The organism is Pseudomonas sp. BIGb0558 (assembly GCF_024807515.1).
In the GTDB taxonomy this organism is placed as follows: Bacteria; Pseudomonadota; Gammaproteobacteria; order Pseudomonadales; family Pseudomonadaceae; genus Aquipseudomonas; species Aquipseudomonas yamanorum_A.
This window is the reverse complement of the sequence record NZ_JANUEW010000043.1, coordinates 1-46,328: the sequence shown is the minus strand read 5'-3', so window position 1 is coordinate 46,328 and position 46,328 is coordinate 1. Positions and strand designations below refer to the sequence as shown.

At 62.2% G+C, this 46,328-nt stretch carries 47 protein-coding genes and 2 pseudogenes; 16 read left to right on the top strand and 33 right to left on the bottom strand.

Going from position 1 to position 46,328, the window contains the following annotated elements; genetic code table 11:
* Positions 1-155: 155 nt before the first annotated feature.
* From M2400_RS29345 to M2400_RS29320, 6 genes and pseudogenes are all read left to right on the top strand, one after another.
* Complete coding sequence (locus M2400_RS29345; RefSeq protein WP_177044462.1) at positions 156-1,553, top strand: sigma-54-dependent Fis family transcriptional regulator; 1,398 nt, start codon at positions 156-158, stop codon at positions 1,551-1,553.
* Between the two features lie 297 nt (positions 1,554-1,850).
* A complete protein-coding gene (locus M2400_RS29340; protein WP_259198799.1) occupies positions 1,851-3,236 on the top strand; it encodes a GntP family permease in 1,386 nt (461 codons plus the stop codon).
* 7 nt (positions 3,237-3,243) lie between these two features.
* Positions 3,244-4,017 (top strand): 3-hydroxybutyrate dehydrogenase, encoded by a 774-nt coding sequence (locus M2400_RS29335; protein ID WP_169388038.1) that lies wholly within the window; start codon positions 3,244-3,246, stop codon positions 4,015-4,017.
* 171 nt (positions 4,018-4,188) lie between these two features.
* The gene (locus tag M2400_RS29330) at positions 4,189-6,147 is read left to right on the top strand and encodes an acetoacetate--CoA ligase (RefSeq protein ID WP_259198798.1); all 1,959 of its coding nucleotides are present in this window, start codon (positions 4,189-4,191) and stop codon (positions 6,145-6,147) included.
* Positions 6,148-6,283: 136 nt separating this feature from the next.
* The gene (locus M2400_RS29325; RefSeq protein WP_259198797.1) at positions 6,284-8,821 is read left to right on the top strand and encodes a PAS domain-containing protein; all 2,538 of its coding nucleotides are present in this window, start codon (positions 6,284-6,286) and stop codon (positions 8,819-8,821) included.
* 27 nt (positions 8,822-8,848) lie between these two features.
* Positions 8,849-9,139: pseudogene (locus M2400_RS29320) on the top strand (peptidylprolyl isomerase); the annotation flags it as partial.
* A gap of 125 nt (positions 9,140-9,264) precedes the next feature.
* Here M2400_RS29320 and M2400_RS29315 read toward each other — a convergent pair.
* The 8 genes from M2400_RS29315 to M2400_RS29280 all read right to left on the bottom strand — a co-directional run bounded on the left by M2400_RS29315 (position 9,265) and on the right by M2400_RS29280 (position 15,895).
* Complete coding sequence (locus M2400_RS29315) at positions 9,265-10,173, bottom strand: sugar kinase (protein ID WP_259198796.1); 909 nt, start codon at positions 10,171-10,173, stop codon at positions 9,265-9,267.
* Positions 10,174-10,303: 130 nt separating this feature from the next.
* Positions 10,304-11,512, bottom strand: a complete 1,209-nt coding sequence (locus M2400_RS29310) for an amino acid deaminase (RefSeq protein WP_259198795.1) — start codon at positions 11,510-11,512, stop codon at positions 10,304-10,306.
* Between the two features lie 9 nt (positions 11,513-11,521).
* A complete protein-coding gene (locus M2400_RS29305; RefSeq protein ID WP_177044440.1) occupies positions 11,522-12,286 on the bottom strand; it encodes an IclR family transcriptional regulator in 765 nt (254 codons plus the stop codon).
* Between the two features lie 177 nt (positions 12,287-12,463).
* Positions 12,464-12,853 (bottom strand): RidA family protein, encoded by a 390-nt coding sequence (locus tag M2400_RS29300; protein WP_003208000.1) that lies wholly within the window; start codon positions 12,851-12,853, stop codon positions 12,464-12,466.
* A gap of 24 nt (positions 12,854-12,877) precedes the next feature.
* Complete coding sequence (locus tag M2400_RS29295; protein WP_259198794.1) at positions 12,878-13,663, bottom strand: amino acid ABC transporter ATP-binding protein; 786 nt, start codon at positions 13,661-13,663, stop codon at positions 12,878-12,880.
* Positions 13,660-14,322 carry an amino acid ABC transporter permease gene (locus M2400_RS29290; RefSeq protein WP_003207996.1) on the bottom strand — a complete coding sequence of 221 codons (663 nt, stop codon included), beginning with the start codon at positions 14,320-14,322 and terminating at the stop codon, positions 13,660-13,662. The genes M2400_RS29295 and M2400_RS29290 overlap by 4 nt, the downstream gene beginning before the upstream one ends.
* A gap of 9 nt (positions 14,323-14,331) precedes the next feature.
* Entirely contained in the window at positions 14,332-14,994 is a 663-nt protein-coding gene (locus M2400_RS29285) for an amino acid ABC transporter permease (protein ID WP_177044438.1), read from the bottom strand.
* 52 nt (positions 14,995-15,046) lie between these two features.
* Positions 15,047-15,895, bottom strand: coding sequence for a transporter substrate-binding domain-containing protein (locus M2400_RS29280; RefSeq protein WP_177078528.1), 849 nt, complete (start codon positions 15,893-15,895; stop codon positions 15,047-15,049).
* Between the two features lie 334 nt (positions 15,896-16,229).
* Between M2400_RS29280 and M2400_RS29275 the strand changes: the two genes are divergently transcribed.
* On the top strand, positions 16,230-16,466 hold the full coding sequence (locus M2400_RS29275; RefSeq protein WP_177044433.1) for a hypothetical protein: 237 nt from the start codon (positions 16,230-16,232) through the stop codon (positions 16,464-16,466).
* A gap of 143 nt (positions 16,467-16,609) precedes the next feature.
* On the top strand, positions 16,610-17,002 hold the full coding sequence (locus M2400_RS29270; protein WP_177078532.1) for a thioredoxin domain-containing protein: 393 nt from the start codon (positions 16,610-16,612) through the stop codon (positions 17,000-17,002).
* On the opposite strand, the gene M2400_RS29265 is transcribed toward M2400_RS29270, so the two are convergent.
* Together M2400_RS29265 and M2400_RS29260 are read right to left on the bottom strand one after the other, a co-directional pair.
* Complete coding sequence (locus M2400_RS29265; protein WP_177078534.1) at positions 16,935-17,780, bottom strand: PhzF family phenazine biosynthesis protein; 846 nt, start codon at positions 17,778-17,780, stop codon at positions 16,935-16,937. The two genes, M2400_RS29270 and M2400_RS29265, sit on opposite strands and share 68 nt — an antisense overlap.
* 47 nt (positions 17,781-17,827) lie before the next feature.
* Entirely contained in the window at positions 17,828-19,381 is a 1,554-nt protein-coding gene (locus M2400_RS29260) for a TerC family protein (RefSeq protein WP_259198791.1), read from the bottom strand.
* A gap of 350 nt (positions 19,382-19,731) precedes the next feature.
* On the opposite strand from M2400_RS29260, the pseudogene M2400_RS29255 reads away from it, so the two are divergent.
* Positions 19,732-19,812 (top strand): annotated as a pseudogene (locus M2400_RS29255) (outer membrane lipoprotein carrier protein LolA); the annotation flags it as partial.
* A 48-nt stretch (positions 19,813-19,860) separates the two neighbouring features.
* On the opposite strand, the gene M2400_RS29250 reads toward M2400_RS29255, so the two are convergent.
* The 4 genes from M2400_RS29250 to M2400_RS29235 all read right to left on the bottom strand — a co-directional run bounded on the left by M2400_RS29250 (position 19,861) and on the right by M2400_RS29235 (position 23,205).
* Positions 19,861-20,229, bottom strand: a complete 369-nt coding sequence (locus tag M2400_RS29250) for a lysozyme inhibitor LprI family protein (protein WP_177078536.1) — start codon at positions 20,227-20,229, stop codon at positions 19,861-19,863.
* An 89-nt stretch (positions 20,230-20,318) separates the two neighbouring features.
* The gene (locus tag M2400_RS29245; protein ID WP_177078538.1) at positions 20,319-20,885 is read right to left on the bottom strand and encodes a hypothetical protein; all 567 of its coding nucleotides are present in this window, start codon (positions 20,883-20,885) and stop codon (positions 20,319-20,321) included.
* Positions 20,886-20,927: 42 nt separating this feature from the next.
* Complete coding sequence (locus tag M2400_RS29240) at positions 20,928-22,118, bottom strand: sugar transporter (RefSeq protein ID WP_177116088.1); 1,191 nt, start codon at positions 22,116-22,118, stop codon at positions 20,928-20,930.
* 88 nt (positions 22,119-22,206) lie between these two features.
* Positions 22,207-23,205, bottom strand: coding sequence for a bile acid:sodium symporter family protein (locus tag M2400_RS29235; protein WP_087694198.1), 999 nt, complete (start codon positions 23,203-23,205; stop codon positions 22,207-22,209).
* An 85-nt stretch (positions 23,206-23,290) separates the two neighbouring features.
* Between M2400_RS29235 and M2400_RS29230 the strand changes: the two genes are divergently transcribed.
* Positions 23,291-24,079, top strand: coding sequence for a helix-turn-helix transcriptional regulator (locus tag M2400_RS29230; protein ID WP_259198790.1), 789 nt, complete (start codon positions 23,291-23,293; stop codon positions 24,077-24,079).
* A 183-nt stretch (positions 24,080-24,262) separates the two neighbouring features.
* Here M2400_RS29230 and M2400_RS29225 read toward each other — a convergent pair whose 3' ends face one another.
* The 7 genes from M2400_RS29225 to M2400_RS29195 all read right to left on the bottom strand — a co-directional run bounded on the left by M2400_RS29225 (position 24,263) and on the right by M2400_RS29195 (position 30,815).
* A complete protein-coding gene (locus M2400_RS29225) occupies positions 24,263-25,498 on the bottom strand; it encodes a Zn-dependent hydrolase (protein WP_259198789.1) in 1,236 nt (411 codons plus the stop codon).
* The gene (locus tag M2400_RS29220; RefSeq protein ID WP_259198788.1) at positions 25,495-25,986 is read right to left on the bottom strand and encodes an L-2-amino-thiazoline-4-carboxylic acid hydrolase; all 492 of its coding nucleotides are present in this window, start codon (positions 25,984-25,986) and stop codon (positions 25,495-25,497) included. Before M2400_RS29220 ends, M2400_RS29225 begins: the two co-directional genes overlap by 4 nt.
* A gap of 113 nt (positions 25,987-26,099) precedes the next feature.
* Entirely contained in the window at positions 26,100-27,239 is a 1,140-nt protein-coding gene (locus M2400_RS29215) for a branched-chain amino acid ABC transporter substrate-binding protein (protein ID WP_177044411.1), read from the bottom strand.
* Positions 27,240-27,306: 67 nt separating this feature from the next.
* Entirely contained in the window at positions 27,307-28,023 is a 717-nt protein-coding gene (locus M2400_RS29210) for an ABC transporter ATP-binding protein (protein ID WP_259198787.1), read from the bottom strand.
* Positions 28,016-28,789: an ABC transporter ATP-binding protein gene (locus tag M2400_RS29205; protein WP_177078547.1), complete on the bottom strand. Its 774-nt coding sequence runs from the start codon at positions 28,787-28,789 to the stop codon at positions 28,016-28,018. The genes M2400_RS29210 and M2400_RS29205 overlap by 8 nt, the downstream gene beginning before the upstream one ends.
* Entirely contained in the window at positions 28,786-29,871 is a 1,086-nt protein-coding gene (locus tag M2400_RS29200; protein ID WP_177078549.1) for an ABC transporter permease subunit, read from the bottom strand. The genes M2400_RS29205 and M2400_RS29200 overlap by 4 nt, the downstream gene beginning before the upstream one ends.
* Complete coding sequence (locus M2400_RS29195) at positions 29,868-30,815, bottom strand: branched-chain amino acid ABC transporter permease (protein WP_010173388.1); 948 nt, start codon at positions 30,813-30,815, stop codon at positions 29,868-29,870. Before M2400_RS29195 ends, M2400_RS29200 begins: the two co-directional genes overlap by 4 nt.
* 172 nt (positions 30,816-30,987) lie before the next feature.
* On the opposite strand from M2400_RS29195, the gene M2400_RS29190 reads away from it, so the two are divergent.
* A complete protein-coding gene (locus M2400_RS29190) occupies positions 30,988-31,887 on the top strand; it encodes a LysR substrate-binding domain-containing protein (protein WP_177044404.1) in 900 nt (299 codons plus the stop codon).
* A gap of 137 nt (positions 31,888-32,024) precedes the next feature.
* Here the strand turns inward: M2400_RS29190 and M2400_RS29185 are convergent, their stop codons facing one another.
* From M2400_RS29185 to M2400_RS29155, 7 genes are read right to left on the bottom strand one after another with little or no spacing between them, the layout of a single operon-like run.
* Positions 32,025-33,035 (bottom strand): ABC transporter substrate-binding protein, encoded by a 1,011-nt coding sequence (locus tag M2400_RS29185; RefSeq protein ID WP_177044402.1) that lies wholly within the window; start codon positions 33,033-33,035, stop codon positions 32,025-32,027.
* Positions 33,036-33,060: 25 nt separating this feature from the next.
* The gene (locus M2400_RS29180) at positions 33,061-33,483 is read right to left on the bottom strand and encodes a RidA family protein (protein ID WP_259198786.1); all 423 of its coding nucleotides are present in this window, start codon (positions 33,481-33,483) and stop codon (positions 33,061-33,063) included.
* A 23-nt stretch (positions 33,484-33,506) separates the two neighbouring features.
* Positions 33,507-34,697: a DUF1116 domain-containing protein gene (locus M2400_RS29175; RefSeq protein WP_259198785.1), complete on the bottom strand. Its 1,191-nt coding sequence runs from the start codon at positions 34,695-34,697 to the stop codon at positions 33,507-33,509.
* On the bottom strand, positions 34,690-35,487 hold the full coding sequence (locus M2400_RS29170) for an amino acid ABC transporter ATP-binding protein (RefSeq protein ID WP_259198784.1): 798 nt from the start codon (positions 35,485-35,487) through the stop codon (positions 34,690-34,692). The genes M2400_RS29175 and M2400_RS29170 overlap by 8 nt, the downstream gene beginning before the upstream one ends.
* Complete coding sequence (locus tag M2400_RS29165) at positions 35,484-36,143, bottom strand: amino acid ABC transporter permease (RefSeq protein WP_259198783.1); 660 nt, start codon at positions 36,141-36,143, stop codon at positions 35,484-35,486. Before M2400_RS29165 ends, M2400_RS29170 begins: the two co-directional genes overlap by 4 nt.
* Complete coding sequence (locus tag M2400_RS29160) at positions 36,140-36,793, bottom strand: amino acid ABC transporter permease (RefSeq protein ID WP_259198782.1); 654 nt, start codon at positions 36,791-36,793, stop codon at positions 36,140-36,142. Before M2400_RS29160 ends, M2400_RS29165 begins: the two co-directional genes overlap by 4 nt.
* A 10-nt stretch (positions 36,794-36,803) precedes the next feature.
* Entirely contained in the window at positions 36,804-37,604 is an 801-nt protein-coding gene (locus M2400_RS29155) for a transporter substrate-binding domain-containing protein (protein WP_259198817.1), read from the bottom strand.
* Between the two features lie 277 nt (positions 37,605-37,881).
* On the opposite strand from M2400_RS29155, the gene M2400_RS29150 reads away from it, so the two are divergent.
* Positions 37,882-38,778 carry a LysR family transcriptional regulator gene (locus M2400_RS29150; protein ID WP_259198781.1) on the top strand — a complete coding sequence of 299 codons (897 nt, stop codon included), beginning with the start codon at positions 37,882-37,884 and terminating at the stop codon, positions 38,776-38,778.
* Here the strand turns inward: M2400_RS29150 and M2400_RS29145 are convergent, their stop codons facing one another.
* Positions 38,779-39,171, bottom strand: coding sequence for a RidA family protein (locus M2400_RS29145; RefSeq protein WP_259198780.1), 393 nt, complete (start codon positions 39,169-39,171; stop codon positions 38,779-38,781). It abuts the gene before it with no gap.
* A 147-nt stretch (positions 39,172-39,318) separates the two neighbouring features.
* Here M2400_RS29145 and M2400_RS29140 point away from each other — a divergent pair, with 147 nt between their 5' ends.
* A complete protein-coding gene (locus M2400_RS29140) occupies positions 39,319-39,747 on the top strand; it encodes a hypothetical protein (RefSeq protein ID WP_259198779.1) in 429 nt (142 codons plus the stop codon).
* Between the two features lie 15 nt (positions 39,748-39,762).
* On the opposite strand, the gene M2400_RS29135 is transcribed toward M2400_RS29140, so the two are convergent.
* A complete protein-coding gene (locus M2400_RS29135; protein ID WP_259198778.1) occupies positions 39,763-40,512 on the bottom strand; it encodes a glucose 1-dehydrogenase in 750 nt (249 codons plus the stop codon).
* A gap of 147 nt (positions 40,513-40,659) precedes the next feature.
* Between M2400_RS29135 and M2400_RS29130 the strand changes: the two genes are divergently transcribed.
* Positions 40,660-41,529: an AraC family transcriptional regulator gene (locus M2400_RS29130; protein ID WP_259198777.1), complete on the top strand. Its 870-nt coding sequence runs from the start codon at positions 40,660-40,662 to the stop codon at positions 41,527-41,529.
* A gap of 21 nt (positions 41,530-41,550) precedes the next feature.
* Here M2400_RS29130 and M2400_RS29125 read toward each other — a convergent pair whose 3' ends face one another.
* The 3 genes from M2400_RS29125 to M2400_RS29115 are packed head-to-tail and all read right to left on the bottom strand — an operon-like array spanning position 41,551 to position 43,686.
* Positions 41,551-42,528, bottom strand: coding sequence for a trans-acting enoyl reductase family protein (locus M2400_RS29125; protein ID WP_259198776.1), 978 nt, complete (start codon positions 42,526-42,528; stop codon positions 41,551-41,553).
* Positions 42,525-42,926, bottom strand: coding sequence for a VOC family protein (locus M2400_RS29120; RefSeq protein ID WP_259198775.1), 402 nt, complete (start codon positions 42,924-42,926; stop codon positions 42,525-42,527). The genes M2400_RS29125 and M2400_RS29120 overlap by 4 nt, the downstream gene beginning before the upstream one ends.
* Positions 42,927-42,942: 16 nt before the next feature.
* Positions 42,943-43,686 (bottom strand): SDR family NAD(P)-dependent oxidoreductase, encoded by a 744-nt coding sequence (locus M2400_RS29115; RefSeq protein ID WP_259198774.1) that lies wholly within the window; start codon positions 43,684-43,686, stop codon positions 42,943-42,945.
* Between the two features lie 139 nt (positions 43,687-43,825).
* On the opposite strand from M2400_RS29115, the gene M2400_RS29110 reads away from it, so the two are divergent.
* Together M2400_RS29110 and potE are read left to right on the top strand one after the other, a co-directional pair.
* Positions 43,826-44,722 carry an AraC family transcriptional regulator gene (locus tag M2400_RS29110; protein ID WP_259198773.1) on the top strand — a complete coding sequence of 299 codons (897 nt, stop codon included), beginning with the start codon at positions 43,826-43,828 and terminating at the stop codon, positions 44,720-44,722.
* Between the two features lie 50 nt (positions 44,723-44,772).
* Positions 44,773-46,095 carry a putrescine-ornithine antiporter gene (potE, locus tag M2400_RS29105; RefSeq protein WP_259198772.1) on the top strand — a complete coding sequence of 441 codons (1,323 nt, stop codon included), beginning with the start codon at positions 44,773-44,775 and terminating at the stop codon, positions 46,093-46,095.
* The last annotated feature ends 233 nt before the right edge of the window (positions 46,096-46,328 follow it).

The following is a 46,328-nucleotide window of genomic DNA, read 5'->3' as shown; positions in this document are numbered from 1 at the left end:
TAAATTTTTTTTCAATGCTACGAAACGTGTTAATTGCGGCTACCATATTTTTTTTGTAGCGGGCTTGCCGGCGATGGCGTCCTCAAGATTGCCATCGCCGGCAAGCCGGCTCCTACAGGGGCATATTCTCATCATTATTTTTAGCGGTCCCGCCCATGAACAACAGCGAAAGCCTCAAGGATTACCAGCACGTTCGCGGCCTGGCGATCCAGTCATTGTTCGAGATCATCGAGCAGTCCAGCGAAGGCACGGTGATTGTCGACGGCGACGCGAATATCGTCTGGATGAACGAGCGCTACGCCAAGCGCTTCGGCCTGAAAAGCGCCGACGAAGCCATCGGCCAACCCTGCGAGCAGGTGATTTCCAACAGCCTGCTGCGCCAGGTGGTGCGCAATGACCAGCCGATTCTGCTGGATATCCAGGACACCCCCAAGGGCCCGCTGGTGGTGATGCGCCTGCCGATCCACGACGACGGGGGCAAGGTGATCGGCGCCATCGGGTTTGCACTGTTTGATGAGCTGCGCAACCTGTCGCCGCTGATCGAGCGCTACCTGAGCATGCAGCAGGAACTGGCCTCTACCCGTTCGCTGCTGAGGTCGCGGCAGAGCAAGTACAACTTCGCGCACTTTATCGGCACCAGCGCGGCCAGCCTGGAAGTCAAACGCCGGGCACGGCGCAGTGCGAGTGCGGAGTCGCCAGTGTTGCTGCTGGGGGAAACCGGCACCGGCAAGGAATTGCTGGCCCAGGCGATTCACGGTGCATCGCCTCGGGCGCACAAGGCGTTTGTGAGCATCAACAGCGCGGCGATTCCCCACGACCTGCTGGAAGCAGAATTCTTCGGTACCGCGCCGGGCGCGTTTACCGGGGCCGACCGCAAGGGTCGTCCCGGCAAGCTGCAAATCGCCCAGGGCGGCACGCTGTTTCTCGATGAGATCGGCGACATGCCCCTGCCGCTGCAAAGCAAGCTGCTGCGGGTGTTGCAGGAGAAAGAGTTCGAGCCGGTGGGCTCCAACGAGATGATCCACAGTGATGTGCGGGTGATTGCCGCCACGTCGATGGATCTTGAAGCGGCGATCAAGCGCGGCGAGTTTCGGGCAGACCTGTATTACCGGCTGAATGTGCTGCCGATCCAGGTGCCGCCGTTGCGCGCCCGGCTGGATGATTTGCCGGCGTTGAGTGAGGCGATCCTGGAGGAGTTGCGCAGCCAGCATGAGCTGGACCGCGAGGCCTTGGCGTTGTTGGCACAGCATGCGTGGCCGGGCAATATCCGCGAGCTGCGCAATGTGCTGGAGCGGGCGGCGTTGTTGAGTGACGGCCTGGTGCTGGATGCCAGTGAAATTCGCGCAGCCATTGGTACGTTCAGTCCGGTGGAGCACAGTTCGGTAGAGACCGTTGAGGGCGAGAGTTTCAGCGCGGCCCGGGAGCGGTTTGATCGGCAGGTGATTGGGGCGGCGCTGAAGCAGTGTGAGGGGAATGTGGTGGAGGCGGCGAAGCGGCTGGGGCTCGGCCGGTCGACCTTGTACAAGAAGATGGTTGCTCTGGGTATCGCCTAGTCTCAAAACAGAGACACAAATCTCATATCAAAGACAACCTACTGTGGGAGCTGGCTTGCCTGCGATAACGGTGGGTCAGCCAACACATTCATCAACTGAAAAAACGCCATCGCAGGCAAGCCAGCTCCCACATTTGATCACCGTCAGTCTCAAGTCAGAGACAAACTTCAGAACCCAAAACTCAAAAAACAATATTATCTATATATTTCAACAAGTTAACCACTTGGCACACATCTCGCTATAGCCCCTCCCCACTGCCTCACCCCCACAAAAATAACAATCAGATGGAGACACACCATGAGTGTGATCATTGCCCTCGCAGCCCTGGCGCTGCTGATGCTGGCTGCCTACCGTGGCTACAGCGTCATCCTGTTTGCCCCCATCGCCGCCCTCGGCGCCGTGCTGCTCACCGACCCGTCCGCCGTCGCCCCTGCCTTCACCGGGGTGTTCATGGAGAAAATGGTCGGCTTCCTCAAACTGTATTTCCCGGTGTTCCTGCTCGGCGCGGTGTTCGGCAAGCTGATCGAGATCTCCGGCTTCTCGCGCTCCATCGTCGCCGCCGCCATCCGCTTGCTTGGCACCCGCCAGGCGATGCTGGTGATCGTGCTGGTGTGCGCCCTGCTGACCTACGGCGGCGTGTCGCTGTTCGTCGTAGTGTTCGCGGTGTACCCGTTTGCCGCCGAGATGTTCCGCCAAAGCAATATCCCCAAGCGCCTGTTGCCGGCGACCATCGCCCTCGGTGCGTTCTCGTTCACCATGGACGCTCTGCCCGGCACGCCGCAGATCCAGAACATCATCCCCAGCACCTTCTTCAACACCACCGCCTGGGCCGCGCCGTGGTTGGGGCTGATCGGCACGATTTTCGTGTTCTGCGTCGGCATGCTGTACCTGGCCCGCCAGCGCAACAAGGCCCAGCGCGCCGGTGAAGGCTATGGCACCAACCTGCGCAACGAGCCGGAAACCGCCGAAGATATCCAGCTGCCCAACCCCTGGATCGCCCTGTCGCCGCTGTTGGGCATCATGAACCTGCTGTTCACCCACTGGATTCCGCTGTGGTACGGCAAGACCCACACCCTCAGCCTGCCGGGCATGAGCGCGCCGGTGCAGACCGAAGTCGCCAAGCTCACGGCGATCTGGGCGGTGCAGGCGGCCTTGCTGGTGGGGATCATCGTGGTGCTGGTGTTCGGCTTCTCGGCGATTCGCAGCAAGCTTGCCGAGGGCAGCAAGAGCGCGGTCAGCGGTGCACTGCTGGCGGCGATGAACACTGCGTCGGAATACGGCTTTGGGGCGGTGATCGCCTCGTTGCCGGGCTTCCTGGTACTGGCCGACTGGCTCAAGGGCATCCCCAACCCGCTGGTCAACGAAGCGATTACCGTGACCCTGCTGGCCGGTATCACCGGTTCCGCTTCGGGCGGCATGAGCATCGCGCTGGCGGCCATGTCGGAGAGCTTTATTTCAGCGGCCCATGCGGCCAATATCCCCCTTGAAGTACTGCACCGGGTCGCGGCCATGGCCAGTGGCGGCATGGACACCCTGCCCCACAACGGCGCCGTGATCACGCTGCTGGCGGTCACCGGGCTGACCCACCGCGAAGCCTATAAAGATATTTTCGGCATCACGATCATCAAGACCCTCGCGGTGTTCGTGGTGATTGGTACTTTCTACGCCACCGGCATTGTGTGAGGTTGATATGACGACATTGAACGGCAAGACCGCCCTGGTCACCGGTTCCACCAGCGGCATCGGCCTGGGCATCGCCCTGAGCCTGGCCAAGGCCGGCGCCAACCTGATCCTCAACGGCTTCGGCGACGCCAGCGCGGTGATCGCCCAGGTGCAGGCCTTCGGCGGCAAGGTCGGGCATCACCCGGCCGACGTCAGCGACCCGGCACAGATCGCCGAGATGATCGCCTACGCCGAGCGCGAGTTTGGTGGCATCGACATCCTGGTGAACAACGCCGGGATCCAGCATGTGGCGCCGGTGGATGAGTTCCCGGTGGAGCGCTGGGATTCGATCATTGCGATCAACCTGTCGTCGGTGTTCCACAGCACCCGCCTGAGCTTGCCGGGCATGAAGGCCAGGGGCTGGGGGCGGATCGTGAATATCGCTTCGGTGCATGGGCTGGTGGGGTCGGTGGGCAAGGCGGCTTACGTCGCTGCCAAGCACGGGGTGATCGGGTTGACCAAGGTGGTGGGGCTGGAAACCGCCCAGAGTAATGTCACCTGCAACGCGATCTGCCCGGGGTGGGTGTTGACGCCGCTGGTGCAGAAGCAGATTGATGATCGCATTGCGACCGGGGTGGACCCGCAACAGGCGCAGCATGACTTGCTGGCGGAGAAGCAGCCGTCGCTGGAATTCGTGACGCCGCCGCAACTGGGGGAACTGGTGCTGTTCCTGTGCAGCGAAGCCGGCAGCCAGGTGCGCGGCGCGGCGTGGAATATCGACGGCGGCTGGCTGGCCCAATAAACGACGATCCCAAGACACCGGAGATCAAATGTGGGAGCTGGCTTGCCTGCGATAGCGGTGTGTCAGGTGCCAGTGATGCAAGCTGACTCACCGCTATCGCAGGCAAGCCTGCTCCCACATTTTTGACCTGTGTTGTTTGGCAGATTTGACACAAGAACAAGAGATTTCCTTATGTCCGAAATACTCTGGCAACCCTCCCCCGAACGCATCCACGCCACCCGGATGGACCAGTTCCGGCGCTTCATCAATGATCGCCACGCCTTGCAGATCAGCGATTACCCGGCCCTGCACCAATGGAGCATCGACCAGCGCCCGGACTTCTGGCGGGCGATTGTCGAGTTCTTCGACGTGCAGTTCCGCACACCGCCCAGCGCGGTGCTGATTGAAGACGCCGAGATGCCCAGCGCCCAGTGGTTTCCCGGCGCTACCCTGAACTTTGCCGAACACTTGCTGCGCCGCCGCGATGATCACCCCGCCGTGATCGCCATCGGCGAAGACGGCCAGCGCGAGCAACTGACCTACGCTGAACTCGCCCGCCACGTCGCCGGCCTGCAACGCAGCCTGCGGGCCGCCGGGGTGGGCGTGGGTGATCGGGTGGCCGCGTGCATGCCCAACACCTGGCAAACCCTGGTGGGCATGCTCGCCACCACCAGCCTCGGAGCCATCTGGTCGTGCTCCTCGCCGGACTTCGGCACCCAGGGCGTGATCGACCGCTTCGGCCAGATCGAACCCAAGGTGCTGATCACCTGCGCCGGCTACCGCTATGCCGGCAAGGTCATTGACCAGAGCAGCAAGCTCAATGAAATCCTCGAGCGGCTGCCGTCCCTGCAACAACTGATCATCGTGCCGTACGCCCGCCCGCAAGCGCGCCCCGAGGACTATCAAACCCAAGCCAGCGTCGCACTCTGGGACGACTTCTACACCCCCGGCGGTGAGCCCGACTTCGTCGCCGTACCTTTCGACCACCCGCTGTACATCCTGTATTCCAGCGGCACCACCGGCGTGCCCAAGTGCATCATCCACGGCACCGGCGGCGTGCTGCTCACCCACCTCAAGGAACACGGCCTGCACGCCGACCTGTCCCGCAACGACTGCCTGTTCTACTACACCACCTGCGGCTGGATGATGTGGAACTGGCTGGTGTCGGTGCTGGCCATCGGCGCCACGGCGGTGCTGTATGACGGCTCGCCGTTTCACCCGGGGCCGGAACGCCTGATGGACCTGATCGATCAGGAGAAAATCAGCGTATTCGGCACCAGCCCGAAATTCCTCGCGACCCTGGAAAAAGCCGGGCTGCAACCGCGCCTGAGCCATGACCTGGGCAGCCTCAAGGGCTTGATCTCCACCGGCTCGCCGCTGTCGCCCCAGAGCTACGATTACGTGTACCGCGAGATCAAGCCCGAGCTGTGCCTGTCGTCGATGTCGGGCGGCACCGACATCGTCTCCTGCTTTGTGATCGGCAACCCGGTGCTGCCGGTGCGCCGTGGCGAGATGCAGTGCAAGAGCCTGGCGATGGCCATCGAAGTGTGGGACGACCAGGGCCGCCCGCTGGTGGGCGAAAAAGGCGAGCTGGTGTGCACCCGACACTTCCCGGCGATGCCCATCGGCCTGTGGAATGACCCGCATCAGGAAAAGCTGCGGGCCTCGTATTTCAGCCAGTTCCCCGGCGTATGGGCCCAGGGCGACTACGCCGAACAACGGCCCAATGGCAGCCTGCTGATCCACGGCCGTTCAGACGCGGTGCTCAACCCCGGCGGCGTGCGCATCGGTACCGCAGAGATTTATCGCCAGGTGGAAAAGGTGCCTCAGGTCCTGGAAAGCCTAGCCATCGGCCAACGCTGGCAGGACGATGTGCGAGTGGTGCTGTTTGTGCGGCTCAACGACGGCATCGAACTGGATGACGCCCTGGAGCAGCAGATCCGCCAGGTGATCCGCGCCAACACCACGCCGCGCCATGTGCCGGCGAAGATCCTCGCGGTGACGGACATCCCGCGCACCATCAGCGGCAAGATCGTCGAACTGGCGGTGCGCAACGTGGTGCACGGCGAGCCGGTCAAGAACACCGATGCCCTGGCCAACCCCGAAGCCCTGGAGCAATTTCGCGACCGTCGGGAGCTGGCAGAAAGATGAAACGTTTTAGCCCTTAGGCACTCATTTGAAGACAAACCCCTCAAGCATGCTATTTTTCGGGGGGTGGAAAGCCGTTCCCCACTCACGGGATAATCGGCTTTTGTCATTCTTCAAGCGTTACGCGCAGGGCATTTACATGAACGTATCACCCACCGGCAGCGAGGCCGCGGCACTGATTGCGCGGCTGGACTGGGCACGAAGCCCCCTCGGTGACGCCATTGATTGGCCGCAAAGCCTCCGCACAGCCGTCGACATCGTGATCCATTCACCCATGCCGATGCTGTTGCTGTGGGGCGCCGAACTCACCCAGATCTACAACGACAGCTTCGCGATGCTGGCCGGCAACAAGCACCCTGGCGCCTTCGGCCAGCCCGCCGACCTGATCTGGCCGGAACTCAAGCCATTCACCGACCCGATCTACAGCGCCGTCCTCACCGGCCAGGTGCGCACCTTCACCGAGCAGCGATTTGTCCTGCAGCGCAACCACCGCGACACCGAGATCTGGCTCGACCTGACCTACAGTCCCATCCGGGACGAACGTGGCGAGGTCGCCGGGATCCTGATCACCGCCATCGAAACCAACGAACGCCGGCGCATCGCCCTGGAACTGCAGCAGCGCACCGAAAACAGCCTCAAGGCCCAGCGCAACACCGAGCAGCGCCTGCAACTGGCCCTGGCCGCCACCGACGCCGTGGGCACCTGGGACTGGGACATCGGCGAAGACCGGTTTATCGCCGACGCGCATTTTGCCCAGTTGCACGGCGTTGATCCCTGCGATGCCGGCCTGCTGCCCATCAGCGACTACCTGCAAGGCGTGCACCCCGAAGACCGGGGCATGGTGGCCCGCAGCATCAAGCACTGCATCACCCACGGCACCGAATACGCCGAGGAATACCGCCTGCTGCAAGCCGATGGCGAAGTGCGCTGGGTGTTCGCCCGGGGCCGCTGCTACAAGGACCATCATGGCCGCCCGGCGCGCTTTCTCGGCGCGGCCCTCGACCTGACCGAACGCAAGCACACCGAGCAGGCCCTGCGCCAAAGCCAGACCGAGCTGCAGTTGATCATCAACGCCATGCCGGTGCTGATCGGCTATGTCGACCATGAGCAGCGTTTTCGCCTGAACAACAGCGCCTACCTGGACTGGTACGGCATGACCCCGCAGGAGCTGTATGGCAAGTCCATCCGCGAGGTGCTGGGGGATGAAGTCTATGCCGGGCGCGTCGACAAAATCGAAGCGGCGCTCAAGGGCAAGGCCTGCAGCTTTGTCACCGTCACGCCGCACCATGACGGGCGGCCGCGCCACGCGCTGATGAAGTACCTGCCGCGGTTCAGCGCCGATGGTTCGGTCAACGGCTTCTACATTTTTGTGATCGACGAGACCGAGCGCAAGCTCACCGAAGAAGCGCTGCGTCACCTTAATGAGAACCTCGAAGAGCGCGTCAGCCAGCGCACCCAGGCCCTGGCCGAAGCCAACCAGCGCCTGCAAAACGAGATGTTCGAACGCGAGCGCGCCGAAGACGCCCTGCGCCATGCCCAGAAAATGGAAGCGGTCGGCCAGCTCACCGGCGGCATCGCCCATGACTTCAACAACATGCTCACCGGGATCATCGGCAGCCTGGACCTGATGCAACGCTACATCGCCGCCGGGCGCAGCGACGAGATCGGCCGATTCACCGACGCCGCCGTGTCCTCGGCCCATCGCGCCGCCGCGCTGACCCATCGCCTGCTGGCCTTCTCCCGGCGCCAGTCGCTGGACCGCAAGCCGGTGGACCCGAATCAGTTGGTGGCGTCCCTGGAAGACCTGTTCCGCCGCACCAAGGGCGCGCACATCGAACTCAAGGTGAACCTGGGCGCCGACGTGTGGCCGGTGAACACCGACGCCAGCCAGCTGGAAAATGCCCTGCTCAACCTGGTGATCAACGCCCGGGATGCGATGCCCGACGGCGGGCAACTGTGCATCGAGACCGCCAACAGCTACCTCGACGGCACGGATATCACCACCCTGGAGCCAGTCAAGGCCGGCGACTACGTGATGCTCGGCGTAAGCGACAACGGCGCCGGCATGACCGCGAAGATCCTCGCCAAGGCCTTCGACCCGTTCTTCACCACCAAGCCCATCGGCCAGGGCACGGGCCTTGGGTTGTCGATGATCTACGGGTTTGCCCAGCAATCCGGTGGCCACGTCACCATTGAAAGTGAACCCGGCCAAGGCACTTGCGTACGCCTGTATTTGCCGCGCCTGCATGGCACGGCGCTGGAACGGAGCGTGCCCGCCAGCCAGGGCGAAGCCCCGGTGGCGCTGGCGGGCGAAGCAGTGGTGGTGGTCGAGGATGACCCGGCCGTGCGCATGCTGGTGGTGAATGTACTGGATGAACTCGGCTACACCGCGCACCAGGCCGCCGATGCACGGGCGGCGCTGCCGTTGCTGGAGTCTGATTTGCGAGTGGACTTGCTGGTGACCGATGTGGGCTTGCCGGGGATGAATGGCCGGCAGTTGGCGGAGATCGCCCGGCAACACCGGCCGGAACTCAAGGTGCTGTTCATGACCGGTTATGCCGAGAAAGCCGCCGAACGCCAAGGGTTCCTGGAGGCAGGCATGGACATGGTGGCCAAGCCGTTTTCGATTGACCTGCTGGCTAACAAAATCCGCAGCATGATCAGCTCAGAGGCCTGACTTCAGGCATAATCGCGCGCCGTTTCACATCAGGACCGATCAATGAAAGCCCAAGCCCGTCACATTCTGGTGAAAACCAGCGAGGAAGCCGAACAGCTCAAGCAGCGTATTGCCAAGGGCGAAGCGTTTGATGTGCTGGCCAAGAAGTACTCCACCTGCCCGTCTGCCAAGCGCGGCGGTGATTTGGGTGAAGTGCGGCCGGGGCAGATGGTGGGGGTGATTGATGCGGTGATCTTCAAGAAGCCGGTGAAGGTGGTTCATGGGCCGATCAAGAGCAAGTTCGGGTATCACCTGGTGCAGGTGTTTTACCGAGATTGAGGGGTTGGCTTTAGGCCGCCATCGCAGGCAAGCCAGCTCCCACAGTTGACCGAGTTCTCTCTCAAGAATACGGTCAACTGTGGGAGCCGGGCTTGCCCGCGATCCGCCGCAGGCGGCCAAACACCTCAATCTCGGGGAATCAGTGCACCGGGTACTTGAATGACCCGGCTCGCCAGGCGATGCCCGGCCAGTGCGGCCTCTTGCGGGGAACCACCTTTGAGCCGGCTGGCCAGGTACGCCGCGCTGAACGAATCCCCCGCCGCCGTAGTGTCGATCACCTTCTCCACCACCAGCGCCGGCACCTCGAATCGCTCACCTTCGCAGCGAATCAAACACGCATCCGCGCCACGCTTGAGCACCACTTCGGCAATCGTCGGGTATGCCGCAAACACCTGTTCGCTGTCCTCATAACCAAACAACGCGCGCTCGTCATCTTCGGTCAGCAAGGCGATATCCACCTCGGCCAATACCGTGTGATACGCCGCACGCGCCGCTTCCAGACTAGCCCACAAGCGTGGTCGGTAGTTGTTGTCGAACACCACCTTGCCACCGCGCTTACGGGTTTTGATCAGGGTTTTCAGCAACCGCTCACGACCCACTTCTCCCAATACCGCCAGGGTGATACCGCTGAAATACACCACGTCGTAGGTCGGCAGTGCTGCCAGGATCGGCTCGGCCGCCGGTGTGGTGAAGCAGTCGCGTACCGCCGCTTCGTTGCGCCAGTAGAGGAATTTGCGTTCGCCCCTGGCATCGGTCTGGATGCAGTACAAGCCCGGCAAACGTCCGGGCAGGCGCTGGACCATGCCCAGGCCCAGGCCTTCTTCGGCCCAGTGCTTGCACATGGCGTCGCTGAAACTGTCGTCGCCCAGGGCGGTGACGTAGTCGACGGTGCTGGGCTCGCCCAGTTCGCGGCGCAGGTAGACGGCGGCGTTCAGGGTGTCGCCGCCGAAGCTTTGTTGCAGGCTGCCATCGGCGCGGTGTTGGAGTTCGATCATGCATTCGCCGATGAGGGCGATGCGGGGTTTTGTGTTCATGGCTGGGGATTCTCGGGGGTGCTTGAGGGCCTCATCGCGGGCAAGCCCGGCTCCCACAGTTGACCGGGTTGTACCTGAAGGAACACGGTCAATGTGGGAGCTGGCTTGCCTGCGATGGGCGCGACTCGGTCTAGAAGCAGGTATGCAGGCTTTCGATCACTTGCAGTTGCTCATCCACCAAATTACCCACCTGCCACTTGTCGAACGTCAGGCACGGGTGGGAAGTACCAAAGGAGATGATGTCGCCAATGCGCAACTCAACCCCCGGCGCCACCACCATGAACGCATGCTGGTCCATCACCGCGGTGACCTTGCACGCGCTCACGTCATCACCCACCGCCGGCAGCACGCCGGCCTTGTAGCGTTTGAGCGGCACCGGCAGGCCGGCGTCGTAGGCCACATCACGCTTGCCCAGGGCGATCACGGCAAAGCCCGGCTCCGGCAAGGATTGCACATGGGCCCAGACTTCCAGCGCCGGGCGCAGGCCTTCGTTGAGGTCGCTGCGACGGTCGAGTACGCAGCACTGCGCCTCTTTGTAGATGCCGTGGTCGTGGGCCACGTAGCTGCCCGGGCGCAATACGCTGAGGAAGCGGCCGGCGGCATTCTGGGCTTCGAAGGATTCGGCGATCAGGTCGTACCAGGCCGAGCCCGAGGCGGTGATGATGGGCTTGCCGAGGTCGAACGCGCCGCTGTTTTGCAGGTCGACGGCCAGGCGCACCAGGGACGCGGCGAAGTCGCGGATGCCGCTGATGGCGTGTTCGCCGTGGATCACCCCTTCGTAGCCTTCAATGCCGGTGAGGGCCAGCGCCGGCTGGGCCTTGATCGCCTTGGCCAGGTCGAGCACCTGCTGTTCAGTGCGGCAACCGCAACGCCCGCCGACCACACCGTATTCGATCATCACGTTCAAGCACAGGCCGCGGGCGGCGAAGAATGCACCCAGGTCGGCGACGTTGTCCGGGTGGTCGACCATGCAGTGGAAGTCGAATTCCGGGTCGGCCAGCAGGTCGGCGATCAACGCCATGTTCGGTGCGCCCACCAGTTGGTTGGCCATCAATACCCGGCGAACACCACCGGCATACGCAGCGCGGGTCTGCACGGCGTTGGCCAGGGTGATGCCCCAGGCGCCCTGCTCGATCTGCCGCTGGAACAGCGCTGGCATCATGCTGGTCTTGCCGTGGGGCGCCAGTTGCGCGCCGCTGTTGCTGACGAAGTCCTGCATCCAGCGGATGTTGTGTTCCAAGGCATCGCGGTGCAGCACCAGGGCCGGCAGGCTGACGTCACGGACCAGATGTGCACCGACTTCGGCGGCGCCTTTTTCAACGGCATTGAAGGCAGACATAAGGGTTTCCTATTCGTTGATGCGACGGGCCAGGTTGTTCGCGCTGTCGATCAGCACCCGGCGATAGTCGTTGTAGTGTGTGATGGCATCGGCCCGTGGGGCGACGATGCACAGGGTCGCAATGCTGATGCCTTGGGCGTCCCGCACCGGGGCCGCAAAGCAATGGGTAAAGGTGTCGGCGACGCTGTCGAAGGAGAAGAATCCGTCGAGGGTGGCCTGGCGGATTTGCCCGAGGAAGGTTTCCAGGGGCAGGCGCTGACCGTCCGGTAGGATGAAGTCGTCGTAGTCGATCAGGTCGATGATTTGCTGGTCGCTCAGGTGGCCCAGCAGCAGGCGGCCGGAGGCGGTCCAGGGGATTGGGGCGTTTTCGCCGATGTCTGAGGAGATGCGGAAATGCCGCTCGCCTTCGCGCATCAGGGCCACGGTGTATTTGCGCCCATTGAGCAGGCACATCTGGGCGGTTTCGTGGGTCTGGCTGACGATTTCCTGCAGGGCGTGGTCGGCTTCGCGGGTCAGGTCGAAGTGACGCAGGTGGGCCTGGCCGAGGAAGTACAGTTGGCGGCCGAGGTAGACGTGACCGTCCTTGCCGACGGTTTCGAGGATGCGCCGTTCCAGCAGCGAGGCCACCAGCTCGTAGACCGTGGACTTGGGGCTGCCGATGCCGCTGGCGATATCATTCGGGCGCAGTGGCTGGCCGATTTCCTTGAGGAAATCGAGGATATCGAACGCCCGGTCGAGGCCTTTGGCGCGGCGTTTGATGGTGTCTTCGGTCATGGCAGTTTCGGGTCCCGTCAAAGGCTTAAAATCGCAGCAGATAAGTTCTCTGTGGCGAGGGAGCTTGCTCCCGCTGGGCTGCGTAGCGGCCCCAAAAAACGGGAGCGCTTCGCACTCCAGCGGGAGCAAGCTCCCTCGCCACAACGAGTTTCATCACTGCAAGTTGCGGTCGGGCATTTAGCCCTTTTTCTTGTAGGCCACGCAATCAATCTCAACCTTGCAATCGACCATCATGTTCGCCTGCACACAGGCCCGCGCCGGGGCGTGTTCCGGGTTGAAGTATTCGCCGAATACCTTGTTGAAGCTCCAGAAATCCCGTGGGTCTTCCAGCCATACGCCAACGCGCACCACGTCTTCAAGGGCATAGCCGGCTTCTTCGAGAATCGCTACCACGTTGCGCATGGTCTGGTGCGTCTGCTCGACGATCCCGCCGGTGATGATTTCACCGTCCACCGCCGGCACCTGGCCCGACACGTACAACCAGCCATCCGCTTCCACCGCGCGGGCGAAAGGACGAGGCTGGCCGCCGCCTGCAGTGGCGCCGGTGCCGTAACGAGTAATGCTCATAATGGATCTCCTGAAACGAGTGAATTAAAAACGAATGTTCTTGAGAAACTCCGCCAGTCGCGGCGATTGCGGGCGTTCGAAAATGTCTTTCGGCGGCCCCTGCTCTTCAATGCGGCCCTGGTTCATGAAGACGATCTTGTCCGAGACTTCATAGGCAAAACGCATTTCGTGGGTGACCAGCAACATGGTCATGCCCTCTTCTGCCAAACCCTTGATCACGCTGAGCACTTCGCCCACCAGTTCCGGGTCGAGGGCCGAGGTGACTTCGTCGAACAGCATCAGGCTGGGGTTCATCGCAATCGCCCGGGCAATCGCCACGCGCTGTTGCTGCCCGCCCGACAACTGCCCCGGGAAGTGATTGCGGCGCTCCAGCAGGCCGACACGGTCCAGCCATTTTTCCGCCAGCGCCACCGCCTCGTCCTTGCCCATTTTCTTGACCTTGAGCAGGCCCAGGGTGACGTTCTGCAACGCGGTGAGGTGCGGGAACAAGTTGAATTGCTGGAACGCCATGCCGGTCATCGCACGGTGCTGGGAAATCACGCGCTCAGGGTGGCGCACGCGCTTGCCGCCGACTTCGCTGTAGCCGATGGACTCACCGTCGAGGGTGATCTGGCCCCCCTGGAACTCTTCCAGCAGGTTGACGCAACGCAGCAGTGTGGTCTTGCCCGAGCCGCTGGAGCCGATCAACGTCACGACGTTGCCACGCTGCATGCTCAGGTCGACGCCCTTGAGCACTTCCACCGGGCCGTACTGTTTGCGCAGGCCGCGAATGCTCAGCAATGGCTGGCTTTCTTTTGAGAGTTGGTTCATGGCAACGCCACCCGCTTTTCAATGTAACGCCCCAACAATTCGATGGCGTAGTTGATGACAAAAAACATAAAGCCTGCGAACAGGTAGAACTCCAGGGTCATGAACGTCCGGGCGATGACCTGTTGGGTGCTGAGGAGCAATTCGGCCACGCCGATCACCGACAGCAAGGTGGACGCCTTGACGATTTCCGTGGACGAGTTGACCCAGGTCGGCAGGATCTGCCGCAGGGCTTGAGGCAACAGCACGTAGCCAAGCGATTGGTAGAAGGTCAGGCCGATGGCCTTACCGGCTTCCAGTTGTCCTTTTGGAATCGCTTGCAAGGCACCGCGCACAATTTCCGAAACATGAGAGCCGCAGAACAGCGTCAGGCCCACGGCACCGGCCTGGAACGCGGTGATCTGCCAGCCAAGCGCCGGCAGCATGTAGAAGCAGGCCAACACCAGCACAAACACCGGCGTACCGCGGATCAGGTCGACGTACAGGCGAAACGGTGCCCGCATCCAGAATTTGCCGTAGGTCAGGACCAACCCGGCAACGATGCCGATCAGGGTGCCGAAGATAATCGCCAGGGCCGAGCAGTAGACGCTGGTCTGGAACCCTGCCCAGAGGGTTTCCCGGGCGATCCACAACTCATGCAGCCAGCTGGGGGATTCGTACATGGGCGCTCCTTAGCGGCGAATCGCCAAACGCTGTTCCAGGTAACGGAGCAGCATGGCAATGAGGTAACAGGCAGCCACGTAGAGCGCGGTCGTGACCATCCAGGTTTCAATCACCCGGTAGCTTTCGACGTTGATCTTGCGGGCGTAATAGGTCAGCTCCGGCACCGCGATGGCGGCCGCCAGGGAGGTGTCCTTGAACAGCGAGATGAAGTTGTTCGACAGCGCCGGCAGCACGTTGCGCAGCATCACCGGCACGGTGATGTACGCGCGAATGCGCCATTCGCCCAGGCCAATGGCCAGGCCCGCTTCACGCAACCCCTTGGGAATGTTCAAGAGGCCTGCGCGGAATACTTCGGTGAGGTAGGCACCGGCGTACAGCGACAGGGTGATGATGAACGAGGGGATCTTGTCCAGCCGGATACCGAGGCTGGGCAAGGCGAAGTAGATCAACAGGATCAGTACCAGGATCGGGGTGTTGCGGATCACCGTCACATACACCGAGGCCAGGATGCGCAGCGCACGGTGTTTGGACAGCATGGCAAACGCCATCAACAGGCCGATCACGCAGCCGATGGCGATGGACAGCAGTGCCAGTTCAAGGCCGAGGCCGAGCCCCGCCAGCAAGCTGGGGAAGTCGCGCCACACAGCGGCAAAGTTCAACTGATAGTTCATGGTCGGCAGTACCTGATTGGGGCGCCGTACGCGACGCCCCAGGGTTTACGAATTACTTGAACTCAACCGGGAAACCGATCGCCGGCTCTGGCAGATCCACACCGAACCATTGCTTGAACGAGGCCTTGTACATCGGGAATTCCACGCCGGTCATGGCTTCATGCAGCGCGGTGTTGACGAAGTTCAGCCAGTCCTGGTCGCCACGCTTGACGGCGCACGCGTAGGTCTGCGGGCTCCACGCGTAGCTCGGGCTGCGGTAGCGGCCCGGGTTTTGCACCATCAGGTACTTGACCGAGGACTGGTCGGTGGCGGCGGTGTCGGCACGGCCGGAGTTCACGGCCTGGTACATCAGGTCGACGCTGTCGTACTGGTCGACCTTGGCTTTAGGCAGTGCCTGGTGCACCAGTTCTTCGGCGTAGACGTTTTGCAGCACGGCCACGGTGACGCCGTCGCCGGCCGCCTGCAGGTCTTCGATTTCCTTGTACTTGCTGTTGGCCGGCAGCAGCAGGCCCACGCCTTCGCGGTAGTACGGCAGGGTGAAGGCCACTTGCTGCGCACGGCTGGCGGTGACGGTGATGAACTGGCAGCTCATGTCGACCTTGTCGGTCAACAGGTTGGGAATCCGCGCATCGGAGGACTGCACCACGTATTCGACTTTGCTCGGGTCGTTGAACAGACCCTTGGCCACGATGTGGCCGATGTCGATATCAAAACCCTGCAACTTGCCATCCGCTCCCTGGAAGTGCCACGGCGCATTGGTACTGCCTGTACCCACGATCAGGTGCCCACGCTTGAGCACCGTATCGAGCTTGCTGTCCGCCGCTTGCACTGCGCTTGCGAGGGAAGCCGATGCGGCGAAGAGAAAAACACACGCTTTGAACACGGAAGGTCGGTGATGCATGACAAGCACTCCAGGGGTTGTGGATTCCGCTATACCGGAACTTAGTATGTAACAACGGAATAGACAGCAGAAAGTGTGCCACACGCAGTAACAGAAAAATATTGCGGGATTAATTTCTTTTTAAATCAACGGGATAAATTTTTGTTGCCGGGAAGGCGGCTGGCCAGTCGTTGCAATCAGATTGCTACCGTTGGCCACACACCGGGGTGACAGGCCACATTTGGGTGCGGGGGCGGGTCGTTACCGTGCACCTCTGCGGTGCAGTGGCAGAATGGAAAAATCCCGTGGCTGGACTAGCCTTTGCAGGAGATCGACCCCCAAGGAATGCGCTCAGATGAAGATCAGCCTTGTTTTTATGTTGCTGTCGCTGGTGTGTGCCACCCAGGTGTTCGCCAAGGATGACCGTCGTGAATGCAAGGCCGAGCTGGTCAAGCTGAAGGCGGCGTTCAGTACGAACTACACCACGCAGAATCATCATGGTTATCGTCGGGCCAAGGATGCCAAGGATCAGGGCGATTATAAGCAGTGTGTGGGGTTGGCGAAGAAGGCTCGGGAACGGGCGGAGCGTTGAAGCTATTGGGACTGCTGCGCAGTCCAGCGGGAGCAAGCTCCCTCGCCACAAAAAGCACTTTGCTGGGGGACCTGTTGGTTTTGACAGTAGACCGTTTTTATCTCCTGGCTTAGCGTGAGCCGAGGTGCCACAGGAGATGCGCGATGAACTACGTGAATGCGGTCATTGAGGATAAAGCAGCGTTTGAGCGGGCATTGGACACTCCATTGCCCGTGTTTGTGGTGTTCACTTCGCGGGGGTGTACCGCATGCGAAGACGCGCTGCCGACGTTTGCGGGGATTGCCAGCAGGTACCAGGGGCAAGTGAAGGTGCTGATCCTGGACTGTACGAACACACCTCGGCATCCCAGCGTCACCCGCGTCCCGATGCTGCTGGTCTACCAACATAACGTGCTACTGGAAACACTCCCCGGGCTTGCCGAGAAGACCGTCGAGGCGTGTTTCGGTCGGTATACGCAACCGGCGAGCGTTACAGGTCATCCAGCATCAGGCGAGCAGTGCCGGACACCCGAATCGAGGCGCCCTTCTCATCGCTGATCTGCGCCTGCAAGCGTGAACGGCTGCCCATGTCCTCGCCCTGGATGATGTCGATGCAGCCGTTGTGCGGCCAGCCCAGGTCCCGCAGGTAGCCGGCAAATGCGGCAGTCGCGGCGCCGGTGGCCGGGTCTTCGTACACGCCGCCCACCGCAAACGGGTTGCGGGTGTGGAACAGCGTCGGGCTTTCGGCAAACACCAGCACCACGGTACCCAGGCGAGCGTCGGTCATGTAGCGGCGACCGGCTTCCAGTTCATAGTGCATCTGGCTCAGCTTGGCGCGGCTGTCGAGGGCCAGCACCAGGTGGTCGATACCGCCATGGATGATCGCCGGCGGGATACTCGGGTCCAGGTCGTTACGGGTGTAACCGAACAACGTCAGGCCCGCGTCCACCAGCGCATCGTCTGCCGGTGCACTGCGGGTGGGCGGGGATTGCAGGGCGGCCTCGATCAGCTCGCCTTCGCTGCGGCCACTGACGGAAATATCGCCATTGTTCAACGTCAGGTGGAATTCACCGTCGCCCAGCGCCAGGCTCAAAGCGGCGCCCAGGGCGATGGTGGCGTGGCCGCAAAAGGCGACTTCGGCATCTGGCGCGAAGTAGCGCACACGCCAACCATCGTCCTGCGGGCAGGCGAATACGGTTTCCGAAAACCCGACTTCGTGGGCAATGCGTTGCATCTCTGCGGCTTCCGGCAAATTGTCGCCGATCCATACGCCTGCCGGATTACCGCCCTGGTTACCGTCACAAAATGCAGAAATCTTAAGCACGTCCAAAGTCATTCGGGTAACCCTTCCTTAACGGTTCAGTGAGCGGCGATGCTATCCAGCTACAGCGGCGCCAGCAACACCTGCGTGACCCGCCGCTCCTCAACCGCAGCCACGGTCAGGCGCCAGCCTTCATGTTCCAGGCTATCGCCCACCACCGGCAGGCGATCCAGCAGGCTCATCACCAGCCCGGCGAGCGTCTGGTAATCCTCCGTCGCCACCGCCTTGAAACCGGTACGCTGACGGATCAGGTTGAGGTTCAAGGCACCGTTGACCCGGAAACCGCCCGCTTCCTCGACGATATCCGGCCCTTCGACTTCACTCGCATCCGGCAACTCACCGGCGATGGACTCCAGGATGTCAGTCATGCTCAACACCCCGATAAAGTCGCCAAATTCGTTGATCACGAAGGCAATGTGAGTGGACTCCTGGCGCATCTGCTCCAGGGCGTTGAGGATCGAAAAACTCTCCAGCAGGTTGATCGCCCGGCGCGCCAGGTGCTCCAGGTTCGGCTCGTTGCCGGCCAGGTATTCCTTGAGCAACTCCTTCTTGTGCACGAAACCCAATGGCTCGTCGACAGCACCGTTGCGGATCAAGGGCAGCCGCGAGTAAGACGAATGCATCAGTTTCAGGCGGATAGTGTCGGGATCGTCCGACAGATCTATATAGTCCACCTTGGCCCGGGGCGTCATCAGTCTGCGGATCGGGCGTTCAGCCAGTTGCAGCACCCCACTGATCATCACCCGCTCACGCCGGTCAAACAGCGGCCCGCCGTTGGCATCGGGGTTGTCCAGCAGGTCGGCCACCTCTTCGCCCACCTCCTCCACCGCCAGGTTGCGACCGCCGAGCAAACGCATCACGGCATGGGCCGTACGCTCACGCATCGGCCGCGTGCCTTGCGCCGACTTCTTGCGGCGCGCCCTGGCGATCTGGTTGAACACCTCGATCAGAATCGAGAAACCAATGGCCGCGTACAGGTAGCCTTTAGGGATATGGAAACCCAGGCCTTCAGCGGTCAGGGCAAAACCGATCATCATCAGGAAGCCCAGGCACAGCATGATCACTGTCGGGTGCGCGTTGACGAAACGGGTCAGCGGCTTGCTGGCAATGATCATCAGGCCGATGGAAATGATCACCGCGATCATCATCACCGCCAGCTCATCCACCATGCCCACGGCGGTGATCACCGCGTCGAGGGAGAACACCGCATCCAGCACCACAATCTGCGCAACGATCGGCCAGAACATCGCATAAGCCACGTTGCCGGTACGTTGGGCGACATGCCCTTCAAGGCGCTCATGCAACTCCATGGTGGCCTTGAACAACAGGAACACACCACCAAACAGCATGATCAGGTCACGGCCCGAGAAGCTCTTGTCGAACACCTCGAACAGCGGCTGGGTCAGCGTCACCAACCACGAAATACTCGCCAGCAAGCCCAGGCGCATCAGCAAGGCCAGGGACAAACCAATCAGGCGCGCCCGGTCACGCTGCTCCGGCGGCAACTTGTCCGCCAGGATCGCAATAAACACCAGGTTGTCGATGCCGAGCACCAGCTCCAGCACAATCAAAGTCAACAGGCCGAGCCAGGCCGTTGGATCCGCTAACCATTCCATTTTTCAGTATCTCTTCAAGTTTTTCAGAATGCCGGGCACGGCAACGCACGGTCGAGGGACCGGGTAAGGGTAGGCAATCGGAATAAGGGGTGCTTGGCCTGAAGGCAAGCGGTCAACGGGAACAGCGGCAGCGAATGTCTTGGGGAAAGACGACTGGGAGGCTCCGAGAGGGTGTTCATGTAGGTCCTGTTGTGGAAAAGGACTTGAATCGTACAGGCGAAGCAGCAATTTCCTACAACGCAAAACTATTACAAAATCTGTAATAGATGACGTGTCGACATGGATTGAAGGGCACCGCTGCCGGATCCAGCCTGGCGACACCTGCTTCTGTAGGAGCGAGCTTGCTCGCGATGGACGTCAACGATAACTCGGGAAGCCTGACACCCAACGGTGCTCTCAGGTTCTTCGCGAGCAAGCTCGCTCCTACAGTAAGCCGTCGTAGTAAGCCGTCGTAGTAAGCCGCCGCAGTAAACGGCCGTTCAGAACGGCCCCTTCGTCATCACGCGCTCATCAATAAAGCTACGCAACATCGCAATACGCTGCGTATACGCTTTGCTCAGGCAGCTCACTTGAGTCCCGCACGTATGCCGCTGCTTGAGCCACACAGCCTGATCATCCATCAACGAACCGCGCCCGCCCATGGCCATAAAGTGCCGGTTCAGGTCATAAAGCAGCGCCATGGTCACGTCCTGATCATTAAGCGAACGCGTGGCACAAATGGTTTTCTCGTCAGACGCCTTCGCCCGGTCACAGTCAAAACTGGCCGCCAGGCTTACAGGGCTTACCCACAACACGGAAAACCCCGCGAGCACCGCAAATACCGCCGGTTTAATCAAACGAACCACCATGAAAATATCCTCCTGTAGGAGCAAGCTTGCTCGCGATGGACGTCAACGATAACGCGGGAAACCTGACACCCAATCCTACAGAGGGCTAATCAGTGGACTGAGTTTTTAAACTTCGCAAACGCATCCAGATAAGCGGCCTTCAACCCCAAGCTGACTGCATCAAGCGTGGCTGAATTGAAAGCCACCTTATCCCGCTGAAGCACCTTCTGGCCTGCGCCTTTTATCTTGATACGTGAATGCCCGGCATATTTGACACCGCCGATATAGACCGAAAGTTCTACATCAGCCGCATAGTATTCGGGATCACTCCAGGTTTTTACGAAAACCCGATCAATCTCGACCCGGGCTTTAATGGACGATGTCGAATCAGACCCTATCGCCTGCCTGGTAAAGCCAACCCAATCATCAACAGGGACATTGGCCATCCCCTCGTAAAGGCTGACCATTTCGTGGTTCGCGGCATGCCATACAATCTTGCTGCGCTCGGTACAGGGCCCACAACGTTCGTAACCCGACACCCCGACAATATCCGACTGAACAGCACTATTCTTAATGCTGGCCAACTCAGCATCAGAAGTATACGAAGCGAAATGCAGCTGATTGGTAACACAACCACCCAGCATCAATAAAACAGCGAACAGCAACCCTGCTTTCATACTAAATCCCTGGAAAAATACACTGCATCAAGAATACCGCACCTAAAGAGGGCGACGCGCCACGCCCTGCCCAAACCGATAAATCGCCAGGCAATACCCGATCAACGCCACCGCCGCCAACAACCCGCCCGCCGCGCCAATCCAGGCAAACCCAAAGTGGCTGCCCACCCAACTGCCCATCAACGCCCCACCGCCAATCCCAATGTTGTAGATCCCGGAAAACATCGCCATGGCCACGTCGGTAGCATCCGGCGCCAGCACCAACACCTTCGATTGCAGCGCCAGGCCAAAGCCCATGATCGCCATGCCCCAGAACACGCTCAGGGTCACCAGGTACGAGACCTCGCCACTCAACGGCAGCAACAACGCCAGGCACAGCGCCAGGATAGTCACCGCAGTGATCAGGAAACGATGGGGGTTAAAGCGGTGCACCAGGCTGAACAGCAGCGAACCAATGATTCCCGCACCACCGAACACCAACAGGATCAGGGTCACGGTATTGCCACTCATACCCGCGACGCCTTCAACAAACGGCTCAACGTAGCTATAGGCGGTGAACTGCGCCGTCACCACCATCGCCGTCAGCACGTACAACGCCACCAGCGCCGGGCGCTTGAACAGCAGCGGCAGGCTGCGCAACGAACCGGAGTTCTGGCTCGGCAGCAGCGGCAAGGTGCGCGCCAGCCAGAACACCAGCCCGGCCGCAAACGCGCCAATCACCAGAAATGTGGTGCGCCAGCCCATGGCTTCACCCAGCAGGCGGCCCAGCGGAATACCCAACACCATCGCCAGGGACGTGCCGGTGGCCAGCAACCCGAGGGCCTGCACCTGCTTGCCCTCCGGCGCCAGGCGCACCGCGAGGGAGGCGGTGATCGACCAGAACAACGCATGGGACAGCGCAATGCCCACCCGGCTGAGCATCAAAATGCCAAAACTGGTGGCCACACTGGACAGGATATGGCTGGCGATAAACATGCCGAACAGCACGATCAACAGCTTGCGCCGCTCGACGTTGCGGGTCAGCAGCATCACCGGCAGCGAGGTCAGGGACACGATCCACGCATAGATGGTCAGCATCAGGCCGACGCTGGCGATGGGCATGTCGAAGCTCGCGCCGATGGCACTCAGCAGGCCGACCGGCACAAATTCGGTGGTATTGAAAACAAAAGCGGCCAACGCGAGGGCGAAGACCGGTTGCCAGTTGGCTTGAGGTGTTGCGGCGGAAATGCTCATTTACAGGTCGTCGTACTCATGTGCACGCAGATCAAGCCGGCCCGATGCCGGCCCTTGAGCTGCGCGCAAAAAATAGTAACACGACGGTTCAGGGATCGACTTGCCCCATCAACTCCGGAATCGATTCCGGACGCTTGGCATAACGCTGGGCCAAGGCCGCACACACCATCAGCTGGATCTGGTGAAACAGCATCAGCGGCAGGATCAACACGCCCATGCTCGCCCCGGCAAACAACACCTGGGCCATGGGTACACCAGTGGCCAGGCTCTTTTTGGAGCCACAGAACAGAATGGTAATGCGGTCTTCCTGGCTGAACCCAAACGCCTTGCCCAGCACCGTGGAGGCCACCAGCACCAGCGCCAGCAGCACACAGCACGCCACCACCAGGCCGCCCAGCTCCCACAACGGAATCTGGTGCCAGATGCCTTCATTGACCGCTTCGCTGAACGCACCGTAGACCACCAACAGGATCGAACCCTGGTCGACGAATTTCAGCCAGGATTTGTTGCGCCCTACCCACTCGCCGATCCAGCGGCGAGCGATTTGCCCGGCGATGAACGGTAGCAGCAGTTGCACGCTGATCTTCAGGATCGCATCAACAGTGGAGCCGCCGTCGCCATGCACGTTAAGCAGCAAGGTCACCAGCAACGGCGTGAGGAAGATCCCGAACAGGCTGGAAGCCGCCGCACTGCAGATCGCCGCCGGGATATTGCCCCGGGCCAGCGAAGTAAAGGCAATCGCCGACTGCACGGTGGCGGGCAACGCACACAAATAGAGCATGCCCATGTACAGGTCTTTGCCGATCAGCGGCGACAGCACCGGCTTGAGCGCCAGGCCCAGCAGCGGGAACAGCACGAAGGTCAGGCTGAACACCAGTAGATGCAAGCGCCAGTGGCCCGCACCGGCGACGATGGCCTGGCGCGACAGCTTGGCACCGTGCAGGAAAAACAGCAGCGCGATGGCCAGGTTGGTCACCCAGCCGAAGGCCACGGCGGTCTGGCCGCTGGCGGGCAGCAGGGACGCGAGGATCACCGTGGCCACCAGGGTCAGGGTGAAGTTGTCAGGTAAAAAGCGTGGGCGGGTCATAGGCCAATCTTCCAGGGGTTGCCAAGAGCATCGTCGCGACTCTAACGTAACGGCTTGTTACCGACTAACGCCAATGAGCCAGTAAATGCCGCCTAAAGGACATGACAAAACCGTACGCCGCAGCGTGCCCGGGCTTTCCAGCCTGCCGAGGCCGGTGTACGGGCGCACCGAGTCCCTGCCCAACCGCGCACTCACGCGGCGCCATAGTCACCCGTGGGTGCAGTTGTCCTATGCGATTTCCGGGGTATTGGAGATCCAGACCAGCGTCGGCCGCTTCGTCGCGCCCCCCCAGCGAGCCGTATGGATCCCCGCCGGCATGCCGCACCGGGTGTTCAGCTCGCCCCATACGGAGATGCGCAGCTTGTACCTCGATTGCAGCGTCACCGGCTGGGCGGCCGACCGCTGCCAGGTGCTGGCGGTGAACAGCCTGTTGCGGGAGTTGATCCGCAGCTTCAGTGAGTTGCCGGTGGAATATGCCGAGGACGGCCCGGACGGGCGGCTGGCCCAGGTGGTGCTGGACCAACTGGCCGCGGCGCCCAAGGTCGACCTGATGCTGCCGCTGCCCGCCGACAGCCGCTTGCGCCAGATTTACCGCAGCCTGAACCTGCACCCCGAGCAGCCAACCACCCTGAGGCAGTGGAGCGAGAAACTGGCAGTGAGCGAAAAAACCCTCAGCCGGCTATTCCTGAGCGACACCGGCCTGACCTTCCGCGCCTGGCGCCAGCGCCTGCGACTGCTGAGTGCCCTGCCCGCGCTGGAACAAGGCGAGCGGGTGACCGACGTGGCATTGGCCTGCGGCTACGAATCCACCTCAGCCTTCATCAACGCCTTCCGCCAGCAATTCGACGCCACACCCGGCGAATTCTTCCGCTGACCACCAGACAACAAAGACCCAGAATGAGAACCTGGCCCCCTGTGGGAGCTGTCGAGCTTTAGCGAGGCTGCGATGAGGCCCTGTCAGGCAATAGAGATGTCGACAGTCGGGCCGCCATCGCAGCCTCGCTAAAGCTCGACAGCTCCCACAGGGAATACAGTTGAACCGTTGAATCGCGCTCGCTCACTCCCCCGCCTTGGCCAACACCGCCTGCAACAACACATCCGCCCCCGCCGTCGACCATTGCGGATAAATCTCCTCCGCCTCGTTATGGCTCAGCCCATCCACACACGGCACAAAAATCATCGCCGTCGGCGCCACCCGGTTCAGGTAGCAGGCGTCATGCCCGGCCCCGGAAATCATGTCGCGATGGCTATACCCCAGCACTTGCGCCGAAGCCCGCACCACGTCCACGCACCCGCTGTCGAAGGCAATCGGCGCGTACTGGAAAATCTGCTTCACGCTGTACTGCAAGCCAATCCCCTCGGCAATCCGCGCCACCGCCGCGTGCAGCTGCTGGTCCTGATACCCCAGCACCGCTTCATCCGGGTGCCGGAACTCAACACTGAAAAACACCCGCCCCGGCACCACGTTGCGTGAATTGGGGAAGATATTCGCCATGCCCACCGTCGCCCGCCCTTCGGCGCCCTGCTCCAGGCCAATCTGGTTGACCGCCTCCACCACCCGGGCAAACCCGAGCAACGCATCCAGGCGATGATCCATCGGCGTGGTACCGGCATGGGCACTGCGCCCGCTCAGTTCCACTTCATACCAGCGCTGGCCCTGGGCACCGGTGACCACGCCGATGGTCAGGTCCTGGGCCTCAAGAATCGGCCCCTGCTCGATATGCAGCTCAAACGCGGCATGCACCGCCTGACCACCCACCGGGTGCGTGCCGGCATAACCAATCTGCTGCAACGCCCGGCCGATGGTGACGCCGGCCTTGTCCTCCCGGGACAGGCCATATTCCAGGTCAAACACCCCGGCATACACCCCCGAAGAAATCATCGCCGGGGCGAACCGCGAGCCTTCTTCATTGGTCCAGTTCACCACTTCTATAGGCCGCTCGGTCTCGATCCCCAGGTCATTCAAGGTGCGCAGCACTTCCAGCCCGGCCAGCACCCCATAGATGCCATCGTACTTGCCGCCCGCCGGCTGGGAGTCGCCATGGGAACCGGTCAACACCGGCGCCAGGTGATCCTGCCGCCCGGCGCGACGGGCAAAGATATTGCCCATGGCATCCACCCGGATGCTGCAACCCGCCGCCTCGCACCATTGCACAAACAGGTCACGACCCCGGCGGTCCTCATCGGTGAGGGCCAGGCGCGAAACCCCGCCCTTTTCCGTGCCGCCGATCTGCGCCATTTCCATCAGCGAGTCCCACAGGCGCTCGCCATTGACCCGCGCCAAGTCGCTCATGAACGCGGCTCCTGGGGCTTGGCCCGGTAGCGAAAGTCACAGTGATGGGCGCCGCCCATGATGGTCTGGGTGCGCGTCAGCTTGATGTCCGGGTTGTAGCCGACGATAAACAGCTCGTCGCGGTTGCAGGACAGCAAGTGCCCGATCTCGCCCAGGCCCATCTCGTGGTACATCTCGGCGTAGCGGCAGCGCTTCACGTCATAGTCATAGTGCTCGGCGTCGCTGGCGATGATCTCGACCTTCAGCGCATCGTCCTTTTCCCAGAGCACTTGCAGCTCGACGAAGCTCTTGAGGTCGGCGCCCTGCTCTTCCAGCTCGGCAAAATGCTTGCCGGCCTGGATCGCCGCGTTGCCCACCGCCTCGCCGATCACCGCCGCCGCAAATTTCTTGCCCTGCTCGCGCACCAGAATCTCGTAGATCGGCTTGATGATTTCGGCTTCGATCCGCCGCCGGGCCAGGATGCCCAGTTCACCTTCCAGCTTGCTCATTGTGTGCCTCCGTAAACCTGTAGGAGCGAGCTTGCTCGCGAAGATATTTCAGGCGCATCGCTGCGTTGACTGAACGTTTTTCGCGAGCAAGCTCGCTCCTACAAGGGTGGTTGTTACTTGCCGCCTGCCACGCTGACGGGCTGCCACTGATTACCCTTGACCTGATACACGGTGAACGACGGTTTCTTCAGATTGCCCTCGGCATCGAACGCGATAGTCCCGGTCACGCCCTGGTAGCTGATGGCGCGCAGCACCGGCAGGTACTTTTGCGGGTCCACCGAATCGGCCTTTTCAATCGCCGCCACCAACACCCCTACACCGTCATAGGCAAACGGCGCATGCAGTTCGATCGGGGCCTTGTAGCGATCCTTGTAAGCCTGTTCAAACGCCTTGCCGCCTGGCATCTGCGAAACCGCCAAACCCGGCTCCAGGGCAATCACGCCCTCGCCTTCGTTCTGCGCCAGTTGCAGGAACGTCTGGCTGACAAACCCGCCAGCGCCCATCAACGGTGCCTTGATGCCCAACTGCTTGATGCGACGGGCCAACGGTGCGGCCTGGGAATCAACGCCGCCGAAGAAAATCAGGTCCGGGTTCTGGCTGCGGATATTGGTCAGCACCGCGCTGAAGTCGATGGTCTTGTCGTCGACGTATTCGCGGGACACCACCTTGGCGCCGCCGGCCTCGATGGATTTGACGAACTGGTCCGCCAGGCCCTGGCCGAACGCGGTACGGTCGTCGATCACCGCAATGCGTCGCGCCTTGAGGGTGTTCAAAGCATAGTCGCCGGCCACCTGGCCGCCATCATCGTCATGGCCCATGATCCGGAAGCTGGTGTCGAAGCCCTGCTGGGTATAGGCATGCCCGGTGGCCACCGGTGCGACCTGGGCGATGCCCGCATCGTGGTAAACCCGCGCCGCCGGAATGCTGGTGCCGGTGTTCCAGTGGCCAACCACGCCCACCACGCCTTCGTCCACCAGGCGCTGGGCCACGGTGACGGCGGTGCGCGGATCGGACTGGTCATCCTCGGACAACAGCTTGAACGTCACCGCCTCGCCGTTGATTTTCGGGTGCCTGGCGTTGGCCGCATCGATGGCCAGTTGCGCGCCGTTTTCCAGGTCTTTGCCGATCCGTGCCGACGGGCCGGTCAGGGGGCCGGCCAGGCCGATCAGTACGGTCTGGTCGGCCTGGGCCACGGCGCTAGCCAGGCTGCTCAAGGCCAGGCCGATCAATAAGGTGTGCTTGAAAGTCTTCATCAGTGGTTCCTGTTTCTTTACGGGCTGGTCGGAACACGCCGGGCGTCCGGTAGCGTCAGGGGTTAATTCATTCGCCGAGGTAGGCACTGCGCACCTCGGGGTGGTCAAGCAATTCATGGGACGGGCCGCTGAGGCTGATGCGCCCGGTGTCCATCACATAGGCGCGGTCGGTGACCTGCAGTGCCAGCCGGGCGTTCTGCTCCACCAGCAGCAGGGTCATGCCCTGGCGGCACACGTCGTCGATCACCTGGAAGATCTTCTCCACCATGATCGGCGCCAGGCCCATGGACGGTTCGTCCAGCACCAGCAAGCGCGGTTTGGACAGCAGCGCCCGGGCCAGGGCGAGCATTTGTTGCTCGCCGCCGGACAGCAGGCCGGCGGACTGGTGCAGGCGTTCTTCCAGACGCGGGAAGTGTTCGAACAACTGGCGGATCTCGCGGTTGACCTGTTCGGTGTCGCGGCGCAGGAAGGCACCGGCCTGGAGGTTTTCCAGCACGCTCATGCGCGCAAAGATGCCGCGCCCTTCCGGCACCATCGCGATGCCCTGGCGCAGCAATTGGTCCGGCGCCTGGCCGAGGATCGAACGCCCGGCAAACTGGATCTGCCCCGCCGTTGCCGGCAACAATCCGGTCAGGGCCTTGAGGCTGGAGGTCTTGCCGGCACCGTTGGCGCCGATCAGGGTCACGCGCTCGCCTTCGCCGATGTGCAAATCCAGGGACTTGACCGCTTCGATGGCGCCGTAGCGCACCTGCAAGCCGGAGATTTTCAATAGCGGGTCAGACATGCGCGCTGGCTCCCAGATAGGCCTGGATCACGGCCGGGTCGCGGCGCACCTCGGCGGGCGCACCCACGGCAATCACCTGGCCGTAATCCAGCACGCTGATGCGGTCGCAAACGCCCATCACCAGCTTTACGTCGTGCTCGATCAGCAGCAGCGTGTGGCCGTCGTCGCGGATCTTTTCCAGCAGGCCGCGCAGTTGCACTTTCTCGCTGGCATTCATCCCGGCTGCAGGCTCGTCGAGGGCCAGCAGCCGTGGTTCGGTGGCCAATGCCCGGGCGATTTCCAGGCGACGTTGATGGCCGTAGGACAGGCTGTCGGCGCGGTAATTGGCGAACCCCGCCAGCCCCACATACGCCAACAGGCGATGGGCATGGGCGCGGGTTTGCGCTTCTTCTTCCCGGGCCCGGCGATGGCGGCTCAAGGCGGCCCATAAGCCATTGCGGGTGCGCACATGGCGGCCGACCATGACGTTTTCCAGGGCGCTCATGGCGTTGAACAGGCGGATGTTCTGGAAGGTCCGGGCAATGCCGGCCTGGGCCACCTGATGCACGCTGGCCGGTTTGTAGTCCTGGCCGTCGAGCTGGAAGCGCCCGGAATCCGGGGTGTACAGGCCGGTCATCACGTTGAAGAAGGTGGTTTTGCCGGCGCCATTGGGGCCGATCAATCCATAGATCTCTCCGGGCTGGATACTCAGGCTCACGTCGGTGAGCGCCGCCACCCCGCCGAAATGCTTGTTCACCTGGTCGATCTGCAACAACGGCTGACTCATCGCGCCACTCCTTTTGGCCACAGGCCTGCCGGGCGATAGAGCATCGCCAGGATCAGCGCCAACCCGTAGAACAACTGACGGATGATTTCCGGGTCCACCAGCACCTGGCCGAACAGCGCCTGCTGCAACGGCCCCATGCTTGCGCGCAGCGCTTCGGGCAATGCCGCCAGCAATACGCAGCCAAGAATCACCCCCGGGATGTGCCCCATGCCGCCGAGCACCACCATCGCCAGCACCGCAATGGACTCGTTGAGGGTGAAGGATTCCGGCGAGACAAAGCCCTGGAACGAAGCAAATAACGCCCCACTCACCCCGCCAAACCCGGCGCCGATGGCGAACGCCAACAGCTTCAAACGCAGCGTGTTGACGCCCATGGCCTGGGCCGCTTCTTCGTCCTCGCGGATCGCCACCCAGGCCCGCCCGATGCGCGAACGCTCAAGGCGAATGCAGGCAAACAGGATCAGCACCACCAGCGCAGCAAACAGGTAGTAATACAGATAGACCGAAGGCAGGCGCAGGCCGAACAGCTCCTGGGTACGCCCGAGGTTGATCCCAAGCAGGTTCACCGGGTCGACCTGGGCAATGCCTTTGGGACCGTTGGTGATGTTCACCGGGCGATCGAGGTTGCGCAGCAGGATGCGGATGATTTCACCAAAGCCCAGGGTGACGATGGCCAGGTAATCGCCGCGCAGGCGCAAGGTGGGTGCCCCCAGCAATACGCCGAAACCCGCCGCCAGCAATGCTGCCAATGGCAGGATCAACCAGATCGAGGTGTGCATGCCCGCCGGCAGCAGCGCCATCAGCGCCGGGAATTGCTGCAGCAGGTGCGGCGACGACAGCAAGGCCGCGAGGTAGGCGCCCACCGCGTAGAACGCGATAAAGCCCATGTCCAGCAACCCGGCGTAGCCCACGACGATGTTCAGGCCCAGGGCCAACATGATGTACAGCAAGGCGAAATCGAGGGTACGCACCCAGGTGTTGCCACCGGCATGCCCGACAATCCACGGCGCCAGCACCAGCGCCACGGCAAACAGCACAAGGCCGAGGCTGGCGCGCTGGCTGGCAGTATTCAGGACACTCATGCGCGGGTCGCCAGTCGTTCGCCCAACAGCCCCGAAGGACGAAACACCAGCACCGCGATCAACACGATAAAGGCAAACACATCCTGGTAATTGCTGCCGAACACACCGTTAGTGGCGGCGCCCAGATAGCCAGTGCCCAAGGCCTCGATCAAGCCCAGCAGCAGGCCGCCCAGCATCGCGCCCTTGAGGTTGCCGATGCCGCCCAGCACCGCTGCGGTAAAGGCTTTGATGCCCGGCAGGAAGCCCATGTAGAAATGCGCGCTGCCGTAGTTGCTCGCCATCATGATGCCCGCCAGCGCCGCCAGGGCACCGCCGATGGCGAAGGTCAGCACGATGATGCGGTTCGGGTTGATGCCCATCAGGCTCGCTACCTGCGGGTTCTCGGCCACGGCGCGCATGGCCCGGCCAAAGCGGGTGCGTTCCACCAGCACCAGCAACGCGACCATCACCGACAGCGCGACGGCAATGGTGGTCAGGGCGGTGGCATTGGTGATCGCCGGATGCGCCGAAGCGCCGGCAAGTACTTCAATCGGTTCCAGCGGCAGCAGTTGCGGGAACATCTGCGGGTTGCGCGTCCACACCAGCATCGCGATGGTTTGCAGCAACAACGACACCCCGATGCCGCTGATCAACGGCGCCAGGCGCGGCGCGTTGCGCAGGCGTCGATAGGCGACGCGCTCAATCAGCACCGCAAGTACCGCGCAGAACGCCATGGCGATCACGGTGGCCACCAGCAGCACCAGCACCGGCGGCATCGCCGGCCATGTCGCCTGCAACAGGCGAATCACCGAGAGGCCCACCAGGGCGCCAATCATCAACACATCGCCATGGGCGAAGTTGATGATCCGCAAAATGCCGTAGACCATGGTGTAACCCAAGGCCACTAGCGCGTAGAGACTGCCCGTCATCAAACCATTGAGCAGTTGCTGGATAAACGCATCCATGGAAACCATCGACCTCACTACTGACGAGGGCGGCACACTAAGCATCTATTCTGTTTTTATCAAATATCAGAAATTCATATGGTTATGCCAAACAAATAAAGCGCTATAAACGCCATTAATACGGCATTTATGGCTCTTTATTTACCAACTCACTTGGTATTTAATTCAACACATGAATAATTTAGAACAGTTAGCCAATGACCCACCGCTGCGTGCCGTGCGCACCTTCGAAGCGTTTGCCCGCCATGGCGGGGTGAATTCCGCCGCCCGCGAGCTGGATGTGTCGCCCTCGGCCGTGAGCCATCAACTGCACCTGCTGGAAAGCTTTTTGCAGCAGCCGTTGACCTTGCGTCAGGGCCGCAACCTGGTGCTCACCGAAGAAGGTCGCGAGTATTACCGCGCGATCCGCTCGGCCTTTGCCGTATTGCGCAGCGCCACCGAACACGTGCGGGAAAAAAGCGCCACGCGCCAGGTCACCATCAGCCTGATCCCGCTGTTCGGCATCAACCTGTTCATCCCGCGCCTGGCGCAGTTCCTCAAGGACCATCCGGCGCTGGACATCAACGTCACCTACGCCAACCACCGCAGCTACCCCAGCGACGCGGCCGACCTGTCGATCCGCTTCGGCACCGGGCACTGGCCGGGGTACCACAGCGAGCCGTTGATTTCGGGAGCAGTGACGCCCTATTGCAGCCGGGCGTTCCTGGAGCAACACGGCCCGATCGACTCGCCCGAGGCCCTGAGCGAGTTGCCGTTGTTGCACGACGAAGAGCGCGGTACCTGGAGCCAATGGTTCCAGGCGGCAGAGGTGCATCACGGCACGGCGTTGAATGGTTTGCTGCTGGAGGATGGTCAGTTGGCGCTGACGGCGACGCTGACCGGGCTGGGCTGCTCACTGCTGCGCGAGCCTTTGGTGGCGCCGCATGTGGCGAATGGGGAGTTGGTGAAACTGTTTGATTTGCAGGTCGACGATGGCCGCCAGTACTACCTGTGCCGGCGGGCCAACAGCGAGTTGTCGAGTGAGGGGAATCACTTGTATGACTGGATCAAAACCAGTCTTGCAGGGACCTGAAAACACCTCAGATCAAATGTAGGAGCTGGCTTGCCTGCGATGGCGGCGGGTCAGCCAACACATGTATTGACTGACCCACCGCCATCGCAGGCAAGCCAGCTCCCACATTTTCGTGCGCATTTCAGCCCAGAACAGACTCAGCTCCCATCACCGCCATGGGCCTCTTCAAAAAAGTAATCCTTCCAGCTCCCCGCCTTGTTTTTCAGCACCCCAAGCTCCTGCAATTTCTCGGCATAGATGTAGGTACGCTGCGGCACGATGGTGAAGTCGATCTCCGGGTCCTGGACGATCTTCTCCACCAGCGCCAGCGGTAGCTTCGACTGCTCTACACGAATATAAGCCTGGGCCGCAGCCGGCTTGTCGGCCTTGATGATTTTTTCGGCCTCGGCCAGCGCGTCATAGAACGCCTTATAGGTCTTGGGGTTTTCGTCGTGGAATTTCTCGGTGGTGTACAGCACGTTGAACGTGGCCGGGCCGCCGAGAATGTCGTAGGAACTCAGCACCTTGTGCACCTTGGGATTCAACAGCTCCTGGTACTGGAACGGCGGGCTGGAGAAGTGCGCGTTGATCTCCGAGCCGCCGGCAATCAGCGCGGCGGTGGCGTCCGGGTGCGCCAGGCTGATGGAGATGTCGTCGAACTTCTTGTAGTTGTCATTCCCGAACTGCTTGGCCGTTTCAATCTGCAAGGTACGCGACTGGAAGCCCACCCCCGCCGCCGGCACCGCGATGCGGTCTTTTTCACTGAAGTCCTTGAGGGTCTTCACGTCCGGGTTATTGGTCAGCAGGTAGTTGGGCATCGAGCCCAGCGAGGCGATAGCCTTGACGTTCTGCTTGCCCTTGGTGCGGTCCCACAGCGTGAGCATCGGCGGCACACCCGCCGATACCACGTCCAGCGCACCGGCCAGCAGCGACTCGTTCATCGCGGTGGCGCCGGAGATGCTGTTCCACTCCACCTTGATGTCCAGGCCCTGCTCCTTGCCGTGTTTCTCGATCAGGTTCTGGTCGCGCACCACGTCGAGGATCAAATAGCCGATACCGAATTGCTGGGCGATGCTGATCTTGCCTTCGGCCTGGGCGCCCGGGCTGAGCAGTGCAGTGGCGGCCGCGAGGGATGCGGCGAGCACGGTGAACGGGGGACGAATACGCATAAAAAATACCTCCTTGTGGATGGGGTTAAAGCGTCTTGTGCTTACGGTTGAAACACACCAGGTCAATCTCCACCAACGCCTGGCGACCCAACCGGGTAACGCCGACGGTGGTGCGTGACGGGAGCTTTTGCGGGTTGTTGAAATGCTGGACGTACACGCTGTTGAACGCGGCGAAATCGTTGTCGTAGTCGCTCAGGTAGATGCGCACGAACAGCGTGTCATCCAGGCTGTAACCGGCGTGGTCGACGATGCGCCGCAGGTTCTCGAAACACAGCTGCGCCTGAGCCTCGATGCCCTCGCGCAACTCGGCGCTGGGCGCATCCGGGTCAGTGGGCAATTGCCCGGTGACGTACAGCCAGCCATCGGCCTGCACCGCGTGGGAGTACATGGCCGAAGGCGGCGGCGGGCTGGCATTCGGTACAAAGTGATGCACGGTGTCTTGGGACATCTGGAAAATCCTCAAACGGAAAATTAGAGCGCTGCGAGCGCCTTCTGGAAACACTCCACCGGCGCCAGGGCCACGCCGATGCCGACCCAGCCGGTCACGCCATCGCGGTGGGCAATGCCGGTATGAATCCGCACGGGTACACCCGCAGCTACTACCGCGCGGGCATCGAGACCCGCGCCAACCCCGCGACTGCCTGCAAGGGCCGGGGCAATCAACGAGTGCTGGCCGACAAACAACTCGCGCATGCGCCGCCCGGCGGCCCTGGCCTGCGGCCAATCCTGGACCATCAACTGCGCCAGCTCAGGCGCTGCGTGCGCGATGGTGCCACCCAGGCCGTAGGCTTCGACGATGGCGCTGTCACCCAGGTCGGCCTGGCCGTCGCCGGGCAGGTGCGGTGGAAAAAAGTAGCCCTGAGGCGCAGTGGCCGCATGGGTAAACCAGCGCCGCCCTGCCCCGGCAATACGCACGCCGCAGTGCACGCCGTTGCGCGCAATCGCGGTGATGATCGACGAGCCTTCGATACCGCTGGCACGGTCCAGGGCCAGCTTGGCAGCGGCCATGGCGTAATTCAGAAAGTGCTGCGGATTGCCCAGCAGCCATTGGCGCACCTCGGTTTCAAGGCCCGGCAAGTGCTGCGTGAAGGCATACATCCCGCCGACATTGCGTTGATGGGTGTCATCCCCCAACGCCACGCCTTGGGCAATCAACGGCAACAGCGGCAGACCGGCGGCAGGCAACGCCTTGACGATCGCCGGGCCGATCACCCGATCCAGATAGTCGAGTTGCGCGGCGATCTGTTCGTCGTAGCAACCAAATCGTAGCGCCCGGCGCCCGGATTCGGCGAGGGTGGCGTGAACCACTTCATCGCCCGCACGGTGCTCGATGCGCATCAGCAACTGGCCAGGGCGCACCACGCCCGCCATGGGCGAAACGGTGCCGAGGTCATGGTTGGCGTGCAGAGTGATTTTGCCGTCGAGAATCAGCCGCCGGGCGCCGTCGAGGTCACCCGCCCAGCCTTCGTGCACAGTCGCGCCCGCCAGGGCATTGAGTACCACGGCGGGAATCTCGCCGGTATGGGCGAACGGCGGGCCGGCATGCCCCAGGTGCCCGGCTTCAAGCCCGAGGGCAGACGACGCGGTTTGCGCGCCAACCAGCACCGGCTCGGTGGCGAGAATGCGCGCCAGCGCCAGGGTATTGGGATGAGTGTCAGACATGTTGGGCGACCGCCTCCGGGTGGCGATGCGAAAGAAATTCCTGGGCCCGCCGGGTTTGCGGCGCACTGAAAAATGCCGCCGGGGTGGCCGTCTCGACAATCCGCCCGTGATCCATGAATACAATGCGGTCGGCACTGCGCCGGGCGAACTCCATCTCGTGGGTGACCACCACCATGGTCATGCCCGCCTGGGCGAGGGATTGCATGATCGACAGCACCTCGCTGACGCGCTCCGGGTCAAGGGCGCTGGTGGGCTCATCGAACAACAGCAGTTGCGGGCGGCTGGCCAATGCGCGGGCAATACCCACCCGTTGTTTTTGCCCACCGGACAAGGTCGCCGGGTACACGTCCGCCTTGTCGCTCAACCCGACCTTTGCCAGCAATTCCAGGGCTTCGGCCTGCACTTCGAGTTTGGGCCGGCGCTGCACATGCAGCGGCGCTTCCATGATGTTCTGCAACACCGTCAAGTGCGGCCACAAGGCGAAGTTCTGGAACACCATGCCGGTTTGGGTGCGGATGTGGGCGATATTGCGCTCCGACATTTTGCTGCCGTCGGCATTCAAACCGATGCGCTGCCCGGCGATGTGGATGCTGCCGCTGTCGGGCACTTCCAGCCAGTTCAGGCAGCGCAGCAGAGTCGATTTGCCGGCACCTGAAGGGCCGAGCAAACACACGGTCTCACCCACCGCCACTTGCAGGTCAATGCCATGCAACACCGGGCGCCCGGCAAAGCTTTTGTTCAGCCCGGCCACCTGCAAGGCAACCGGGGTCGGGCTATTCAGGGAAGTCATTGGAAACGCTCCGCCTTGCGCCGCAGCATCGACACACCCAGCTCGATGACGACGCAAATCAGCCAGTAGAAAAACACCGCCGAGAACAACGCGGCGAAGGGAATGTAGTAGTTCGATTGCAGGCTGTTGGCGGCCGAGGTCAGCTCGGGCACGGCGATGATGGTCAGGAACGAGGTGTCCTTGACCACCTGGATCATCTGGTTGCCCAGGCCCGGCGCGCAGCTGGTCCACAGGTTCGGCAGGATCAGCCGCCGCGCCAGCAACACACCGCGAAACCCGAACGCCAAGCCGGCCTCGATTTCTTCACGGGGCCGCGCCAGCCAACCGGCCCGCAGGATCTCCGCGACATACGCGCCGTGGTACAGCAGCAACGCCAGCAACCCGGACTGGATATTGCTCAGGCGCAGCCCGAAAGACGGCAAGCCGTAGTACACCAGGTAGGCCAGCAACAGGAACGGCGTGCAGCGCATCAGCTCGATAAAACCACGCAGTACCGACGCCAGGCGGCGGTGGCGGCTCATCAACACCAGGGTCAGGCCGCAGCCGAGCAACAATGACGAGACGCCCGCCGCCGCCGACAACATCACCGTCAGCGCGGCACCGTCGAGCAGGTCGCCGACATGTTCCCAGGCCACAGCCAGTTCATGGGCGATCATGCGAGGCGCGCCTTGTAGTGACGTTCGAGGTAACGCTGCGCCGCCACCACCAGCCAGATAATCAGGATGTACAGCACCAGTGCCGCGATCAGCGGCGGCAATGGCCGGTAGGTATTCGCGCCGATACGCACGGCGGTGCGGGTCAGCTCGACGATGCCGATCACCGCCACAGCCGGGCTGTTCTTGATCAGGATGGTCATTTCATTCACCAGCAACGGCAGCACCTGGCGGCCAACCTGAGGCAACACAATGCGCCGTAGCCGCAACGTCGCCCCCATGCCGCCCGCCTTGGCCGCATCCAGCTGGTCACGGGAAAATTGCGCAAAACCGCCGCGCCAGATTTCGCAGTTGAACGCCGAGGTGTTGATGGTCATGGCGAGGATGGCGGCCGCCGGCGCCGAGATGTCATACCCCAACGCCGGGGTGATGAAGAACACCGCCAGGGCCAGGGTCAGCAGCGGCGTGGCGCGGATCACGCTGATGTACGCCGCCAACAGCGGGCCCAGCAACGGCCATTGCTGGCGCCGCAACAACGCCAGACCCAGGCCGACCACCTGACCCAGGGCAATCGAGATTGCCGTCAGCCCCAGCGTCACCAACGCGCCCAGCAACAAGGGGCCCGGTTCAAGGCCCCATTGAGTGAAGTTCATGTGGGTTCAATCAATATTCGGAGACGAAATGCGCCGGTGGCTCGGGGAATACCGTGCCAAACCACTTTTGCTGGAGTTGCGCGATATCGCCGTTCTTGCGTTCCTGGGCGAGGAAATTGTTCAGGTAATCCAGCACGCTTTGATTACCCTTGGCCACGCCCCAGGCAACATAGGTCTTGCTCGACACCGCCTGGCCCAGTTCAAACACACCCGGCTTTTCCTTGAGCAAGGCGTTCAGCCCCACGATGTTGTTGACCACGTAGTCGGTGCGACCCAACGCCAAGTCCTGATAGGCCTCGGGATAGGAGGTGTACTGCACGATCTTGCCGAGTTTGCCGCCACTGGCCGCGAGCAGTTTCTCAAGCTCCGGCAGGCGCTGATACATCGCACTGCCCGCCTGGATGCCGAGGGTCAGGCCGTTGAGGTCGGCCACGTTCTTGATCCGGTCATCGCCCTGGCGCTTGAGGTAAAACACCGTGGCCTCGGCAATCGGCGTGGTGAAATCCAGCGACTGCTGGCGTTCACGGGTGATCAGCAAGCCGGTAATGGCCGCGTCGTACTTGCCACTGACCACACCTGCCAACAGCCCGGTGAACGGCATGATTTGCTGGTGCACATCCAGCGGGCCGGCGGCCTTGAGCTTTTGCACCAGTTCGTTATCGAAGCCGCTGGGCTTGCCGTCGTCAACGAACTCGAAGGGGCGGAATTCATCTTCCGTGGCCACCGACAGGTAACCGCGTTGCTTGACCTCATCCAGGGTCGCCGCCTGCGTCAGCAACGGGGCCAGAAGAGTGGTGAGCGCCAAAACCATGCGCAAGGAACGTCCATGACCAGGCTTGCGGCCTGCGTGAGCGAAAGAGAACACTGTCATGAGGGGTCGACCTGTGGAGGGTGCTGCCATGTGGGGGAATGGCAGCGAGCGTAGCGGTGATTTCTAAGTCCGGAAAAGAATATCGGGGTCTATTGATATGCGAAAAAAGCTTGTCATTCGCCTGCCTGATCGTACGCAGCCAGATGCCCACGTCTTCCAGTAGCAGCACTGTTATATTGCCCGCCCTGCCCTTTTCCCTGCGCTCGGAGCTCTGTGCATGCTGCGCACCAACCTCAACGAGATGCTGATCTTCATGGCGGTGGTCGACGGCGCCAGCTTCGTCGCTGGCGGCCAGGCCATGGGGCTGACCCGTTCAGCCGCCGGCAAGGCCGTGGCGCGCCTGGAAGACAGCCTGGGCGTGCGCCTGCTGAACCGCACCACCCGCACCTTGAGCCTCACCGACGAAGGCCGCGCACTGTATGACCAGGGGCTGGAAATCCTCGCGGCGGTGGACAATGCCCAAAGCCGCATCGGCCAACCCACCGGCGTACCGCGCGGCTTGTTGCGGCTCACCGTGCCGGACGCCTTCGGGCGCAAGGTGTTGCTGCCCTTGTTGAAAAAGTACCTGCAGGCGTGGCCCGAGGTGCAGGTGGAAGTCAGCTTCAGCGACCGCACGGCCGATATCGTCGAGGACGGTTTCGACCTGGCCATCCGCATCGGCAGCGCCAACACCGACCGCCAACTGGTGTCCCGCGTGGTCGCCCGTTATCAGGCACTGCTCTGCGCCGCGCCGGGCTATCTCGCCGAGCACGGCACGCCACGAGACATGGACGCCCTTGCCCACCACGACTGCCTGTACTTCAGCAGCCGTACACGCAAACAAAGCTGGCGCTTTCGCGAAGCGGACGGCACCTGGGTCAAGGCTTACGGGCGCAGCCGCCTGCGCCTGGACAGCGGCGAAGCGCTGCGTGACGCCGCCGTGTCCGGGCTGGGCATCGCCTTGCTGCCGGATTTCGTGGTGGCCGAGGACCTGGCCGCCGGGCGCCTGATGCAGGTGCTGCCCAGCCTGGACGCCGGGGATGTGGAGATTCTGGCGATGTACCCGAGCAAGCGTTTTCTGGAACCCCGGGTACGGCGCTTTATCGACCTGATGGTGGATGAACTGGCGGGCTGATCAGTCCGCGTGGGCGATCACCTTGATCTCGACGATCTGCGCATCCGACGCCAGGTAGTTCACGCCAACCAGGGTCGCAGCCGGGCGATGGTCGCCGATGTATTCCTTCCACACATTCACCACCGCGTCAAAATCGCGCTTGGCATGCACCAGGAAGAAATCCACCGCGGCAATGTTCGAGCGCCCGACGCCAAAGCCTGCCAGCACGCGGTCGAGACTCTCCAGGGTCTGGCGCGTCTGCACGGCGGCGTCACCGTCAACGAACTCACCTTCCAGGGTGTGGGAAAACTGCCCGGCAATGTAGATCGTGCCGTTGACGCGATAACCCTGGCTGACGCTGTTGCCCTCTTCCCATGAAACGCCGTGGTTGTAGATGCTGGGTGTGCTGCTCATGCCGGTTTCCTCGGGGATGATTTAAGGAAACTCTAACAAGGGCATTGGCGAATGGACGTCCCCACTGAAGCGACCAAAAATTACCCGCCCACGGCCTTCGGCTGGTATCGTGCCGCCCTTGAAAAAACCGCTGCGAGGAAATGGACCTTGAACACAGACGAAAAAATGACCGGTGACCTGTTCGAGGTGGACAAGCGCCTGTCACTCAAGCCCGTGGTGGACTTCAACAGCTACCTGCGCAGCGCTTTCGGCGATGGCCGCTGCACCTGCATCCGCTGCGTCGCCAGTGAAGGCAACGAGGCGGGTTACGAGTTCCAGCACACCTTCGAGTTCGACGGCAAGAAAGTCCACCGCCGCTTCGCCTCCACTGCCGGCAGCGATGTGCTGCTGATGCTGAAGAAAGCCTGGCTGTCCTACACCAAGGCCGAGTTGCCGTTGAGCGGCGCGCTGGCCCTGGACACGGTGAAGGAGTTTGTCGAGCCACAGCTGCACAAACGCGTGGCGCCGTTGTTGCTGGCCAGCGGGTTGGTCAAGGATGTGGAAGGTGAGTTGAGGATGCAGGCGCAGGCCGCCTGATCCGCCGGACGTTGATCAGTAACCCACACCACGCACCCCACCCGAAGCGCGGATGGACTCGCCGGTGATCCAATGGGCATCGCCGGACGCCAGGAACACCGCAAGCGGCGCGATATCTTCCGGCTCGCCAAAACGCCCCAGTGGGGTGCCTGCAATAAGCTGCTGGCCAAATTCACCAGCGAAGTTACCGTCGGTGGCCGGCGTGTTTGTATGCCCCGGCAGGATCGAATTGACCCGGATCCCCTTCGGCCCCAACTCACGCGCCAGGGCGAAGGTCAGCGTATCCACCGCGCCCTTGGTGGCCGAGTAGACGCTGGAAGCCAGGTAGGGATCGGTACTGAGGATCGAGCTGATGTTGATGATGCTGCCTCCTTGGCCAAGCAGCTTGACGGCTTCGCGAACGGCCAGGAGATAACCCAGCACATTGAGGTTGAATTGGCGATGGAACGCCTCTTCGGTCAAGTCTTCAATCATCTGGAACACCGCGACACCGGCATTGTTGACCAGGATATCCAGGCGGCCATATTCGCTTCTGACCGTGTCGAACAGCTGTATCACGTCGGCTGCCAGGCTCATGTCGGCCCGCACACTCATGGCGTTGCCGCCATCGGCCTGGATCTGCGCCACCACCCCATCGGCCTCGGCTTTGCCGGACGAATAGTTGACCACCACCGTGGCCCCCGCCGCGCCCAGTGCCTTGGCGATACCTGCGCCGATGCCTTTTGAGGCGCCGGTAACAACAGCAATTTTTCCGTCGAGCTTCATGATGTGACCTTCCAAAGGTTAAGTGATACCGCTTGCCCACAGTATTCAGGCCGCGGCCGATGCAGCGGTTGCCGGTTCTTCTCCCATGCTTGCCTATTCTTCTCGCCTGGCTTGCGTTGCCTGGCGGCGTGCCTCATGTTCAAGGCCATGAACAATCAACTCGATGAACTGCGCAGCCTGGTCATGCGTGCAGGCAACCAATGGACAGACACCGGCTTGCCTCGCGTGATGATGGTGCGGGCCGAAGCCTGTGCCGATCAGGTCTATCAGCCGATGCTGCACCTGGTACTGCAAGGTTCGAAGACCTTGTGGATAGGCGATCAGGCGCAAACCTACGGGCCCGCCAGCTATTTCGTGGTGCCCGTCGAGGTACCCGCCACCGGCCAGATTCACCCATGCGCCCCGGGGCTGCCTTATCTGGCGCTGAGCCTCACCCTGGACCACAACGTGATCGCCACGCTGTTGGCCGACGAGATCGAAACCGACGAGCGCACAACCAATAGTTGTTTTGCCGCTGTGCCTGCACCTGCCGAGCTGGTTGATGCCTGGCTGCGCCTGCTGCGGCTGATGGACCGGCCCAACGAAGTCGCCGTATTGGCGCCGATGATCGAGCGCGAGATTCTGTTCCGGGTCTTGCAGGGTCCGCTACGGGCAACGTTGCTGGACATGGCCCGCCCCGATGGCCGCCTGGCGCAGATCCGCCGTGCGACCGAGTGGATTCGCGAGCATTTCAATCAACCCTTTCGCGTCGAGCCATTGGCAGCCATGTCCGACATGAGCGTCGCGGCGTTCTATCGGCACTTCAAAGCCATCACTGCCATGACCCCGATTCAATACCAGAAACGCCTGCGCCTGCTGAGGGCACGCTGGTTGCTGCTGTTCGACACCCGGGATGCGGCGTCGATTGCCTTCAGCGTCGGCTATGAGAGCGCCTCACAGTTCAGTCGCGAATATGCCCGGCTGTTCGGCCTGCCACCAGGGCGTGATGCGGCCAGGTTCAAGGTGCCTGCCGTGTGAGGCGTTGGCCTGGTGATGGGTTTACATATCGGTAATCGTGGTGCCCGCGATGCTTTCGGCAAACCCTACACCCAACAGTTGACCCGGCGTTGCAAACCCCGGCCGGCGGTCACCAGCCAGCACTCGACGGGCGGCCTCCACCGCCGCCAAGGGGGTGTAGGTGTAGCCGTTAACCGTCTCGATCACCGAGCGCATCACTTGGCCATCGGCGCCTGTAACCTCTGCCACCGCTCGCGCGCGATGGGCCTCGCGCTGTTGCAGGCTGGGGCCGTCGGGCAGTTGTGACAGGTCCCCCTCGGGAAACGCATCGCCGCTGATGTGCACGAACATGGCGATATTCGGGATGCCCGTGGAGTGCCACGCCGTGACCAGGTCACCGAAGGACAGCGGTGCGCAAAGCACCGGGCCGTCGCCAAAATCCAGCAGCTGTGGCTGGGCATCCGGGGTAGCGATGAGCTGCCCGTCCACCCGCGCCAATAGCCCCGCCCCGATGATTTCGCCCACGCTCATGGCCGAGCCCCGGGACATGGAACCGGCGACCTGCAGCGCTACCTTCAGCGACTGCGGGTGTTGCACACGACGCGCCACGTGCATCGCCAGGCAATCCGTCGGCACCACGTCCCAGCCAACCCCGGGCAACAACATGACGCCCGCTTCGGCGGCCTGCGCACCCAGTCGCTCCGCCAAGCGGTAGACGTTGATTTCGGCGGTGATGTCCAGGTAGTCGACGCCCGCCGCGATACACGCCTGCATCAGCGCGCCTGCTGTCTGTGCAAACGGCCCGGCGAAGTTCAACAGCACGTCGATACCCTCCAGGGCATCACTGGCAAGGGTGTCCGGGGAGAACACGCGGTACGGCACGCCCAGTTGCGCAGCCAGCGGTGCCAGGCGCTGGCTGTTGCGCCCGGCAATCACCAGGTCCAACCCTTGTGCCTTGGCGTTCTCGGCCGCCATGCGTCCGGTGTAGCCTGTGGCGCCGTAGATCATCAAGGTCTTCATTGGGCGTGCTGCCAGTTCTTGTAGACGAATTCGAGGCTATAGCCGTCAGGGTCCAGCACGTTGGCGGCGTAGTAGTTCGGGTCATAGTGCAAACGCGCGCCCGGGGCGCCGTTGTCGACGGCACCAGCACTCATCGCCGCCTGGTAGGCCGCATCGACCTCGGCGCGGCTGCTGGCGACGAAACCCACGTGCACCACCCTGCCCTCAACCACGCCCTCGCGCAACCAGAAGAATATGCGTCCGTTGGCGCCGAAACCCTTGAGGTCCGGATGGCCCGGCGGGCCGTCCTTGCCGGCGTAGTCGTGGCGCGTGGTGATGCCCAGTGGGGTCAGTGCGGCCTGATAGAAATCGATGGCGCGTTGAATGTCGCTGACCGACAAAAAGATATGATCCAGCATGCTGTCGCCTCGCTCTTCAGATGATGTAACCGCCCGCGACCTCGATCGTCTGGGCATTGATCCAGCGGCCTTCGTCCGACAGCAACATGGCGATCACACGCGCCACGTCCTCAGGTTCGCCCACTCGGCCGAGAGCCGTTTGTGACGCCAGCAGCGCTTCAAACTCATCATTGAGCCCGCCGCCCAGCTCAGTGCGGATCGCTCCCGGAGACACGGCATTCGCGCGGATCTGCCGCTCGCCAAACTCCTTGGCCATGTAGCGGGTGAGCACATCCAGCGCGCCCTTGAAGGCGGCGTAAGGCGCGACGCCGGCGGTAGCCACGCGGGTGGTCGCGCTGGTCAGGTTGACGATGCAGGCGTGTGCCTGCAGCAACGGCAGCAAGGCTTGAGTCAGGAAAAACGGGCCTTTGAGGTGCACATTCAGCAGCCCGTCGAACTGCGCCTCGGTGACCGATTCCAAGGGATTGAACAGGCCGAAACCTGCGTTGTTCAGCAGGCCACTCAAGCCGCTCTCACCAAAGGTTGCCGACAGCGCCTGTTTTACCGCCTCGCCAAAACCCTCGAAGGAACTGACGTCAGCCACGTCCAATGGCAGCGCGACGGCCTTGCCGCCGGCCGTCTCAATGCGCTGCACCAGCGCTTGGGCGGCTTGCGGATGACTGTTGTAGGTCAGGATCACACCCATGCCTTTACGGGCACACAACTCTGCAGTGCTGGCACCAATGCCACGGCTGCCGCCGGTAATGAGGATAACGCCCATGTGTGGCTCCACTGCTTGCTCAAATGAGTCACCACAGTAGGCTTGCCCGCCTGTACCGGCGCAGCCGTTCCTGCTCGAAACCTGCCTGTTTCTGCTTTTTGCTTGCACAGGCAACCCCTCGGCGCTCAGCATGGCCGCCATGAACACACAACTGATCGAACTGCGCGCCCTGGCTGCCAAGGCCGAAAACCGCCGCACTGAAACGGGTATCCCGCGCGTGGCCATGGTCCAGGGCGCGATTCCCGAGCACATGCTGGCTGCCGTGTATGACCCGATGATCAACCTGATCCTGCAGGGCAGCAAATCCATGACCGTAGGCGACCGCACGCTGCGCTACGACCCGGCGACCTATTTTGTGATGTCCATCGAGTTGCCCGCCGTGGGCACCGTGCACCCGGCGGCCAGCGGTGAACCTTACCTGGCGGTCAGCCTGACACTGGACCCGACGTTACTCGCGACGCTGCTCGGCGACTTGCCCAAACCTGCCGGGCGCTACGACCACGAGGCGGGTTTTTCGGTGGCCGCCGTTACGCCTGAACTGATGGACGCCTGGCTGCGCCTGCTGCGGCTGATGGGCAACCCTGAGGCAATCGCAGCCCTCGCCCTGGTTTACGAGCGCGAGATTCTCTACCGCGTGCTGCAAGGCCCCCACGGCTGGATGCTGCGGGAGATAGCCGCGCCGGACACCGCCATGGCCCGGGTGAGCCAGGCCATCCAGTGGATTCGCCGGGACTTCGCCGAGCCCATCCGGGTGGAAGCCCTGGCGCAGAAAGCCGCAATGAGCGTGTCGGCCTTCCACCGCCACTTCAAGGCCGTCACCAACCTGAGCCCGTTGCAGTACCAAAAACGCGTGCGCCTGCTGCAGGCCCGCACGCTGATGGTAGCCGGCGCCAAAAACGTTACCAGCACCGCCTTTGAGGTCGGCTATGAAAGCCCGACCCAGTTCAGCCGGGATTACGCCCGGGTGTTCGGCCTGCCGCCGGCGCGGGACGCGGCGCGAATCCTGGGTGAAAACCGCGGCCCGAAGGCGAAGTGACCACCGCGTGCTAGCCTGCCATCGCACGTCCCCACGACAAGGAGTTGCCGATGGCCGAACCACGCAAGAAGATGAGCCTTTTAGGCCTGACCACTCTGGTGGCGATCAACATGATGGGCTCCGGCATCATCATGTTGCCGGCCAGCATGGCGCAATTGGGTGCGATCTCGCTGCTGTCGTGGGTGATCACCGCCGTGGGCTCGATGGCGATTGCGTACTGTTTTGCCCAATGCGGCCTCTTCTGTACGCGCACGGGCGGCATGTCGGCCTATACCGAAGAGGCCCACGGCAAGTCGGGGTTCTTCCTGTGTTCGTTCCTGTATTTCCTGTCGCTGATCATCGCCAATGTGGCGATCGCGATTTCGGCGGTGGGTTATCTGTCGTCCTTTATCCCGTGGTTGGGCAGCGGGCCGATCCCGTTGTTTATCGGCACCCTCGGGCTGATCTGGCTGACCACCGTGGCCAACTTCGGCGGCCCGCGCCTGACCGGCCGGATCGGCGTAGTCACGGTGTGGGGCGTGATCATTCCCGTGGCGGGTTTGAGTGTGATCGGCTGGTTCTATTTCAAGACCGAGGTGTTCAGCGCCGCCTGGAACCCCAACCAACTGCAACTGTGGGACGCCGTTGGCGCGAGTATTCCGCTGACGCTCTGGGCCTTCTTGGGCATGGAGTCCGCCGCCCAGGGCTATGACGCCGTGGAAGACCCCAGGCGCACCGTGCCGCTGGCCTGCCTGCTGGGTACCCTGGGTGCGGCGCTGGTGTATGTGCTGTCCACCAGCGTGATCCAGGGCATCGTGCCCAATGCCGAGCTGGCCGAGTCTTCAGCGCCGTTTGCCCTGGTGTATGCGCAGATCTTCACGCCATTGGTGGGCGACATCATCATGGCGCTGGCGGTGGTGGCGTGTATTGGTTCGCTGCTGGGTTGGCAGTTCACCCTGGCGCAGACGGCCAAGATGTCGGCGGACCAGCGCCTGTTTCCGCGTTTCTTCAGCCGGGTGAGCGGCGCGCAGGCGCCCGTTTTGGGGCTGATCGCGTGCGGGGCGTTGCAGAGTCTGATTGCCTTGTCGACCATCTCGCCCACCGCCAGCGCCCAGTTCAGCAAGCTGGTGAACCTGGCGGTGGTGACCAATTTGATCCCCTACGTCACCGCGCTTACCGGGTTGTTGGTGATGATGCACAAGGCGCGGGTGGCTGCATCGGTTTATGCGCGTAATACGGCGGTGATGCTGATTGCCGTGGGGTATTCGCTGTATGCGATTTATGCCTGCGGGGAGGAAGCGGTGTTTGGCGCGATGCTGGTGTTGGCGTTTGGTTATCTGCTGTATGGGTTTCTGGCTCGGCGGTTTGTTACCTTCGGTGAGGGTGCCGGGTGATTGGGGGCATATCCGTTATTTGGGTTGTTGCAGATATTGGTTCCGCTCTTACAGCGGGTCACTTTTGAAAAGAGCCGGAATGCCGGCCCAGCCAAAAGTAACCAAAAGGCTCTTGCCCCACCACTCGGCACCTCGCTAAGGCTCGGTGTGCCCGAACGCAGGCAGCACGAAGCGGGCCGCCGCGACGGGGCGTCCCTGCCCCGTCGCGGCTAAACCGGCGTCCTGCCGGTTTA

Excerpts from the sequence above, each read along its gene's own strand:
- M2400_RS29195 (WP_010173388.1), bottom strand. The coding sequence starts at position 30,815 with ATGGATGCGTTTATCCAGCAACTGCTCAATGGTTTGATGACGGGCAGT.
- M2400_RS29280 (WP_177078528.1), bottom strand. The coding sequence starts at position 15,895 with ATGCATCACCGACCTTCCGTGTTCAAAGCGTGTGTTTTTCTCTTCGCC.
- M2400_RS29205 (WP_177078547.1), bottom strand. The coding sequence starts at position 28,789 with ATGAGTCAGCCGTTGTTGCAGATCGACCAGGTGAACAAGCATTTCGGC.
- M2400_RS29275 (WP_177044433.1), top strand. The coding sequence starts at position 16,230 with ATGAAGATCAGCCTTGTTTTTATGTTGCTGTCGCTGGTGTGTGCCACC.
- M2400_RS29190 (WP_177044404.1), top strand. The coding sequence starts at position 30,988 with ATGAATAATTTAGAACAGTTAGCCAATGACCCACCGCTGCGTGCCGTG.
- M2400_RS29250 (WP_177078536.1), bottom strand. The coding sequence starts at position 20,229 with ATGGTGGTTCGTTTGATTAAACCGGCGGTATTTGCGGTGCTCGCGGGG.
- M2400_RS29165 (WP_259198783.1), bottom strand. The coding sequence starts at position 36,143 with ATGATCGCCCATGAACTGGCTGTGGCCTGGGAACATGTCGGCGACCTG.
- M2400_RS29300 (WP_003208000.1), bottom strand. The coding sequence starts at position 12,853 with ATGAGCATTACTCGTTACGGCACCGGCGCCACTGCAGGCGGCGGCCAG.
- M2400_RS29345 (WP_177044462.1), top strand. The coding sequence starts at position 156 with ATGAACAACAGCGAAAGCCTCAAGGATTACCAGCACGTTCGCGGCCTG.
- M2400_RS29160 (WP_259198782.1), bottom strand. The coding sequence starts at position 36,793 with ATGAACTTCACTCAATGGGGCCTTGAACCGGGCCCCTTGTTGCTGGGC.
- M2400_RS29220 (WP_259198788.1), bottom strand. The coding sequence starts at position 25,986 with ATGAGCAAGCTGGAAGGTGAACTGGGCATCCTGGCCCGGCGGCGGATC.
- M2400_RS29315 (WP_259198796.1), bottom strand. The coding sequence starts at position 10,173 with ATGAACACAAAACCCCGCATCGCCCTCATCGGCGAATGCATGATCGAA.
- M2400_RS29115 (WP_259198774.1), bottom strand. The coding sequence starts at position 43,686 with ATGGGCGTTATCCTCATTACCGGCGGCAGCCGTGGCATTGGTGCCAGC.
- M2400_RS29290 (WP_003207996.1), bottom strand. The coding sequence starts at position 14,322 with ATGTACGAATCCCCCAGCTGGCTGCATGAGTTGTGGATCGCCCGGGAA.
- M2400_RS29120 (WP_259198775.1), bottom strand. The coding sequence starts at position 42,926 with ATGCTGGATCATATCTTTTTGTCGGTCAGCGACATTCAACGCGCCATC.
- M2400_RS29240 (WP_177116088.1), bottom strand. The coding sequence starts at position 22,118 with ATGAGCATTTCCGCCGCAACACCTCAAGCCAACTGGCAACCGGTCTTC.
- M2400_RS29110 (WP_259198773.1), top strand. The coding sequence starts at position 43,826 with ATGAACACACAACTGATCGAACTGCGCGCCCTGGCTGCCAAGGCCGAA.
- M2400_RS29215 (WP_177044411.1), bottom strand. The coding sequence starts at position 27,239 with ATGAAGACTTTCAAGCACACCTTATTGATCGGCCTGGCCTTGAGCAGC.
- M2400_RS29260 (WP_259198791.1), bottom strand. The coding sequence starts at position 19,381 with ATGGAATGGTTAGCGGATCCAACGGCCTGGCTCGGCCTGTTGACTTTG.
- M2400_RS29340 (WP_259198799.1), top strand. The coding sequence starts at position 1,851 with ATGAGTGTGATCATTGCCCTCGCAGCCCTGGCGCTGCTGATGCTGGCT.
- M2400_RS29245 (WP_177078538.1), bottom strand. The coding sequence starts at position 20,885 with ATGAAAGCAGGGTTGCTGTTCGCTGTTTTATTGATGCTGGGTGGTTGT.
- M2400_RS29145 (WP_259198780.1), bottom strand. The coding sequence starts at position 39,171 with ATGAGCAGCACACCCAGCATCTACAACCACGGCGTTTCATGGGAAGAG.
- M2400_RS29265 (WP_177078534.1), bottom strand. The coding sequence starts at position 17,780 with ATGACTTTGGACGTGCTTAAGATTTCTGCATTTTGTGACGGTAACCAG.
- M2400_RS29225 (WP_259198789.1), bottom strand. The coding sequence starts at position 25,498 with ATGAGCGACTTGGCGCGGGTCAATGGCGAGCGCCTGTGGGACTCGCTG.
- M2400_RS29155 (WP_259198817.1), bottom strand. The coding sequence starts at position 37,604 with ATGGTTTTGGCGCTCACCACTCTTCTGGCCCCGTTGCTGACGCAGGCG.
- potE (WP_259198772.1), top strand. The coding sequence starts at position 44,773 with ATGGCCGAACCACGCAAGAAGATGAGCCTTTTAGGCCTGACCACTCTG.
- M2400_RS29170 (WP_259198784.1), bottom strand. The coding sequence starts at position 35,487 with ATGACTTCCCTGAATAGCCCGACCCCGGTTGCCTTGCAGGTGGCCGGG.
- M2400_RS29325 (WP_259198797.1), top strand. The coding sequence starts at position 6,284 with ATGAACGTATCACCCACCGGCAGCGAGGCCGCGGCACTGATTGCGCGG.
- M2400_RS29295 (WP_259198794.1), bottom strand. The coding sequence starts at position 13,663 with ATGAACCAACTCTCAAAAGAAAGCCAGCCATTGCTGAGCATTCGCGGC.
- M2400_RS29130 (WP_259198777.1), top strand. The coding sequence starts at position 40,660 with ATGAACAATCAACTCGATGAACTGCGCAGCCTGGTCATGCGTGCAGGC.
- M2400_RS29305 (WP_177044440.1), bottom strand. The coding sequence starts at position 12,286 with ATGACCGAAGACACCATCAAACGCCGCGCCAAAGGCCTCGACCGGGCG.
- M2400_RS29185 (WP_177044402.1), bottom strand. The coding sequence starts at position 33,035 with ATGCGTATTCGTCCCCCGTTCACCGTGCTCGCCGCATCCCTCGCGGCC.
- M2400_RS29335 (WP_169388038.1), top strand. The coding sequence starts at position 3,244 with ATGACGACATTGAACGGCAAGACCGCCCTGGTCACCGGTTCCACCAGC.
- M2400_RS29270 (WP_177078532.1), top strand. The coding sequence starts at position 16,610 with ATGAACTACGTGAATGCGGTCATTGAGGATAAAGCAGCGTTTGAGCGG.
- M2400_RS29125 (WP_259198776.1), bottom strand. The coding sequence starts at position 42,528 with ATGAAGACCTTGATGATCTACGGCGCCACAGGCTACACCGGACGCATG.
- M2400_RS29285 (WP_177044438.1), bottom strand. The coding sequence starts at position 14,994 with ATGAACTATCAGTTGAACTTTGCCGCTGTGTGGCGCGACTTCCCCAGC.
- M2400_RS29330 (WP_259198798.1), top strand. The coding sequence starts at position 4,189 with ATGTCCGAAATACTCTGGCAACCCTCCCCCGAACGCATCCACGCCACC.
- M2400_RS29175 (WP_259198785.1), bottom strand. The coding sequence starts at position 34,697 with ATGTCTGACACTCATCCCAATACCCTGGCGCTGGCGCGCATTCTCGCC.
- M2400_RS29235 (WP_087694198.1), bottom strand. The coding sequence starts at position 23,205 with ATGACCCGCCCACGCTTTTTACCTGACAACTTCACCCTGACCCTGGTG.
- M2400_RS29150 (WP_259198781.1), top strand. The coding sequence starts at position 37,882 with ATGCTGCGCACCAACCTCAACGAGATGCTGATCTTCATGGCGGTGGTC.
- M2400_RS29135 (WP_259198778.1), bottom strand. The coding sequence starts at position 40,512 with ATGAAGCTCGACGGAAAAATTGCTGTTGTTACCGGCGCCTCAAAAGGC.
- M2400_RS29200 (WP_177078549.1), bottom strand. The coding sequence starts at position 29,871 with ATGAGTGTCCTGAATACTGCCAGCCAGCGCGCCAGCCTCGGCCTTGTG.
- M2400_RS29210 (WP_259198787.1), bottom strand. The coding sequence starts at position 28,023 with ATGTCTGACCCGCTATTGAAAATCTCCGGCTTGCAGGTGCGCTACGGC.
- M2400_RS29180 (WP_259198786.1), bottom strand. The coding sequence starts at position 33,483 with ATGTCCCAAGACACCGTGCATCACTTTGTACCGAATGCCAGCCCGCCG.
- M2400_RS29230 (WP_259198790.1), top strand. The coding sequence starts at position 23,291 with ATGCCGCCTAAAGGACATGACAAAACCGTACGCCGCAGCGTGCCCGGG.
- M2400_RS29310 (WP_259198795.1), bottom strand. The coding sequence starts at position 11,512 with ATGTCTGCCTTCAATGCCGTTGAAAAAGGCGCCGCCGAAGTCGGTGCA.